This is a genomic window from Streptomyces meridianus (genome assembly GCF_023703325.1).
Lineage (GTDB): Bacteria > Actinomycetota > Actinomycetes > Streptomycetales > Streptomycetaceae > Streptomyces > Streptomyces meridianus.
The window spans coordinates 1-55,454 of record NZ_JAMQGM010000020.1 but is presented as its reverse complement, the minus strand read 5'-3'; the positions used below and the strand labels follow the sequence as shown (position 1 = coordinate 55,454).

The window sequence follows — 55,454 nt, the reverse complement described above, 5'->3', positions numbered from 1 at the left end:
GCGCGGAACGGCGCGGCCGCGGCGGGGGTTTCCGCGTCGGCCTCGGGCGCCGCGGCGGACCGGGCGCGCAGTGCGCTGCGCTCGGTGCGCAACGCGTCGGCGGCTCACCGGGCCGAGGCGGACGCTCCCGCACCGGCGACCCCGGCCGGTCCGCGCAGTGCCGGGTTCACCGACCGGGTGTCGCGGCGGGTCCTGGCCGTGGTGGCGGTCGTGGTGCTGGCCCTGGTCGGCTCCGTGCTGGCCTACAACGCGATGAGCGGGGACGGGGGAGGCGGCAAGCAGGCCCCGGCCGCATCCGGGGAGTCCGACACGGCGGACGGCAGCAAGGACAAGGAGCAGGGCGGGGACAAGGGCACCGGAACGGACAACTCCGCAAGCCCGTCCGCGAGTCCCTCCGCGAGCGCCGACGACGAGAAGGACGGCGACGACAAGGACAAGGACTCATCCGGCTCGGGTGGCGGGAAGGACGAACTGCCGGACGGCTACCGGATCGTCACGAACTCCCAGTTCAACTTCGCCATTGCGATGCCGAAGGGGTGGAAGCGCACCGGCACTGCCGGACAGAACTCCGGAGCCATATACAGCAAGAACGGCGGCTACCCGAGGATGCAGGTCGACTTCACCGCGAGCCCCGGCGAGGACGCCAAGGCCGCCTGGGAGTCCGCCGATCGCGGGGCGGCCGCCGGCTCCATCAGTGGATACCGGCTGATCGGCATCAAGAAGGTCCCCTACCGCGGTTACCCGACCGTCGCCGACTGGGAGTTCGAGCGCAGGCCCGACAGTGAGCGGATGCGGGTGCTCAACCGCGGTTTCCGGGTGAACTCCACCCACGGCTACGCGATCATGATCACCTGTGCGAAGGACGCCTGGGACGACAAGGAGTGCCGCACCCTGCGCGACACCGCGTTCAGGACGTTCCGGGTGAAGGACTGACGCCGGCCGGGTGCGGGCGCCCCCCGGCGGGAGTCACCGCGCCCGGCCACCGTACCGCCAACAGCCCGTGACGGTACGCGGGTTGCCCCGACCGCCCGGCGGCTGTCGGCCCGGGCACGTATCGTGAGAACACGTGGACGGTATGCAGCCGAACGTGCCGCAGAACGACCTTGATCGACGGTTTCGGGCGGCACTGAGGGGCCGCACTGGGGAGGCCTCGTGGACGACTACGCGGGTCGGGTGCTCGCCGGGCGCTACCGGCTGCCCAGGCTGCCCTCCGATGCCTACGACCTCGTGGAGACCCGGGCGTTCGACACCCACAGCGGTCACGAGGTGGCACTCCGCCGGATACACCTGCCGGAGGTCGTCGAGGCCGAGGTCCTGGAGCCCGCCGGGCCGGCCGGGCTCCGGGGCATCCGGCCCGGCACGCGGCGGGCCACCCGGAGCCCCGGCGATCCGGCCGTGCAGCGTGCCCTCGACGCCGCGGCCGCCGTCGCCCTGATACCCGACCACCCCCGGCTCGACCAGGTCTTCGACGTGTTCGCCGAGGACGACAGCCTGTGGATCGCCGGCGAGCAGGTACGGGCCCGTCCGCTGGCGGCTCTGCTCGCCGAGGGGCCCATCACTGCGCACCGCGCCGCGGAGATCGCCGCCGACGTGCTGACCGCGCTGCGCGCGCTGCACGTGCACGGCTGGACGCATCGCAACATCACCACCCGCACCGTGCTGGTCTGCGACGACGGCCGCGCGGTCCTGACCGGGCTCGCGGCCGGCGCCGCCGAGGAAGCCCTCTGCGGCTACGACCCGCTGCCGCACCCGCCCTACGCCCCGGCGGACGAGGACGCCGAGAGTCCCGGGAGCCCGGGAGCCGGCCCCGGGCCGTCGAAGCCCCGGGTGACTGCGGGTGCCTCCGGTGACCGTGCAGCGCGCGCAGGGGCCATCGCCGCCTACCGGGCGGGCGTCCAGGCCGGGGTGCGCGCCGGATCCGGTGCGCCGGAGCCGGACGCACCTCGCCGCCGACTCCCCTCGCCGCGCGTGGGATCGACTGCTGAACTTCCCGCGGCCACACCTGCCACGGCTTCCGCCGGCCCCGCGGCCGGCGCCCGCTGGGACGACCTGCTCCACCGGCCGGAGAGCGACCGGGGACCACAGGAGCCAGGTCCGTACCGGGGACCCGAGACGCAACTGGCTGCCGAACGCGCCCGGCAGGCCCGCATCATCATGGTCGGAGCGGTGACCGAACGCTGGGCGCCGGAACAGGCCGGCCCGGTGCATGCCAACTGGCGGCTCGCCGCGCCGGTCGGGCCGGCGACCGACCTGTGGGCCCTCGGTGCGTTGCTGTTCCGCGCCGTTCAGGGCCACGCTCCCTACCCGGAGGACGACGCGGCCGAGCTGGTGCAGCTGGTCTGCGCGGAGCCGCCGGCCTTCGCGGAGGAATGCGGGCCGCTGCGCCCCATCGTGGAATCGCTGCTGCGTCAGGACCCGGACGAGCGGCCGGACATCGAGGAACTGCGCGGCTGGCTGCGGTCGCTGGTGCGGTCCGCTCCCGAGCCCGAGGCCGGCAGCCGTACGGTGACCGCGCCCGCACTGGACGCGAGCCGGATCGGGCCGCTCCCGGCGCTCGGCGCGGCCGTCCCGGGGCGGCTGCCCGTGCTGCGGCGGCGCGGAGAGATCGTGCGGAGACGGCGCGCGGACGCGCCCGTCACCACGCACGGGCGGCACAAGCGGAAGCCGCAGAAGCGCCGTTCGAGCCCCCGGGCACTGGGGCTGACGCTCGTCGGGCTGGTGCTGCTCGGCCTGGCGGTCGCCGTGGCGTTCGCCGTGTTCGCCCTGCCGGCGGACGGGCCCGGCGTGGACGGCCGGGCGGGCGCCCCGGGCACCCCGAGCCGTGCCGCCGAAGTTCCGGGCGGCAAGGAAAGGGCCGACGGGGAAAGGACCGGTGATGACGGGGACGGCTCGCAGGACGCGCAGTCCACGGCCCCGGCCGATCTGGCGAAAGGGTTCGAGATCCGCAAGGATCCGGCCGGATTCCAGATCGCCGTACGCGACGGCTGGGACCGGCGCGGGGAGAATTCCCGCGGGCAGATCCGCTACGTCGGCGACGACGGCTGTGAGTTGATCGTGGTGCCCGGGCGGGACACGGTCGCCGGGAGCGGCAAGGACCCGATGGTCTATCAGCAGGACAAGGAAAGGGAGTTGGCGCCGTTCCGGGAATCCCAGTGGTCGTCGGCGTCGGGGCTGCGCCGTATCGACGTGGGGCGGACGGCGATGGCCGAGGGAACGTTCACCTGGAAGGACTCCAGTGGACGTGACGTCCACGCCCGCAACATCGCCATGATTCTCGGGGACCGCTACCACGTGGTCCTGGTGATCGGGCCGAGCGACCGGAGCGAGGACGTCGACCGGTATTTCGAGCAGGCGTCCACGTCGTACCGGACGTCCGGCTGACGACACCCCGCCGCGGAACCGGGAGGCGGATTCAGGGGAGACACTCAGCGCGGGCGATCAGTGCGACTACACGTTCGCGATTCACCAGTTGAGCAATCAAGTTCCATGGAAGGTACGGTACTTCCTGGTAGAGCTTTGTCGACTTCGCGACAAGCGTCGTGGGAGGACGCCGAAATTCGCGAGAGCAATGCCCCTCCCGTCCTTTGGCCGTCGGTCGTGCTGGGCAGGATGTGCCCATGGACGGGTTTGGTGAGCACGGTCGCCTGATCGCCGGGCGCTATCGGCTGGGTGCTCGGATCGGCCGCGGCGGCATGGGCACCGTCTGGCGTGCCACGGACGAACTGCTCGGCCGCCAGGTGGCCGTGAAGGAGGTCCATCTCGACAACGGCCGGGCCGACTGCGACATCGAGGCCGAGCGTGAACGGACGCTGCGGGAGGCCCGTACCGTCGCCCAGTTCCAGCATCCCCACGTGATCGTCCTGCACGATGTCGTGGAGGCGGGCGGACGGCCCTGCATCGTGATGGAACTCGTCCAGGGCCGATCACTGGAGGAGCAGCTCGCCGCCGAGGGCCCCGTGACACCGCGGGAGGCCGCCCGGATCGGCCTGGCCCTGCTGGGTGCCCTGCGGGTGGCGCACGAACACGGCGTGCTGCACCGCGATCTGAAGCCCGCCAACGTGCTGATGGAACGCGGCACCGGACGCGTGGTCCTCTCCGACTTCGGAGTGGCGCAGATCGCCGGCGGACCGACGATCACCGAACAGGACACGTTCGTCGGCTCGCCCGAGTACACGGCTCCCGAGCGGATGTCCGGCACGCACACCGGTCCGGAATCGGACCTGTGGTCCCTCGGCGTCCTGCTGTGCACCGCGCTGAGCGGCTCCTCGCCCTTCCACCGCGACTCGCTCGGCGGCGTGCTGCACGCGGTCGTCTCCGACGAGATCATCACCCCCGACGCGGCCCGCCCCCTGTTGCCACTCATCCGGGGCCTCCTCCGGCGCGATCCCGGTCTGCGGCTCGACGCGGCCGGGGCCGAGCAGCTGTTACGGGCGTACCTGCGCAAGGGGCGGATGCCCGACGCGTCGGCCGTCCGCCGGCCCGAGGCGTCTCGGACCGCCTGCGCCCACCCCCGGGCCCCGGTGGCCGTTCGGGGAACCGCCCGGCTCGAGGCCGCCCTGTCGGCTCCACGCACCCGCACCGCGCTGGCGGCGGCGGCGCTGGTCGCGCTGATCGCGGGAGCGGTGGCGCTGCTGGCGGACGGGGACGGCGGGCATTCCGACGACCGGCCGTCCGATCCGCCCGCCACGTCCCGCACCGACACCGGCGGCACGGAGCCGGCCGGCGCCTCGCCACCGGGGGAAGTGCCCTGACCAGGAGGCTTGTGCCAGTGGACACTGGCGCGTTTCCCGTGCGGCGGGGGGCGGTCGCGGGGTGCGGAGGACCTGCTTCCGAAAAAGAGGTTACCGACAGGTACCCAAAGCGTTTCCGCCGGAATACGCTCACCGGCATGACGGACACGCTCGACACCGCAACCGCCCCCGCGGGGAACCCGGCCCTCACCGCGCCGGAGGGCGCCCGCGGCCCCGCTGACGTCGTCACTCCCGAACTGGCCGCCCGGCTCACCCGGGACGTCGTGGGCTCCGGGACCACCGCCAACCACACCCCGTTCACCGGGGACAAGCTGGCCGACCTGCCCGAGTCCACGCCCGAGGACGTCGCGACCGCGTTCGAGCGAGCCCGCACGGCCCAGAAGGCCTGGGCCGCGACCCCCGCACGGCGGCGTGCCGCCGTCCTGCTGCGCTTCCACGACCTGGTGCTCGCCCGCCAGGACGAGGTCCTCGACCTCATCCAGCTGGAGACCGGCAAGGCCCGGCTGCACGCGCACGAGGAGGTGCAGGCGGTCGCCTCCGCAGCCCGTCACTACGGACGCAAGGCCCCCGCCTACCTGCGGCCCAAGGGCCGCATCGGCGCCGTGCCGGTGCTGACGAAGGTCTCGGAGCTGCGCCATCCGCGCGGCGTGGTCGGCCAGATCGCACCCTGGAACTACCCGTTCGAGCTGTCCGTCGGCGACGCACTGCCCGCCTTCGCGGCCGGCAACGCCGTCGTCATGAAGCCCGACACCGAGACGGCGCTCACCGCCCTGTGGGCCCGTGAGCGGTTGATCGAGGCCGGGCTGCCGGCCGAGCTCTGGCAGGTCGTCCTCGGCGAGGGCCCGGTGATCGGCCCGGCCGTCGTCCAGCACGCCGACTACGTGTCCTTCACCGGTTCGACCCGCACCGGACGCGAGGTCGCGCAGGGTGCGGCGGCCCGCCTGGTGAGCTGCTCGCTCGAACTCGGCGGCAAGAACGCCATGCTGGTGCTCGCGGACGCCGACCTCGAGAAGGCGGCGGCCGGCGCCGTCCGCGGCTGCTTCTCGTCCGCCGGGCAGCTGTGCATCTCCATCGAGCGGCTGTACGTCCACGAGTCGGTCGCCGACGCGTTCCTGGAGCGCTTCGCCGCCCTGACCCGGGCGATGCGCCTCGGCTCGGCCCTGGCATACGGGGCCGACATGGGCTCGCTCGTCTCCCGGCGGCAGTTCGACAACGTCAACCGGCATGTCGAGGAGGCCGTCGAGAAGGGCGCGAAGGTTCTCGCGGGCGGCCGGGCCCGGCCCGACATCGGCCCGCTGTTCTACGAGCCGACCATTCTCGACGGCGTCGACACGTCGATGACCGTCTGCGCCGAGGAGACGTTCGGCCCCGTCGTCTCCGTCTACCGCTTCGGCGACGAGGACGAAGCCATCGAGCGGGCGAACGACACCGCCTACGGCCTGAACGCGAGCGTCTGGACGCGGAACGGCAGCCGGGGCCGGGCCGTTGCCGCCAGGCTCCGCACCGGAACCGTCAACGTCAACGAGAGCTACGCCGCCGCCTACGGCAGCGTCCAGGCCCCGATGGGCGGCATGGGCAGCTCCGGCATCGGACGCCGTCACGGCTCCGAGGGCATCCTCAAGTTCACCGAGGCACAGACCGTCGCCCAGCAGCGACTGCTGCCCCTGGCCCCGTCGTTCGGCATGGACGACGAGAAGTACGCGGCCTTCATGAGCATCAGCCTCCGCGCCCTGAAGGCGCTCCGGCTGCGCTGACCCGGCCCCGCCGAACTGCACGTTTCCACGGAGGTACCAGTGTCACAGGAGAACTCCGCCGCCGCGGACGGCTCCGGCCGCAAGGCCGCGCCCGAGCAGGACAGGGGCACAGCCCCCGAGGGAGCCGGGGAGGGAGCCCACGACTACGACGTGATCGTCGTGGGCTCCGGCTTCGGCGGCTCCGTCTCGGCACTCCGGCTGACCGAGAAGGGCTACCGCGTCGGCGTCCTCGAGGCAGGCCGCCGCTTCACCCCCGAGACGCTTCCCAAGAACTCCTGGGACTTCAAGAACTTCCTGTGGGCCCCGGCTCTCGGGCTCTACGGCATCCAGCGCATCCACCTGCTGAACAACGTGATGATCCTGGCGGGCGCCGGGGTCGGAGGCGGGTCGCTCAACTACGCCAACACGCTGTACGTGCCGCCGAAGGCGTTCTTCGACGACGGCCAGTGGGGCCACATCACCGACTGGCAGGACGAGTTGAAGCCCTACTACGAGCAGGCGCAGCGCATGCTCGGCGTCCGGCTCAACCCGACCATGACCCCGTCCGACGTCCATCTGAAGGCCGCGGCCGAGAAGATGGGCGTCGGCGACACCTTCCACATGGCACCGGTCGGCGTCTTCTACGGCGACGGCGACGACGCGGACGGCAAGGCCGTGGCCGAGCCGGGCGCCGAGGTCCCGGACCCCTACTTCGGCGGCGCGGGCCCGTCCCGCCGGGCCTGCACCGAATGCGGCGAGTGCATGACGGGTTGCCGCCACGGCGCCAAGAACACGCTCAACGAGAACTACCTGTACCTGGCCGAGAAGGCGGGCGCCGTGGTGCATCCGATGACCTCGGTCACCGGGATCACCGAGGACGAGGACGGCGGTTACCGGGTCCTGACCGTGCCCACCGACAAGCGGAAGTCGGAGCCGGCGGTGCTGCGCGCCCGGCAGGTCGTCGTCGCCGCCGGCACGTACGGCACCCAGACCCTGCTGCACCGGATGCGTGACGAGCAGAAGCTGCCCCGGATCTCGGAGAAGCTCGGCTTCCTGACCCGCACCAACTCCGAGGCGCTGGTCGGCGCCATGACCGACCAGCGCAAGTACCGCAAGCTGCACGGCGAGAACTGCGACTTCACCAAGGGCGTCGCGATCACGTCGTCGGTGCACCCCGACGAGAACACCCACATCGAGCCCGTCCGGTACGGCAAGGGCTCCAACTCGATGGGTTCGCTGACGACCCTCCAGGTGCCGCACCACAGCAAGCTGCCCACGCTGCTCGCCCACGTCCTGCACTGCCTGCGGCACCCGATCCTGCTGGTGCGGTCGCTGTCGAACCGGCGCTGGTCGGAGCGGACCATCATCGGCCTGGTCATGCAGTCCCTCGACAACTCGCTGACCACGTACCGCAAGGACAAGGGCCTCGGCAAGGGACTGCTGACCGCCCGGCAGGGACACGGCGCGCCCAACCCGGTGTTCATCCCGGAGGGAGCGGAGGCGGCCCGGCTGATCGCCGACGAGATCAACGGCTACCCGGGCACCAACATCGGGGAGCTGATGGGTACTCCGCTCACCGCGCACTTCCTCGGCGGGTGCCCGATCGGCGAGGACGCCGAGCGCGGGGTGATCGACCCCTACCACCGGCTGCACGGGCATCCGGGCATCCACGTCGTCGACGGCTCGGCGGTCTCGGCGAACCTCGGCGTCAACCCGTCACTGACCATCACGGCACAGGCGGAACGCGCCATGTCGCTGTGGCCGAACAAGGGCGAGGCCGACGCCCGTCCGGCGCAGGGTGAGTCCTACGTCCGGCTGCCGGCGATCGCACCGCGCGAACCGGCGGTCCCCGAGGAGGCGTTCGCCGCGCTGCGGCTGCCGGTCCTGCCGATCCCGACGGTGCCGCCGAAGGAGCCCGCGGGGAGCTGAGCCCGGACTCCGGCAGGACCGCCACCACCCCTTTCGAGCTCGGCTTCGAGTCTCGTGCAGGTGCCTCCTGCGGTCAGCTCGTTCACGTCGGTTGCACGGCGCTGCCGGTGGGGCGCCGCTTCGGCGCACAGGGCCGCACCCCCCTCCGGTGCGGCCCTGTGCCGTGCCCGCGGTGAGCCCCGGGCGCATTCGCGTCAGGTCAGGCGGCTGCGCCCGTGTCGTCGGTCCTGCGGCGGCGGACGGCGTAGGCGGCACCCGCACCGAGCGCCACGGCCGCGGCGCCGGACAGCGCGAACAGCGGCAGCACGGAGGAGGCACCGGTCTCGGCCAGGTTGCCCTTGACCGGCAGTTCCTTCATCCCGCCCTGGGGCTTGACGTTCTTCCCGGGACGCTCGTCGGTCACGGGCTTTCCGGGCTTGCCCGGCTCGGCCGGCGGAACGTCGTCACCGGGGTCGGCGCCGGCGGCCAGGATGGAGAACTCGTACCACTCCTCCTCGGACCAGCCGCAGGTGTCGTCCTCGTTGTAGTAGTCGCCCGCGACGAGGGCGATCCCGTCGCCGTCGCCGGCCCTGTCGGTGGCGCGGATGCGCAGTTCGAGCTCGGCGGTCATGTGGGCGTCCAGCTCGAACATGCCGAAGTACTGGCCCTGGGTCCACTCGCTGAACCGGGTCCACTTGCCGGTCCCGGGGTCGCGGTACTGCATGCGCAGCAGCTGCCGCGGGTGGTCGACGTCCTCGAGCGGGGCGGCGTAGATGATCGGGTAGACCTCGTCGAGCGCGTGGTCCGTGGTGTTGGTCAGCTTCACGGAGAAGTTCGACCAGCCGCCGCCTGCGACGAGCTTGGACGGCAGGCCGACGACCTGGACCTTGAGGTCGGCTGCGTCGATGGCGCAGTCGCTGTCGTCACCGGGGTCGGTGTCGGAGCCGTCGTCGGCGCCATCGCCGGTGCCCGGGCCCGTCCCGCCGTCCCCACCGGTCTCGCCGCTCTCGGCCTTCTCGTCGGACTCCGCGGCGTCCCCGCTCCCGTCCGCGGCCGTTCCGTCCGTGGTGTCGGAGGACGCGTCGGAACCGGTCTGTTCGCCGGTGTCCTCGGGCGCCGGCCCGTCGGCCGGGGCGGGCGTCGTGGTTTCGCTGCCGGTGTTTCCGGTGCTGGTCTGCGTGGCGGCGGGCTGCTCGCCCTCGGCGTGGGCGGCCGGGGCCGCGAGCAGGGCGGCGGGGGCGAGGGCGGCCGTGGCGACGGCCGCCGCCAGGGCATGGCGGAGCTTCATGAAGACCTCTTCGGGGTCCCGGTGCTGCTCGTGGCAGCACACGTCGGCGAAAGGGCCCTCGCGGTGGGGCGCGGCAGGCCTGTGCGTTGGTTGCAGCTTGATGACCTGCGGGGGAGCCGGATGGTTGTCCGGTCGACGCACGGGCGCCGCGTGACCCCCGTCACAGCAGCGCCGGGGGGCATGGGAAAGGCCGGCTCCGGGCGTCCCCGGAACCGGCCGATCCGTTGTGGTGATGACCGGGCTGCTGTCCCCTGCCGACCGGTCACCGGCCGGAGCGAGGTCCCACGACGTGCGACGGTCGTGTCGATGCGACCGGCACGTCACACGCTCCGGCGGTTGTGCCCCTTCCCTACCGGGCCCGAACGAACGGGGCGACCACGCGTGGTTGTTGCGACCGCCCCTGGCTGGCACGGACACCGCGTTCAACGAACGGGTCCGCGGGACGGTCACGCACCCCAGGGGTGAGATTGTCCGAACATCCGCGCGTTGGGTGACCGGGTCCGTCGCGGCAGGCGCCCTGCTCAGACCCGCCCGCGGCACAGCTCCAGCAGCGTCATGGCGAGGGCCGTGCCGGGCCGGCCCAGCTGGTCCCGGTAGTGGCCCAGGATCTCCATCTCCCGGGAGAGGTTGACCCGGCGCCCGCCCGAGGTGATCCGGGCCTCCTGGATCACGGCCGAGACGGCCATGCGTTCCTGGACGAGACCGATGATCCGGCCGTCGAGATCGTCGATCCGTTCACGTGCGTCACCGATGACGGCCGCCGCGTCCTCGGTACGGGCGCCCGTGCGGTCGGCCGCGGTCACGGTGCTCGCTGCGGTGCTGGTGCTCATCACACATCTCCTGTGGTCCGGCACTCCGCTCCGGTGAGGACCCGGACCGACGCAGAGCGCCCCGGGCCTTTACCGGCCCGGGGCGCCTGGGAAGTCGCTTGTCAGAGGTTCAAGCAGCACGACCATGGCAGCCGGACGGGCCGGTGCCATAGGTAAAGACGAAGGTCGTCTGCGGGAACATGGGAGCCAGTATGCGGGACACCGCGCGGCCGGGCCAAGGCGGCCCGGATGCCGAGACCCCGAACGGAGGGATCCGGTGGTCCGTCCGGGGCGGGCGGGTTCGAGGCATGCGCCCGTTTACCATGGGTGGACCACACCCAGCCACCGCCGGAAGGCCGCCGAAGTGCCATCAGCGACCCCAGCTGCCGCCCCCGACGTCGTCCTGGTCGTCGATTTCGGCGCGCAGTACGCCCAGCTCATCGCCCGTCGTGTCCGTGAGGCGCGGGTCTACAGCGAGATCGTCCCGCACACCATGCCGGTGGCGGAGATGCTCGCCAAGAAGCCGAAGGCGATCATCCTGTCCGGCGGCCCCTCCTCCGTCTACGCCGACGAGGCCCCGCACGTGGGCCGTGAGCTGTTCGACGCCGGCATCCCGGTGCTCGGCATCTGCTACGGCTTCCAGGCCATGGCGCTGGCCCTCGGCGGCACGGTCGCCAACACCGGGCTGCGCGAGTACGGCCGCACCCCGCTGAGCGTGACCCGCTCCGGCTCGACCCTCTTCGAGGGCACCCCGGCGGACCAGCCGGTGTGGATGTCCCACGGCGACGCCTGCTCCGAGGCGCCCGAGGGCTTCACCGTCACCGCCACCACCGAGCGCGCGCCCGTCGCCGCGTTCGAGAACGACGAGAAGCACCTGTACGGCGTGCAGTACCACCCCGAGGTGATGCACTCCACGCACGGCCAGCAGGTTCTCGAGCACTTCCTCTACCGCGGCGCCGGACTCGAGCCGAGCTGGACCACGCAGAGCGTCGTCGAGGAGTCCGTCGAGGCCATCCGTGAGCAGGTCGGCACCAAGCGGGCGATCTGCGGACTGTCCGGCGGCGTCGACTCGGCCGTGGCCGCAGCCCTCGTCCAGAAGGCCGTGGGCTCCCAGCTGACCTGCGTCTACGTCGACCACGGCCTGATGCGCAAGGGCGAGTCGGAGCAGGTCGAGAAGGACTTCGTGGCCGCCACCGGCGTGCAGCTCAAGGTCGTCGACGCGGAGCGGCAGTTCCTCGACGCGCTCGAGGGAGTCAGCGACCCCGAGCAGAAGCGCAAGATCATCGGCCGCGAGTTCATCCGGGTCTTCGAGAAGGCGGCGTCCGAGATCGTCGCCGAGGCCGGGGCCCATGGTGAATCCGTCGAGTTCCTGGTGCAGGGCACCCTCTACCCGGACGTCGTCGAGTCCGGCGGCGGCACCGGCACCGCCAACATCAAGTCGCACCACAACGTCGGCGGCCTGCCCGAGGACCTCCAGTTCCGGTTGATCGAGCCGCTGCGCCGGCTGTTCAAGGACGAGGTCCGCATGGTCGGCCAGGAGCTCGGCCTGCCCGAGGAGATCGTCCAGCGGCAGCCGTTCCCCGGCCCCGGCCTCGGCATCCGCATCGTCGGCGCCGTCACCAAGGAGCGGCTGGACCTGCTGCGCGAGGCCGACGCCATCGCCCGCGAGGAGCTCTCGGCGGCCGGTCTCGACCGCGAGATCTGGCAGTGCCCCGTGGTGCTGCTCGCGGACGTCCGCAGCGTCGGCGTCCAGGGCGACGGCCGCACCTACGGCCACCCGGTCGTGCTGCGCCCGGTCTCGTCCGAGGACGCGATGACGGCCGACTGGTCGCGGCTGCCGTACGACGTGCTGGCGAAGATCTCGACCCGCATCACCAACGAGGTCGACGAGGTCAACCGGGTCGTGCTGGACGTCACCAGCAAGCCGCCGGGCACCATCGAGTGGGAGTGATCCCGCACGGAACACCCTGACCGAGGTCAACGCCGGTACAGCCGTTCACCAGTTCGGACGGATGTGCCGGCGTTCGCCGTGGGTACGCTGATTCCGTCGGCGAGGATCCGCCCCATGGGAGTTCTGATGAGCGTCGCGCCACAGCAGCATGCATGGCCCGAGCCGCCGCCCGGCGGGTACACCGCCGATGATCTCGACCGGCTCCCCGACCTGCCTCCGCACACGGAGCTGATCGACGGGAGCCTCGTCTTCGTGAGCCCGCAGACCAAGTTTCATTCCCGGACCATGCGTCTGCTGGACAACGGACTCTTGCGAACGGTTCCCGACGACTTCGACGTCGACCGGGAGATGAGCGTCGTCCTCGGCCCCCGCCAGCGGCCCGAGCCGGACGTGATGGTCGTCCGGGCCGATGCCGACACCGGCCCCGCGCAGACCGCCTACCGGGCCGAGGACGTCGTGCTCGCCGTCGAGGTCGTCTCGGAGGAGTCCGAGGACCGCGACCGGGACACCAAGCCCGCCAAGTACGCAAAGGCCGGCATCCCGCACTTCTGGCGGGTGGAGAGCGACGGCGGGCGTCCCGTCGTGTACGTCTACGAACTCGACCCGGCCACCCGCGCCTACGTCGCCACCGGCATCCACCACGACCGGCTGAAGCTGACGGTGCCCTACGACATCGACATCGACCTCACCGTGACGCGCCCCGGCCCGGGCGCCTGACGGGACCGCCCGCGGCGGCTCGGCACCCCGCGGACGTGGCGGTTCGGTGCGGGCCGGGCGTCCACCCCTTTCCTCGGCGGGTACCCGGAGGTAGCTTCCCGGTGCGAGACCGCGCCCCGAGGAAGAGAGCGACGATGCCCGAGCCGATACCCACCGAGCAGCTGTACTTCGCGATGCCGCCGCAGCACGAGTCGTTCGAGGACGAGCGCCGGTACCGCAAGGAGCGGCTCGCCGCAGCGATCCGGCTCTTCGGGCAGTTCGGGTACGAGGAGGGTGTGACGGGCCACATCACCGCCCGCGACCCCGAGTTCACCGACCACTTCTGGGTCAACCCGTTCGGTGTCTCCTTCCGCCACATGACCGTCAGCGACCTGCTGCTGGTGAACCGGGCCGGCGAGGTCGTCGAGGGCCGCTACCACGTCAACCAGGCCGCCTTCGCCATTCACTCCCAGGTGCACCAGGCCCGCCCGGACGTCGTCGCCGTGGCGCACAGCCACTCCACGTACGGCAGGGCGCTCGCCGCCCTCGGCGAAACCCTCGAACCGATCACCCAGGACGTGTGCGCCTTCTACGAGGACCACGCCCTCTTCGACGACTACTCCGGCGTGATCGTGGACGAGGAGGAGAGCCGGCGCATCGCGGCCTCGCTGGGGCATCGCAAGGCCGTCATCCTGCGCAATCACGGTCTGCTGACCGTCGGCGACTCGATCGATGCGGCCGCCTACTGGTTCATCACCATGGAGCGGTGCTGCCAGGTGCAGCTGGCGGCCAAGGCCGCCGGGAAGCCGGTGCTGATCGATCACGTCAACGCGATGAGCACCCGCGAGCAGCTCGGGAACGATCTCGTGGCGTGGATCAACTACCAGCCGCTGTGGCAGCAGATCAGCCGCAACGAGCCCGATCTGTTCACCTGACGGCACCGCCGATACGGCACAATTCCCTCTCACAGCAAGAGAGGTGGCGTTGCAACGTGGCCGTGGACTCGGTGAAGGACAGTGCGTCGGCCGGTGCCGGCGGGTGCACCTGCGGGAACTGCCCGCGCGGGGCTCGCCACGGGCACCGGCGGGCAGTCGCGGCGTTCGTGGAGCTGCGCGACGGCCTGGCCGCCGGCCGCGGGGTGCCGAGCGCACTGGCGCACTCGTCCGGGGCGTCCCGGCAGTGGGTGTCGGACGAGCTGACGGAGTCGGCCCGCACCCTGGCCGAACGCGGACGTGTCGAGGGCGACTTGCGCGGACGCCGGCTGAGCGGCGCCTTGGCCGCGCCGCTCATCGGTGAGGACAACCGGCTCTCCACCTCACGGACCGTGGCGGCGGTGTGGGTGCTGCTGGCCGTGCTCGCGATACTGGTCACTGCCGTCGGCCTGGTCGTCCGGGCGGACGAACGGGACGCGGTGCCGGGCGGATTGAGCCACGGCGCGGCGCTCGCGGCCGTCCTGGTGATCACCTCACTGATCGCCGTCGCGGTGCGGCAGGTCGTCGCCGTGCGGGTGCGTGCCCAGCGGCTCCAGAAGCTGCGTGCTGCCCGGCCCCGCTGGACCGACCTGCTGTGCGACGACTCCGGGCGGGGGAGTTTCGCCGACGTCCAGTACATGCTGGTGACGTCGGCCGTCGCGGTGTTCGCCGTGGTGCGGCTGGTGCAGGACCCCTACCGGCTGCCCCGGCTGCCGTGGGCGCTCGCGGTGCTGGCGGCGGCCTCGGCGGTGACCTACCTGGCGGCCAAGTTCACGGAGAGCGGCCGGCCGGTCGTCCTGTCCGTGGTCCGGGTCCGGGAGGCGGGCGGCCTGGACGGGCCGGTACGCACCGGTGACGACATCGAGATCCGCGGCTGCGGATTCGTGCCCCCGGGGGCGCAGAGCCCGGACCTGCTGGGCCGGGTGGTCGTGCGGATCGGCGCGGTGAACGTGCACGTCCCGCTGGTCCCGGTGCCCGGTGGCTTCACCAACCCCTCGGACACCCTGCTGACGGTGCCGGTGCCCGCGGAGGTCGAACCGGGGCGGGTGGACGTGCAGGTCGTCACCGCGTCCGGCGCGGTCACCAACCGGCTCCCCCTGGACGTCGTCGACTGAGCGAGGCCCACGCCTGTCACGGGCAGCGGATGCCCTGCTTCCGCAGCCACTCGCACTGCGTCTCGCCCGAGGTCCGACCGCCGTTGTAGGCACGGGGATCCCGGTAGCCGGGACCGATCGGCTCGTGGCTCTCGAAGACGCCGTCGCCGTCGAGGTCACCGCCGTTCGGATCGGGCGGCCCCGTCCGATCGGTCCGGCAGGGGCCCCGGTTCTCCCAGGTGCAGCCCTGTGCGGCCGAACTGCCGCCCGGCTGCGGGGCGGACGTCCGGGCCCGGCTCGGGGAGGGCGTCGCGGAACTCGTGCGCGGGGAGGGTTTCGTGGCGGTGGCGTTCGGCTTCGCCGAACCGGACGACGGGGAGGAGGCGGTCGCGGTGGGCTCGTTCCCGCCGTCGCCCCCGGAACAGCCCGCGACCAGCAGCAGACCGGCCGCCAGGGCAGCTGCCCAGGCGGTGACTCGGGCAGAACGGGCTCGGACGGTCACGGTGCTGCTCCCTTCACCCTCGGCCTATGCGTTTGCCTCATTCTGGCCGAGCAGCCGGTGCGCCGCCTTCCGGCGTCACCCGGCCGCGGCGGGCCGGGCACACGGTCCGGTTCGTGCCCCGTCGTGTCCGCCGTTCTTCCGGGAACGGCCTCCCGCCGAGGAGAATCGGCGGAGGCGGCTACGGAGAGGCGGATGTCATGAGCCACGGGTTGCGGGGGCACGGCGGTGGCCGGGCGGACCGGGACGGGCCCGGCGGGTGGCGGGCGGTTGCCACGCGTCACGCCCTGCTGCCGCTGCGGGTGTTCCTCGGCGTCACCTTCGTCTACGCGGGCATCGACAAACTGACCGACCCGGACTTCCTGCGAGCCGAAGGACCGGGCTCGCTCGGTGAACTGATGAACTCCGTGCGGGACACCTCGGCGATCCCCGCGATGGTCGACCTCGCGCTGAAGAGCCCCGTCGGTTTCGGCTACGCCATCGCGGCGGGGGAGATCGCGGTCGGATTGGGCATCCTGGTCGGGCTGCTGGCCCGGATCGCCGCACTCGGCGGTGCGCTGATCTCGCTGAGCCTGTGGCTGACCGTCAGCTGGGACACCGAGCCGTACTACTACGGCAACGACCTTGCGTACCTGATGGCCTGGATCCCGCTGGTCCTCGCCGGGGCCGCCACCTTCTCCGTGGACAGCCTGATCGCGCAGCGCAGGCGCCACCGGCGGGTGATCGGCAGCCGCGCGTACTGACCGGACAGGCTGCTGCGGGACCACGTGCTCCCGGAGCCCGTGGTTCACGTGCCGGTAACAGACGTTCGGCACAATCCTGGGCGTGAGGATCGAGCAGGTTGCCTGGACGGACCCGGATGCCGAGGCGCTCCGCGCGCGGCAGCGGGCCGAGATCGCCGAGATGTACGGGACACCGGACAGCGAATCCGGGGTTCCGCCGACGGCCTCCGACATCGCGGCGTTCTTCGTCGGGTACGACGACCGCGCCGCCGTGGGGTGCGCGGGCCTGCGCGATCTCGGCGGCGGCGTCGGCGAGGTCAAGCGGATGTACGTCGACCCGGGCCACCGGGGTACGGGCGCGGGCGCCCGCATCCTGGGCACCCTCGAGGACTGGGCGCGCGCCCGGGGCTGGACGCGGCTGCGCCTGGAGCTGGGGGACCGCCAGCCCGCGGCCCTGCGGTTCTACGTCCGATGCGGCTACCGGCGGATCCCCAACTTCGGCCACTACGCGGGCGTCGAGGGCTCGCTGTGCTTCGAGCGGAAGCTGATGCGCTGAGACCGGGCGGTGTCCCGGAACGCGGGCCCCGTGCGGGCTGCCGCACGCCGACGACCGTGACCGGACGAGCCGCGCGCCGTTGCCGTGCCTGCCGCACCGCCGCGTCTGACGCGCACCGCCGCGCCGCGCTCCTCCCGTACCGCCACGCCGCTGTTCACCGCCGCGCCCCGGTCGCGTTGCCGCGCCGCTGCAACCGCCTACGGCCCGCCCGGGTCGTCGCTGCGGCGGTCCGACCGGCGGGACCACGGCCCGTACGCCCCCACCACCCAGGCCAGGCACAGCCCGCCCGACAGCAACGGCACCAACAGCAGGGACGGCACGGCCAGTTCACCGAACGCGTCCAGCGCGTACAACACGCCGGTTCCCAGGACGACCAGGCCGGCCGTCAGTTTCGCGGGCTCGAACTCATGGCTGCGCACGCTTCACCTCCACCTGACCGGTACCGGCCTCCAGCCGGAGCACGAGGGTTCCCTGCGACGCCCCGTCGCCGGACGGCCGCAGCACCATCCGCCGTTGCTGTCCCGTGCCGACACGGAATTCCTCGCGCTGCTGTCCGGGCAGCCGGATGTCGCCCAGACCGACGTCCACGGTGAGCGAGACGACCGTGTCCGCGGGGACCGTCACCTCCAGCCGCCCTGCCGCCACCCGTGCCCGGGTGGTGAGCGTCCGGCCCTCGCCCGGAGCCGCCCGGGACAGGTCGAGGGTGCCGAGTCCGCTGCCGATCACGTACTCCTCCCGCACCCCCGAGGCATTCGCCGGCGTCCACTCGACGCGGGCCCAGTCGGAGCCGATGTCCCGGGGCAGCGCTGCCGCCGCGGCGAGCAGCACGGCCGTCAGGGCCACGTTCAGGATCGTGCCGGCGCCGGTCCTGCCGAACCAGGCGCTGACCAGGAGCCCGAGGCCGAACACGACCAGCGCGCAGGTCAGTCCGGTCTGCAGGGCGAGCCCGACCGAGCCGTCGTCCCAGCGAATCCAGCAGGCGGTGACGGCCGCCGCCAGCGCGAGCAGGAACGTGGTGCCGCCGATGCCGCGGGTGTCGCGGACTCTGCGGGAGCGTCCGGCGCGGGCGTCCTTCCCGTCGAACGGACCGATGTCCGGACCCCACAGATAGCCGGAGTCCGCCGGCCCGCCCTCGCCGTCCCGGTCGGACTGCTCCCGCCACCAGGACGGCGCGCCCGGTGACGGCGGCGCCTGGGTCTCCGGCGGCGCGTCGGCGACCGCGTGGGCGGCCACCGGATCGACCGCTGCGCCGCCGGTGATCCTGCGACGGACCCGCGACCAGTGCGCCGCGCCGATCACGGCGCCGGACAGCAGGACGGAGAACAGGAGCACCCCGCCGTTGTCCAGCATCGACAGCAGCAGCCCGCAGCCGACGAGGGCGCAGAGCAGGGCCGTGAGCCCGGGGCCGTCGACCCGTCCGGACAGCAGCCGACGGCCCTCGTTCTCGTCCTCGCCGTCCAGGGGGTACCGCAGCCAGGCCGCGCCGTACGCGATGAGGCCGATGCCGCCGGACAGCGCGAGGACGGCGAGCACGACCCGGAAGATGACGGGGTCGGCGTCGAACTCCCGGCCCAGACCGCCGCACACGCCGGCGATCACCTTGTTCCCGCGGCTCCGGCGGAGTGCGCCGCCGAGCCGTTCCGGCGGCCCCGCCGGTGGCGCCGCGCGCTGCCCGGTTCCGGGCTGCTGATGGGTCATGCGCCCCATGGTGGCCCGTCCGGGGGCTTGCCGGGACCGGTGCCGACCCTGGCTCGTCCCGGATATCTCCCCGTGGGGGGACGCCCGCCTCGGGGGCGGCGTCAGGGTCGTCCCTGATGCCACCGGGGCCGGGTGCGTGTGACGATCGGGGGCATGACCGCCGCCACGCAACCGCCCCCGGGTGCCGCCGACCACGGCCACGGGACGTCCTCCCGGCCCGCGGGGCAGCAGGACGACCCGGTCGGGCGCAGGCTCTACCGCAGCGCGGAGGGCCGGATGCTGGGCGGGGTGGCGCGCGGTCTCGCGGGGCACCTGGGGCTGCCCGTCTCGTGGGTACGGCTGGTGTTCCTGGCGCTTTTCGTGGTGGACGGGCTGGGTGCGATCGTCTACGCCGCCTTCTGGTTCGTGGTCCCGCTGGGGGTCGGCGGCGTCGGGGTGGGCGTTGCCCGGCGCGTGTCCGAACCGGCCGCACGGACCGGTCCCGACGGGCTGCGGGGTTTCACCAGGAGGCCCGACAAGGGGCAGATCCTGGCGCTCCTGGCGCTCGTCGTGGGCCTCGGTGTCTACGTCAACAACCTCGATTTCGGCGGGCCGTTCAGCCTCCACCTGCTTCCGTTGCTGCTGATCGGCGCGGGCGTGGCCCTGGTGTGGCGGCAGGCGGACGACGCGCGCCGCGCCCGCTGGACGGCGGTCGGTCGGTCCAAGCACCTGCTGCCCGTGGCCCGGACAGCGGCGGGGGTCGTCCTGGTCGGTGCGGGCGTCTCGGGCATCGTCGTGCTCCAGGGGTCGGCGCGGCACCTGGGGTCGGCTCTCCAGGCGGCGCTGGCCGTGCTGGTGGGCATCGCGCTGCTGGCCGGGCCGTACGTGGTGCGCATGACCCAGGACCTGCACACCGAGCGGCTGGCGCGCATCCGTGCCCAGGAGCGGGCCGAAGTGGCCGCACACGTCCACGACTCGGTTCTGCACACCCTGACGCTCATCCAGCGCAACGCCTCCGACGCGCGTGAGGTCGCGCGTCTCGCGCGGGCACAGGAGCGGGAGCTGCGGGCCTGGCTGCACCGGCCGCAGGGCGCGGCCACCGGCGCGGACGCGGGCGACGGCGACGGACCCGGGACGCTGGCCGAGGCGGTCCGCGCCACGGCGGCCGAGGTGGAGGACCATCACGGGGTTCCTGTGGAGGTGGTGTGTGTCGGGGACTGCCCGCTGGAGGAGCGGCTGGCGGCCCAGGTGCAGGCCGCGCGGGAGGCGATGGTCAACGCGGCGAAGTACGGCGGCGAGGACGGGCCGGTCCAGGTGTACGCGGAGGTGGAGGGGCGTACCGTCTTTGTCTCGGTACGCGACCACGGGCCCGGCTTCGACCCGGACGCGGTGCCCGCCGACCGGATGGGCGTGCGCGAGTCGATCGTCGGCCGGATGCAGCGCAACGGCGGTACGGCGCACCTGCGTTCGGCGCCGGACGGGGGCACGGTGGTGGAACTGGAGACGGATCGGATGACGGAGCGGTCGTCATGACCGGGGGCGACAACGGGAACGACGGGAACGGGGAACGGACGATGAACGACCGTATGCGGGACGGGCACGGCAGCGTGGAGGACGGCGACGGGGCAGCGGCGCCGCCGGACAGCCGGCCGGTGCGGGTGGTGCTGGTCGACGACCACCGGATGTTCCGCACCGGTGTGCAGGCCGAGATCGGGCAGAGCGGCAGCACCGGCGTCGAGGTCGTCGGGGAGGCCGCCGACGTCGACCAGGCGGTCACGGTGATCACCGCGACCCGGCCGGAGGTGGTCCTGCTCGACGTGCATCTGCCGGGCGGCGGCGGGGTCGAGGTGCTGCGGCGCTCGGCGGCGCTGATGACGGACGGCGAGCGGCCGGTGCGCTTCCTCGCGCTGTCGGTGTCGGACGCCGCGGAGGACGTCATCGCGGTGATCCGCGGCGGGGCGCGCGGCTACGTCACCAAGACCATCACCGGCGCGGACCTGGTGGAGGCGATCCACAAGGTGCGTGACGGGGACGCGGTGTTCTCGCCGCGGCTGGCGGGCTTCGTGCTGGACGCGTTCGCCTCCACCGAGGCACCGCCGCTGGACGAGGACCTGGACCGGCTGACGCAGCGCGAGCGGGAGGTGCTGCGGCTGATCGCGCGCGGCTACGCGTACAAGGAGATCGCCAAGCAGCTGTTCATCTCGGTGAAGACGGTGGAGTCCCACGTCAGCGCAGTATTGCGGAAGTTGCAGCTGTCCAACCGGCACGAGCTGACGCGCTGGGCGACGGCGCGTCGGCTGGTCTGAAGCCGCACGGAAGGCGGGCTGTGGCTGCCAGGATCGGCTGCATGACTGCTCCGACCTTCCGGTCCTTCGATGCTCTGCTGTGCGACTTCGACGGTGTGCTGCGGCTGTGGGATCCGCAGGGCATGCCCGGGCTCGACCGGGCCTACGACTTGCCGGAGGGGACGCTCGCCGCGGCGGCGTTCGGCCCGGAGCGGTTGTTGCCCGCCGTCACCGGGAAGTGCACGGACGAGCAGTGGCGGGCCTCGGTCGCCCGTGAACTCGCCCGGCCCTGCGGGTCGTTGGAGCGGGCGCGGCAGCTCGCCGCCGAGTGGAGTGCGCTGACCGGCGAGGTCGACGCGGCGGTGCTGGAGCTGCTGGCCGAGGCCCGCCGACGTGGGCCGGTGGTGCTGGTGTCCAACGCCACGACGCGTCTTGAGTCGGATCTCGAGCTGCTGGGCCTGACCGGCGTCTTCGACGCCGTCGTCAGCAGTGCCCGGATCGGGATGGCCAAGCCGGAATCGGGCATTTATCGCTATGCGGCGAAAGCAGTCGATATGCCGCTCGGTCGATGCCTGTTCGTGGACGACGCTGCCGCGAATGTCGAGGCCGCACGCACCCAGGGCATGGCGGGCGTGCACTACCGCTCGCCGGCCGATCTGCGGGCCGTACTGGCCGGCTGACCGCCTTCGGCCCCGACTGCCCGATTCCCGGAGCGAGTTCCGCGGTGCGGCGTCCCCGTCGCGCACGACCTCGCCCGCTTCGCGATCGAACCGGTTTGAACACCACACCCGGAACCTCTTGACACCCGTCGCTCAAACCGGTTTGGTTCCACACCAGGGTTCGCAGTCGACGACGTCCGCGAAGAACACGGCAGGCACGTGTGCCGGCCGAGCCCGATCCCCCTCGTCCGGACAGGAGAGACGGTGCGCCGAAGCCCGACCATCGCCGACGTCGCCCGCGCTGCGGGTGTCTCGAAGGGGACGGTGTCGTTCGCCCTGAACGACCGCCCCGGCGTCGCTCCGGAGACCAAGGCGAGAATCCTCGCCGCGGCGGCGGAGCTGGGTTTCCATCCGAGCCACCGGGCCCGCGCCCTGTCCCACTCCCGCGCCTTCGCGCTCGGCCTGGTCATGGCCCGGCCTGCGGAGCTGCTGGGGGCGGACCCCTTCTTCCCCGCGTTCATCGCGGGTGTGGAGACCGAACTGGCGAAGGTCGGCCAGGCGCTGGTCCTGCGGGTCGTCACCGGCGGCTGGGACGAGGAGGCCGCCGGGTACCGGCAGTTCGCCGAGGACGGCCGGGTCGACGGCGTCTTCCTCTCCGACCTGCGGGTCGGCGGCGACCCCCGGCTGGCGCTGCTGGAGGAGCTGCGACTGCCCGCCGTCACCCTCCAGCCGCCGGACGCCTCGCCGTTCCCGGCTGTGGCGCTCGACGAGCGGACCGGCATCCGTGCCGCCGTCGAGCACTTGGTCGGCCTCGGGCATCGGCGGATCGGACATGTCACCGGGCCGCAGGAGTTCGTGCACGGCCGCGGCCGGCGCGACGCCTGGCGCGACGCCCTCGCCGGCCTGGGGCTGCCGCCCGGACCGGAGGCGGCCGGGGACTTCACGGCCGCCGGCGGCGCTGACGCCACCCGCCGCCTGCTGCGGGACGGCGAACCGCCGACCGCCATCGTCTACGCCAACGACCTCATGGCCATCGCGGGCATCACCGTCGCCCACGAGCTGGGCCTCTCCATCCCCGGCGACCTGTCGATCACCGGCTTCGACGACACGGAGCTCGCCGGCCACGTCCACCCCCCGCTGACCACCGTCCACATGGACGCTCTCGGCATGGGCCGTGCCGCGGCCCGCACCCTGCTCCGGCTCGTCGAGTCGGGCAGCGCGGAGAGCATCGAGCTTCCTCCGACGGAACTGGTCGTCCGCCGGTCCACCGCACCGCCCCGCAGCGGCGGCGCATCCCTGCCCCCTCCCCGAGCCGAGCACCCACGGAGTTCCTCATGAAACGCGCTCTTCCCTTCGCCGCAGCCCTGCTGATCCTGCCGCTCGCCGCCTGCGGGGGCGGCTCGGGCGGCGACGCCGCCAAGGCGGCCGGCTCCAAGGGCCCGATCAAGATCTGGTACGCCAACAACCCGGAAGAGATCGCCTGGGCCAAGCAGATGGTCCAGTCCTGGAACTCCGCGCACAAGGACCAGAAGGTCACCGCGCAGGAGATACCCGCCGGCAAGAGCTCCGAAGAGGTCATCGGTGCGGCGATCACCGCGGGCAACGCCCCGTGCCTGGTCTTCAACACCTCGCCGGCCGCGGTCTCCCAGTTCCAGAAGCAGGGCGGCCTGGTGCCGCTCGACAACTTCCCCGGCGCAGCCGAGCACATCGAGAAGCGCTCCGGAGATCTCGCGCAGCAGTACAAGTCCGACGACGGCAAGTACTACCAGCTGCCCTGGAAGTCCAACCCGGTGATGATCTCCTACAACAAGAAGATGTTCGAGAAGGCGGGCCTCGACCCGGAGAAGCCCGAGCTGTCGACGTACGACGACTTCCTCGCCGCGTCGAAGAAGCTCACCGGCAAGGGCGGTGCCAAGGCCGCGATCTGGCCCGCGCCCAGCTCGGAGTTCTTCCAGTCCTGGTTCGACTTCTACCCGCTGTTCGCCGCGGAGACCGGCGGCAAGCAGCTGCTGGAGGACGGCAAGGCGCAGTTCACCGGCCCCGAGGGGCAGCGTGTCGCGGACTTCTGGAAGTCCATGTACAGCAAGGGCTACGCGCAGAAGGAGAAGTACAACGGCGACTCGTTCGCCGACGAGAAGGCCGCGATGACCATCGCCGGCCCGTGGGCCGCCAAGGTCTACGGCGAGAAGATCGACTACGGCGTCGTCCCGGTGCCGACCTCGAAGGGCACGCCCGCCGCGGACACCAAGACCTTCAGCGACGCCAAGTCCGTCGGCATGTTCAGCTCCTGCAAGAACCAGGGCACCGCGTGGGAGGTCATGAAGTTCGCGACCTCCCGGGACCAGGACGGCAAGCTGCTCGAGACCACCGGCCAGATGCCCGTGCGTGACGGTCTGACCGGCACCTACGCGGACTTCTTCGAGAAGAACCCGCAGTACAAGGCCTACGCCGACGCGGCCGCCCACACGGTCGAGGTGCCCAACGTGCCCGAGTCCATCAAGGTGTGGCAGACGTTCCGGGACGCCTACTCCCGCTCGGTGATCTTCGGCAAGTCGGACCCGGAGAGCGAGCTGAAGAAGGCCGCGGCCGAGGCCGAGAAGCTCGCCGGCCAGAAGTGATCGGTTCGTAGAGGTGCCTTCGATGTCTTCCCCCGCACGGGGCGCCACGAGTCCCGGGAGACTGCGGTCGCTGGGCCGCAACCTCCTGGGACTCGGGTTCGTCTCGCCCTACCTGGCGTTCGTCGCCGTCGTGTTCGCCTACCCGTTCGGGTTCGCGGTGTGGATGTCGTTCCACGACTACTTCTTCACCGCCCCCAACGTCGTCGTCGAGCACCCGTTCGTCGGCTTCGAGAACTACGTGACGGTGCTGACCGACCCCGACGTCCGCCGGTCGTTCGTCAACATCCTGGTCTTCCTGGTCATCAACGTGCCGCTGACCGTGTTCGCGTCGATGGTGCTGGCCACCGCGCTGAACGCCAAGCTGCCGATGCGCTCGTTCTTCCGCGCCGCCTACTACGTGCCGTACATCACGGCGAGCGTCGCGGTCGTCGGCGTCTGGCTGTGGCTGTTCAGCAGCGGCGGCCTGGTCAACCAGCTGCTGGGGGACCTCGCCCCGGAACCGAGCTGGCTGGTCAACGAGACCCTCGCCATGCCGCTGATCGCGGTGTTCGTGGCCTGGAAGCAGCTCGGGTTCTTCATCATGCTCTACCTGGCGGCGCTGCAGAACGTGCCCAAGGAGCTGTACGAATCCGCGGACGTCGACGGCGCCTCCACCGTGCGCAAGTTCCTGTCGGTGACCGTTCCGGGCGTGCGGCCGGCGACCACCCTGGTGCTGATCGTCGCCACCATCACCGGCGCGAACCTGTTCACCGAGCCCTACCTGCTCACCGGCGGCGGCGGACCGGACGGGTCCTCCGCCTCCCCGGTCCTGCTCATGTACCAGCGGGGCATCGAGCAGGGAAGTCCGGACGTGGCCGCTGCGATCGGCGTGCTGCTGGTGCTGTTCGTTCTGGTCGTGTCCCTGATCAACCGCAAGCTGACGGAAAGGGGCTGAGCGTCATGTCCGCCCCCAAGACAGGCCGGAAGCTGCCGCGCCTGATCGTGCTGCTCATCGGCGCTTGCGCGTTCCTCTTCCCCTTCTACTACATGGTGGTCGGCTCGCTGCAGCCGGAACCCAGCTCCGACCCGTCGGCCCTGCTGCCGAATCCGGCCGGTCTCACCCTGGGCAACTACACGGCGATCAACGACCGGGTGCCGCTGCTGTCCGCCCTGGCCAACTCCGGGATCTTCACCGGCGGCGTCATCGCGGGCACGGTCGTGTTCGGGCTGCTGGCCGGCTACGCGCTGGCGCAGATGCGGTTCAAGGGCCGGGGCCTGGTGTTCGGAACCGTGCTGCTCGTGCAACTGGTGCCGTTCCAGTTGCTGATGATCCCGCTCTACGTGATGATCGTCCGCACGTACGGGCTGGCCGACACCTACCTCGGCATCATCCTGCCGTTCGCGGTCAACTCGACGGCGGTGTTCGTCTTCCGGCAGTTCTTCCTGCAACTGCCCCGCGAACTCTTCGAGTCGGCGCGCATCGACGGCGCGGGCGAGCTCACGATCATGCTGAGGATCGCGGTCCCGTTGTGCAAGCCCGCGCTGCTCACCACGGTGCTGCTGACGTTCATCGGTCCCTGGAACGAGTTCCTCTGGCCGTTCCTGGTCACCAAGGACCCGGACATGCAGCCGCTGGCAGTGGCGCTGGCCAACTACATCTCGAACGTCGCAGGCCGGGCGGCCAACCCGTTCGGGGCGATCCTCGCCGGGGCGTGCGTTCTCGCGGGGCCCGCGGTGGCGCTCTACCTGGCCTTCCAGCGCCGGTTCGTCTCGACGGACCTGGGGTCGGGTGTGAAGGGCTGAGTCTCCGCCTGTGACGACGGCGGCGCGGCGCCGCGGGACGACCGATGGTCCCGGGAGCCGCGCCGCAGTCGTCATGCGTCAGCCACTGATCGCGACCCCGAACTCGGGCCACTCGTCGGTCGGCAGACCGGCGGTGCCGGCCCCGAAGCTCACGGCTCCCGTGGTGGTCAGACCCGATGCGGCCCCCTTGAGCGACCACACCGCGCCGTCCATGTTGTTCTCACTGTTGGCACCGACGGCGAGGTCGGCCCTCCCGTCACCGCTGGTGTCGGCGAGGGCCACGGCGGCTCCGAAGTAATCGCCTGCCTCGGCCGCACCGGGCACCCCCGGGGAGCCCTGGTTGTATGCGTATGCCGCTCCGGTGGCCAGGCCGCCGACGGCTCCGGGGATCACGGTGACCGACCCCGTGTACTCGGCCGTGCCGACCGATTCATAACGGGAGCCCACGGCAAGGTCGGCCAGGCCGTCCCCGTTGATGTCGCCCAGGGTCACCGAGGATCCGAACTCGTCGCCCTCTTCGGAGGCACCGGGAACACCGGCACTGTCCTGAGTGATCGTCACGGCGGGACGCGATGTGTCGGGGCCGTCGGCCGAGCCGTAGGTCAGCGTGACGTTCCCTCCCAGGCTCGCCCCCTCGATCCAGGACCGGGGATCCCACCGGAATCCGGTCACGATGTCGGCGTATCCGTCGCCGTCCACATCGCCGACGGCGGCTGCTTCGCCGTGGGAGACCTCGCCGGCGTAGGTCCGTCGATTGAGGTCGAGGGGGGCCAGGTACAGGGACTGCTTGAAGTACTCCCTCGTGTCGTTGTTGTCGCCGCCGACGACGAGATCGTCCGTGCCGTCACCGTTGACGTCGCCCGCGGTGAGCGAGCTGATGCCGGTGCTGCTCTCGGTCAGCGAGGTGTCCTCGAAGCCGTTGCGGCCACCGAGCTTGCTGCTCTTGACGGTTCCGCCCTTGTAGAAGAACACGTAGTTGTAGCTGCGTTGGCCGACGGCGAGGTCGTCACGGCCGTTCCCGTCGAAGTCCCCGCTGGTGAGGACATGTCCGTAGCCCTTCGGGTAGTTCATCGGCGGGATCTCCAGGGCGGTGCCGCCGGACAGCCCTGTGCTGCCGCCCCACAGCACGGTGACCGCACCGGAGTTCTCCCCCGTCCCCAGCCCCGCGGAAGTGTCCTCGCCGGGCGCTCCGACGGCCAGGTCCGCGTAACCGTCGCTGTTGAAGTCGCCGGATGCCGTGGTGCTCCCGAAGCCGTCCCCGACCTCGGAGGCACCGGGGACGCCGCTGGAACTCTGCGTCACCACCTGGGTCCGGCTGCTCTTCACCCCGTTCGCCGAGCCAAAGGTGACGACCACCGCTCCTGCCTGGTTGTGGCCGTTGACGACGGTGCCCGGTGCGGAGACCGCGAGGTCGTCGTAGCCGTCGCCATTGAAGTCGGAGGCATGCGTGGCGGCCGGCGCGGCAGTGGCGGGCGGAACCGTGACCGTCAGCAGGCCACCGGCCATGGTGGCGCTGGTGGCGATGGCGACACGAAGTCTCTTGCGCATGCGGGAGGTCTCCTGGGGGGGATGCGGTGCATCTGCGAAGGGGGAAAGCCGTGGGGGAGTACGGGGGAGCCCGTCCTGTGGCGATCACTGGACGGCTCGGGATGGTGCGGGAGGCGGCAGTCGCCGCACAGGAGACGAACGAAACGGAGAAAGGGTTGTACGGGACCCGCGCGATTCCGGCGTGCAGTTCGGACCGTGCCCGAGCGAGCGGGATTCCCCCGCCAGTCGTCTCCGGGGCAGTGCGGGCTGGTTTCGTGCGGTCCATGCCTCCCTCCGCCGCACCGGGGCGGCTTCACGGTCGTGGACGACCGCCGGACCGATTACGACTGCGAGCCCGGCCAGGTCACGTACACGGTGTCCCGCCGGAACGTGGTGTACAGCACCCTGTGCCTGTCCGAGATCGACCGCTGAGTGGCCATCGTTCCCAACTGTCACGGAAATGGGCAGGGTTCAGCCTCTTGTCCGGGGGAAGTCTGTTAGCCGGACACCTGGGGGGAAGGGCCTGAGCGGTGTCGGTGTCACGATTCGTGACGCCGCCGGCGGGGCCCGACCGCTTCGTTGGTGCATTCATTGACGTGGCGAAAGGACAGTTCAGTGGCTTCTTCGACTTCGGGGTGGGGTGACCCCGGCCAGGCGGGGCCCGCGGGGACCGGTTATCCGGCACCGGCTCAGGCGCAGCGCAACGGGTTCGGCATCGCCGCGCTCGTGCTGGGCATCCTGGCGGCTCTCTTCTTCTGGACGATCGTCGGCGGTCTGGTCCTGGGCCTGCTCGCCGTCGTTTTCGGCATCCTCGGCTACCGCCGTAAGAGCCGGGGGGAGGCGACGAACGGCGGCATGGCACTGGCCGGCGCGATTCTCGGCGGTCTGGCCCTCGCCGTGTCCGCCGTCGTCCTCGTGGCCGGGGCGTCGATCCTGGGCTCCGAGGAGTTCGGGAGCTACGCCGACTGCATGCAGAACGCCAAGAGCACGGCCGAGCAGCAGCAGTGTCAAAGGGACTTCTCGGACGCGGTCAACCGCTGACCGGCGGCGTGGTCCGGTGACGGTGCCGGTGAGGCCGACGGGTACACCCGTCGGCCTCACTGCTCCGATTCGCCGACCGGGGCGGGGGCCCGTTCGGCCGGTGCCGCGATCTCGAACCACACGATCTTGCCGATGCCGCAGGCGCGGGGGTGTGTTCCCCAGTCGTCCGCGAGCGCGGCGACGATGCTCAGGCCGCGGCCCGTCTCGTCGCAGGCCGATGCCTGCGCCGGGCGCAGCGGACGCTCGCTCGCGTCCGAGACCTCGACCCGCAGCCGCTTCTCCCCGGCGGTGAGGCGGATGCTCAACTCCCGCGCGTCCGGGCCGTCGGCGTGCCGCACGGCGTTGGTGGCCAGTTCGCTCAGCAGCAGTACGGCGATCTCGGTCGGCTCCGGCGGCACTCGCCATGAACCGGCCTGTGCCCGCAGCAGCGCGCGGGCCCGGCCGACACTGCGCGGATGACGGGGCAGCCGCCACTCGATGTCCCGGGGGAGGCCGCCGGCGGGCGGGGCGGCGGAGGCGGTGGCGCCGATCGCGACGCTGCTGGTGGCGGGGGTGTTGGCTGGCATCGGAATCCTTGCTGGTGTCACCCGGCGGTGGGGCTGGTGCTGGTACTGCCTCACAACGGTGCTGGTCCGTGCCTAACCTCGGCAGTGGCGACGCGGGTACGGCAGGTGGCTGTACCCGTCGTGCACCGGGAGGGACGGCGCGGGTGCAGATGGCCGAGGGGAACTCCCAGCCGCCGATGGCCTGGCGGTACTGCGGGAACCAGCTCAAGTTGTGGCGCATCCAGGCGGGCGTCACCCGCGAGGAGTTGGGCAAGGAGGCGGGCTACGAGTACGAGTCCGTGAAGTCGATGGAGCAGGGCCGCCGCAGACCCGCGACCTGGCTGCTCGAAGTCGCCGACGAGATGTGCGGAGCGCGGGGGAAGCTGGTCGCGGCGCAGGAGTACCTGAAGCCGGAGCGGTTCCAGTCGTACGCACAGGACTTCGTGACCGTAGAGGCCGAGGCGGTCTCACTGCACTCGTACGAGACGCTGCTCATTCCGGGTCTGTTGCAGACCGAGGAATACGCGCGCACCTTGATCGGCGACCACTGTCCACCACTTGATGACGACACCATTCATGAACGGGTGACGGCTCGGCTGCAGAGGCAGAGACTGCTGCTCAAAGCCACCGCACTGTTCGGATTCGTCATCTATGAAGCGGCTCTGCACAGCATGGTTGGCGGCAGCGAGGTCATGGCTGCGCAGATGCGGCACCTGCTGGAAGTGGGCAGGTTGCGGAATGTGTCGGTGCAAGTCCTGCCTGCAGGGCACAGCGCGCACGCTGCGCTGAGCGGTCCGTTGGTGCTCGTGGAGACAGCAGGGCATCAGCAGTACGCGTACGTGGAGGGGCAGGAGACAGGAGCCCTGTACGCCGACGCGAACAAGATCAGCGTGCTGGCTCAACGCCATGGAATGATCCGGATGCAGGCTCTGGGGACAGAGGAATCGGCGCGGTTCATCCTGAGGATGGTGGAGGGGCTATGAGCACCGAAGCGGCATGGATCACGTCCAGTTACAGCGACTCAGGGGGCGGAAACTGCGTCGAGGTGGCTGTGAATTCCGGGCAGGTGCTGGTCCGGGACTCGAAGGACCGGTCCGGTCCGCGGTTGTCGTTCGAGGCGGATGCCTGGGCGGAGTTCGTGGCGTTCGCGGCCGGGCAGCGGCTGCGGTAGCCGCTGCACAAGGCCGTGTGAGGAGAGCACAGTGAACGACGACGTCGACAGGGCCGGGTACTTCCTCGAGAGGTCCGCGCAGCCCGTCATCTGGCTGTCCTTCGGGCTGGCGTTCGTGACGGTCGCCGGTGTCGTGCTCGGGATCGTGCAGGCGAGCGTCCCGTGGTGGGGCGCGGTAGCGGCCGGGCTCGCCGTGCTGGGCTTCGTCGCGAGCGGGGTGTGCGCGGTGCGGGCCTACCGGGCCGGCGACCAGCGGCAGATCGGTTTCGCCTGGGCCGTGACCCTCGTCATCGCGGGACTCGGTTTCCTCGCCACGCGGCTGGCCGCCTGACGGCCGGACTGCCGTTCTCGGGCGGGTGAGCCCGTGCTGCCCGTGCTACTGCGGCCGTGCGGAAGCTCGAAGCTCGGGTTGCGAGCTTCGAGACCCGAGCTTCCCCAACAAGGAATGGGTGGTTCGGCAGAACCCACCCACCCTCCCAAGAGCCGTGCTGATCAGCCGGTATGACTTATGATCACCGTTCGCAATCGGTCGGATGCCCGGTGTAGCGTGCGCAGCAACAAGCGACCCCCGTCGGTGCTGGAACACCTCCGGGGGTCTGACCACCAAGATCGCAAGGACCGATCTCATGGCTGCTGCTCAGCTTAGCTCTGCCCCGCTCCCCTACGCCCCTCCGATGGCCTCACCGGGCTACGGAAAACGCTCCGTACTCGGTCAACCCCCATGCCGGGCAGGTGACTTCGCGCATCTCCCGACCCGCGAGGCGTCCGTCGCCGCGCACATCGACCGGCTGCCGGAAGGTGCCGCGATCGACGCGAAGACGCTGGCCAGGGAGCTTCCCGCGTACGGTCAGCAGGCCGTCCGCTCGGCGCTCACCGTGCTCTCCGAGGCCGGTCATCTGCGCCGGGTCCGCGAGAACGCCGGCGTCGGCTGCACCCGCTGGGTTTTCCGGACGTACTTCTCGCGCGTGTCGCACGACGACCTCTGGTGGGCCCGGTTTCTGTCGGGTGAGGTGACCGATGTCGCCGGGCCGCTCCCGCCAACCCCCGTCCCCGCGCCGGATGTTCACCCGGAACCACGTCCGGCCGCAGCCGCTCGGGCCCGCGGAGGCCCATCGCCCGCGACCGTCATGTCTCCCGCGCCTGCCACGTCGCCCGGTCCGACTCCCCGCCCGGTGACCCGACGGCCGCGCTCCGAGGCGTACGACGTGCTGGCGTCCCTCGGCCGGACCGACCCGCGGATGACGCTCTCCGCCGTCGAGTGCGCCGGGCTCGAGGAACTCGCCGGCCGGTGGCTGGAGCGCGGGGCAACCGCGCCGCAGCTGGTGCTGGCGCTGACGGCCGGGCTACCGCAGCAGGTCCACAGCCCGGCGGCTCTCGCCCGCAGTCGCCTCACCGCGAAGCTGCCGCCCGAACCCCTCGCCGCTACGGCCGTGCTTCTCCCGCAGCGGCTCATGGAGTGCACGGACTGCGGCACGCCGGGCAGCCCCGAGGCGCTGCCCGGGGGACTCTGCCGCATCTGCCGCGGGGGCCCGGAAGGCCGGGAACCCGACGGCATCGGTGCCGAGGAGGTCCGTGCCCGCGTCGCCCTCCTGCGGGCGATCCGGCGGGAGGGCTACGAAAGGAGCAGGACATGACGGTGAGCGTGCGGGACGCACCTCCCCTTGCCGGGGCATCCTGGAGGGGAGGAGGCGACGCCATGACCCGCAGCACCGCTGATCGGCCGCAGATGCCCGTCGAGGACTTCGAGCAGCTGGCCCGCACGGCCCCCGAGACCGTGACGTTGGAATTCATCGACGGAAAGCTAGAGGTCAAGCCCGTGCCGGACGGGGATCACGGAGCCATCGTGATGTGGCTCCTCAAGCAATGCATCCAGCAGCGGCCGGAGCTGGCCCTGTATCCCGAGCAGGGTCTCAGGGTCGAGGCGTACCGCAAGGGCCGGGCCCGCCCCGACGGGGCGCTCGCGCGAGAGGATCATTTCGTGGGTCAGGGGGAGTGGGCAGACCCCGACGGCGTCCTGATGACGGTCGAGGTCACCTCGCACGACCCCGATACGGACAACCGTGACCGGGTCGCGAAGCGGGACGGGTACGCCGCTGCCCGCATTCCGGTGTACCTGCTCATCGACCGCGACACGTGCAGCGTGACGGTGCACTCCGAACCGGAGAACGGGCGCTACCGGCGTTCCACGACGCAGCCGTACGGGTCCGTCGTCGAGATCCCCGAACCGGTCGGCATGTCGCTGCGCACGGAGAAGCTCAAGGACTACACGCACTGAGCCGCGCGCGGGCCGGGGTTCAGCGACAGTTCGACGGAGCCCATGAGCGGTGGCCCGCCATCGGCCTTTCCCCCTCAGCGTTCGGAATACGGTGCAGCACGTCCGGATGGCTGGATAAAGTCCCCTGTCGCATCCAGGGGAGGGGATTCCATGCGCGCTGCAAGAGCCGTGTCCGCGTTGGCCGCGGTGGTGTTGCTGGGGCTGTCCGTGACGGCCTGCGGGTCCAGGGCGACCGGGGCGGCGGGGCCGATGTATGCGTCCCGTGACGATCTGCCGGAGAGACTGGCACCGGACGGGACCACGATCGTCGTCGGGGACGCCAAGGCGATGCCCGTTCGCCTGTACGAGGACATGCGATGTCCCGTCTGCGAGGAGTTCGAGGTCAGGGGTGCCTCCTCCGACCTGCTGGAGATGACACTGCGGCGTCAGGTGCGGACCGAGTACGTCCTCGCGTCCTTTCTCGACGACCGTGCCGGCGGGAGCGGTTCGAAGAAGGCGGCCAACGCGCTGCGCGCAGCGCTGGAGGAAGGGAAGTTCGTCGAATACCACGCGAGGCTCTTCGAGAATCAGCCCGAGGAGGCGATCGACGGGTACACCGACGCCTTCCTGCTCGACATGGCGTCCCTCGTGGACGGTCTCCGTGGCCCGGCCTTCGACTCCGCCGTCAGGGAGATGAAGTACGCCGATTTCGTGGCCGCTTCGGAGCGGGCCTTCGACGAGTCCGGGGCACCCGGCACGCCGACCATGGACATCAACGGCAGGCGACTCCCGGAATGGCAGACCGGCGTGCTCTTCGAGAAGGGGCTGCTCCCCCTGTACATCCGGGACCGGAACGGGGAACCGGCCGGCTGATCCCGGATGCCTGTCCTCCCGAGCGGGCGCGCGCGGGAGGACGTGAGCCCCATTGTGCGCCGGTGCCCGGTTCGGGGAGTCGTGCGCGGCATGTGAAGATTCAGTGGGTCGATGTGCATCCGTCGACCCGTTCGGTGCGTCTCATGTGCAAGCGGGTTCTCATGCGACCGCCACGGGATCTTTTGGAGTAGTCAATTGAACATGGTCATAAGGGGCATGCGTCGCGCGTTTGCGGTGGGCGTCACCGCCGGAGTCGTTCTGACGACCGCGGCGCTGACCGCCGCTCCGGCGCAGGCCTCCGCGCTCGCGAAGCCGGCGATCGTCGCCAAGGGCGGCTTCGTCATGAACAACGGCACCGGCAGCACCCTGTACACGAAGGCGGCCGACACCCGCCGTTCCACCGGTTCCACCACCAAGATCATGACCGCCCGGGTGGTGCTCGCGCAGCCGAACCTCGACCTGGATTCCAAGGTCACGATCCAGAAGGCGTACAGCGACTACATCGTGTCGAAGACCGCCTCGTCGGCCCGGCTGATCGTCGGTGACAAGGTCACCGTCCGCCAACTGCTCTACGGAATGATGCTGCCGTCCGGCTGTGATGCGGCGTACGCCCTGGCCGACAAGTTCGGGACCGGGTCGACGCGTTCGGCGCGCGTGAAGTCGTTCATCGGGAAGATGAACACGACCGCCAAGAGCCTCGGCCTGAGGAACACCCACTTCGACTCGTTCGACGGGATAGGGAACGGCTCCAACTACTCCACGCCGCGCGACCTGACGAAGCTCGCCTCCAGCGCGATGAAGTACTCCACGTTCCGCGGAATCGTGAAGACGACGTCGACCAAGCAGAAGGTCACCACGAGGAACGGCGGCTACCGCTACATGTCGTGGACCAACACCAACCCCCTGCTGGGGAGTTACTCGGGCGCCATCGGCGTCAAGACGGGCTCGGGACCGGCGTCCAAGTACTGCCTCGTCTTCGCCGCGACCCGTGGCGGCAAAACGGTCATCGGTACGGTGCTCGCCTCCTCGTCCTCGGCCAACCGCACGGCCGACGCGAAGAAGCTCCTGGACCACGGCTTCAAGAAGTAGCCCGGCACCGGCATCCGGTCACCGGCGACCGGTCCACCGGCATGCGGCAGGGGCCTGTCCGCGACCTCGCGTTCCGGACAGGCCCCTGCCGCATGCCACCTGTGTCTCGTCAGCCGGCGCAGGCCTCCGCCGTGCCCCTGCCGGCCGCCCGGCCCGCGCGCAGGAAGACCGCGGCGAGGACGACACCGAGGACGACGATCGCCGCGTTCACCAGCACCGCGAGACCGACTCCGTCCAGAACCCCCCGGGGCCCGGCGTCCGTTCCCATCCGGGCGGTGACGATCGCGCTCATGATGGGCGTGCCCATGGTGATCCCGATCTGCTGGGTCATCGTGGCCAGTCCGGCGGCCATGCCCTGCTCGCGGTCCGGCAGCCCGGACGTGGCCGTCACCATGAACCCGACGATCACCAGCATGTTGCCGACTCCGCCGATGAACGTGGCCACCAGCAGCACCGCCATCGACGAGCGGTCGCCGCCCAGGGTGAGCAGGGCGGCGGTCGCGACGGCCTGCACCAGCCCGCCCGTGACCAGCGTCGGAGTGGTGCCGATCCGGCCGATGACCCGGGCGGCCAGCACCCCGCCGGTGACGGTGCCCAGCCCCAGCACGCCGAACGACAGCCCGGCGGCCAGCGCCGAGAAGTCCAGGACCTCCTGGAGGTAGAGCGTCATCAGGAAGACCAGCGAGGTCTCGGTGACGAACGCGATCAGGCCGAGGGCATTGCCCCACACCACGGTCGGCCGCCGCAGCACCCGCACCGGGACCAGCGGCGAGGCGGCCCCGCGTTCGACGAACCAGAACGACACCACCAGCAGCAGGCCCGCCACCAGCGCGACCAGCGCGACGGTGTCCGTCCAGCCGTGCTCACCGGCCCGCGTCAGTCCGTGGACCAGGGCCAGCAGGCCGAGCGTCACGGTGACGGCCCCCGGCACGTCCAGCTTCGGGCGGACCTCCGGCCGGCTCTCCTTGATGACACCGGGCGCGATGAGCAGCACGGCCAGCGCGACCGGCACGTTGATGAAGAACGACCAGCGCCAGGACAGCAGATCGGTGAGCACCCCGCCCAGGACCGCGCCCGTGGTGAAACCCGCCGACATCAGCGCGCCGTTGAGGCCCAGCGCCCGGTCCCGGAGCGGTCCCTCCGGGAACGACGTGGTCAGCAGCGACAGACCCGCCGGAGTGACGATCGCGGTGGCCAGACCCTGCGCGACCCGGGCGGTGAGCAGCAGCTCCGGGCTCGTCGCCAGCCCCCCGGCCAGCGACGACAGGCCGAGCAGCCCCAGACCGAACAGGAACAGACGGCGGCGGCCGAACAGGTCGGCCACCCGCCCGAACAGCAGGGTGAAGCCCGCCGCGGCCAGCGCGAACGACGTGGCGATCCACTGCAGGTGCGCGAGGGAGAAGCCGAGACCGTTCCCGATCGCCGGTAGGGCCACGTTCAGGATCGAGAAGTCCACGGCCAGCATGAACTGCGCGACCAGCAGCACCACGAGCACCAGGCGCAACCGGCCCGTCATCTGCTGCTGTTGCGGCGCCGGCCGGCCTGTCCCGCCGGGCGATGTCGCGACCTCTTCGACGGCAGACATGGTCAGTGCTCCTTCCGTTCGTCCATGGCAGCGGACGTCCATGGCCACGGATGGAGCGTGACGGCCCCCGGGAGAGCTGCCCAGCCCTCTCCTCGTGCCAGTCCGGCGGTGCGCAGCACCCGCGAGACTGGCACTGCCAGGGTCACCTTGCGGCGTCCGCGACGGCCCCGGTTCGGGCACACTCGGGGCATGGACACACCAGCCGCACTGGGGGACTTCCTGCGGTCCCGGCGGGCCGCGCTGCAACCTGAGGACGTCGGCCTGTCCTCATACGGGGGGCGCCGCCGTGTGCCCGGGCTGCGCCGCGAGGAGCTGGCCATGCTCGCAGGGGTCAGCATCACCTACTACACCCGGCTGGAGCAGGGGCAGAGCCTCAACGCCTCCGACAGCGTCCTCGACGCGCTCGCCCGTGCGCTGCGGCTCAACGCCGACGAGCACGCGCACCTGCGCGACCTGGCCCGTCCCGCGCGCGGTCGGCGGCGCCCGGCCGAGCGCCCCGAACAGATCCGGCCCGCCACCCGCAGGCTCGTCGAGACCATGGGCCACGTACCGGCCGTCGTCCTCGACCGGCGGGCCGACGTCCTGGCCTGGAACCCCCTCGGGCACGCCCTGCTCGCCGGGCACCTGCCCCCGGACGGGCCCGACCGTCCGGGCGAACGCCCGAATCTCCTCAGGCTGTTGTTCCTCGACCCGCACACCCGGGAGCTCTACCCGGAGTGGACCGACGAGGCCCGGACCGCGCTGGCCTCGCTGCGCCTGGTGGCCGGACGCCACCCGGACGACCGGCGCCTCGCCGAACTGATCGGCCATCTGTCCATGCAGAGCCCGGTGTTCACCGACCTGTGGGCGCGGCACCCGGTCCGTTCCTGCATCTCCGGGGTGAAGCGGTTCCACCATCCCACTGTCGGTCCCATGGAACTGGCTTTCGAGAACCTGCAGTTCGGTGACGAGTCCGGGCACCGGATGCTGCTGTACAGCGCGGAGGCGGGTTCGCCGTCGGAGGCGGCGCTCGGTCTGCTGCTGGGGGAGGTATCGGCGCGCCGGAGCGCGAACGCAACGGATGCCCCGCAGCGGTCGAACACACTGGCCCGGTAAGCACGTTGCCGCCGCCATCGATTGACGACGCGGCGGCAACGGCGGCACAGCGGGAGCTCAGTCGGCGAGCGCTCCCCAGAAGTTCTTGATCGACGTCGCGCCGAGCGACGCCGCAGTGATCACGAACGAACCCGTCCCCGTCGGTCCGGTGGAGGTGCCGGGGAGGACGTACACCCGGCCACCCGTGCCGTCGGGCAGCGTTCCGTGCGGGGCCGCGGCCACCAGCTCCGCGCAGCCGTCGCCGTTGAAGTCCCGGCTTCACGGAGCGGACGGCCGCACAGGAGACTCACGGCGGGGGCCGAGGGTTGTACGGGGCACCGGAGATACCCGGGGGCGGTGTGGCGCGTGTGCGTTCCGGCGGTGAACAGAAGTCGGATCAGCCGGAGTTGGACCAGTCCCGGGTGGACAGCACGAGGCGGTAGCCGTCCGGGTCCTCGACGGTGACGCCCCACCGGTCCCAGTACGGATTGTGCGCGGGTGCGCGCCGGCCGCCGTGCTCCTCCAGCCGTGTCACCAGATCGTCAGGCACCGGACCGGCCAGGTAGACGACGAGCAGGTCCTCGGGCGTCGGCCTCGGTTCGACGGGCGCACCCGGGTCGTGCACCAGCTCCAGGTGCCAGCCGGCGTCCGGCCATCCGGCCATCAGCAGCGCATGGTCGCCGGGGGAGCCGTCGCTCTCGTGCCGGTACAGGACCGTCAGGCCGAGGCCGGCCGACCAGAACCGTTCGGCAGCCGCGAGATCGCGCGACGGGCGTGCGATGCGGACATGGGCCCGGCCGTCGAGCGACACGAACGTCCCCTTTCCCGGCCGCCGTTCGGCGGCTCACTGCCACGAACGTAGCTGCCGCGAGGTCCCGTCCGCGATCGGTCGTGAGCCCTCGGCCCAGCGGCTGAACCGGGGGGCACGGTTACGTCGTGCTGATCAACCCTGCGTCGGATACGTCCGGAACGCTGTGGTGTCGAACGTCCAGGAACCGATGGCCACCGCATCACCGAAGACGTAGTCGGTGCGCGTGCGGTAGTGCGGCCCCCGGGGCCCCGGCACGGGATCGGACAGGGCCGCGATGGTGCCTTTCCGGGGGTCGACGAGCAGGTACAGCGGAATGCCCATCGCCGGATACTCGGCCATCTTGTCGAGGTAGTCGTTGTTGTGATTGGACGGGGACACGATCTCGGAGACGAGCGCGATGTCAGCCGGGTCGAACGGTGCCATCGTCTGCTCCGCGAAGACGTCGTAGGGGACGACGATCAGGTCCGGCCGGCGCAGGCGGCCCATGGCCGGATCCTCGACTTCGCCTCCCGTGTGAGCGATCAGACGCGGATCGGTCCCCTTCAGCTGATCGGAGAGCTGCTCCCGAAGAGTCCAGGCGATGAGTTCGTGCGGGCGCCCCGGCGACATCATCATCACGATCTGATCGCCGGCGATCTCGTAGCCCACGAACGGATCGGGGGCATGCCGGAAGAGTTCCTCGGCCACATCCCGCATGCGCGCGTAGTCCATGAGCACCGCCTGTCGTAGTCGAGCCCCTGGCACCTGTGTACTACAGAACCAAGCGTACGGGCGGACCTGTGGAAACCGTTGTCCTGTGTCCGCATGCCCGTCGCCTCCTTCCGCCCCGCTCAGGCCGGGCGGGCCGCGCCCGCGAACGGCATCAGGTCGATCGGCGCGATCCGCACCGGTGCGCCGGGGCGCGGGGCGTGGATCATCTTGCCGCCGCCGATGTAGAGGCCGACATGGCTGATCCCGCTGTAGAAGAACACCAGGTCGCCGGGGGCCAGCTGACTGCGGGGGACGCGCTGCCCGGCGTTGATCTGGGTGTAGCTGGTGCGCGGCAGCGAAACGCCGGCCGCCTTCCAGGCGGCCAGGGTCAGCCCCGAGCAGTCGTACCCGGACGGGCCGGTCGCTCCCCAGACGTACGGCTTGCCGAGCGCCTCGTAGGCGTAGCCGACGGCGAGTGCGGCCCGTTCGTTCGGCGCCCGGACCGGACCGCGCGGGGCACTGCTGCCGGTGGAGCCGCCGCCGTGTCCGTCCGCGACCCGGTCGCGCTGCTCCGCCGTGAGCCGCTTCACCAGGCGTTCCGCCTCGGCGAGCTTCAGGCCCACCGTCCGCTTGTGCTTGCGCATGGCGGCCTGTTCGGCCCGCAGGTCGCGCAGTTCGTCGCCCGCCCGGCTGCGGGCCTGGGCGATGCCGCGCAGCTGGCGGGTGATGCGGCTGACCGACACCGCCTGCCGGTCCGCGGCCCGGACGCTCAGCTCGGTGCGCTCCAGATAGGCGTCGGGCGAGGCGGACAGCGCCAGTTGGAGCGAGAGCCCGGCCGAGCCCGCCCGGTACTGGGCCGTGGCCACCGAACCCAGCGTGTTGCGGGCGGTGTTGAGCTTCTCGGTCCGGCGGGCGGCTTCGTCACGCAGGTCGTCCAGCTTCTCCTGCGCCCGGTCGGCCTTCTCCTTCGCGCCGTTGTACTTCTCGCCGGCCGCCTCGGCCTGCTCGTACAGCTTGTCGGCCTCGGCCTCGGCTCCGGTCGGGGTCGAGCGGGGGTCGGCGTGCGCCGTCCCGCCGAAACCGGCGCCGCTTCCGGCGAGAGCGAACGCCATGGGTGCCACCCAGGTCGACGGGCTGGTCAGGACCGTCACTGCGGACGGACGCTGCCTGGGCTTCCTGTGTGAGGCCACGGCGGCCGTCACTTCCTTCCCTGCATCACGAGGACGGCCCGGTTCCGGTACCGCTGGACGAGGACGCTAGGCCCGCACGTCACAGGTCGGTGACGGAATGAGCGGGACTGGACGACCTGCGTCGATTCGCGACCGGAAGCGACCGATGAAGTCGAGTTGCTGCACCGGCATATGACGCTGCTCTGACCGATGCGAGGAAGTGAGCTCCACCTGGGTGCGGGCCGATGATATGGGCGGGGCTAGGCTCCGGGCATGGACGCCCTCACGCATGTCTTCGTCGGTCTGCACGTCATCGGCATCGCCGCGCTGCTCGGCGGCTTCCTCGCCCAGCTGAAGGCGATGGGCGCCGGCACCGCGCGGTTCACCCCGGGGATGCTGCACGGTGCCCTCACCATGCTGGTCACCGGCATGGTGCTGGTCGGGCTGAACCAGGCCGCCGACGACCCCGTGAACAACATCAAGATCGGCGTGAAGCTCGCCCTGCTGATCGTCATCCTCGGACTCGTCTACGTGAAGCGGGACGAGGAGACGGTCGACAAGGCCGCCTTCGTCACGGTCGGCGCCCTCACCACCGCCAACATCTTCAACGCCGTCCTCTGGGTCTGACCGGACGGCGCCGCCGGGAGCATCCCCGACCCGGCCCCGGGCGGACTCAGCCGCTGAGGCGGACGGGGCGGATGCGTCCGGCGTTCTCCGGATCCTCGAGATAGCGGGCCAGGTTCGCCGGCCGGTACCCGGACAGCTTCTCCGTCCGCTCGAGCGCGCTCGACGCCGCGAACTCGCAAGCGGGGTCCTTGACCCCGAGCTGCCGTACGTACGGGCGGAGCAGCCGCCACAGGCCGGTCCGTGACGCGTGCAGCGGTCCGCACGGGTCCGGCGCCGCGTCCCGGAACGCGTCCTGCGCGAACGCGAGACCGCAGTCGCGGGCGCAGTCGGCCATCCACGCGAGGCTGACGTCCGCCAGCGCGTGCCGGGCCAGGCCGCCGCCGACGTCGGAGTGCACACCGCTGAACCACACCTGCTCCCGCCGCTGGCCGGGCGCGCCGTCGCGGGGCGTCCAGATCGTCGGCTCGAACGGGCCGCGCTTCTCGTCGATCGCCAGCGCCTGGAAGGCAGCCTTCACGTGGCTGCTCAACTCCGTGTCGTGGAAGGCCCAGCGCCGGTTCAGCCGACGGGCCAGCGGGGCGAGCAGCGCCCCCCTCGGGACCGGGATGCCCAGGGCGCCGACGGTGTCCCAGGCACCGACGAAGTGGACCGGGGTCGCATGCGCGTAGCTGCTCCGGAAGCGCTCGGCCTCCTCGCCGCGCGGTTTGTCCGCGGTTCGCTTGCTCCGGTAGAGCTCGTAGGCCTCGTCCACCCTGCCGGAGTGCTCGCGCCGCAGGATCCCGCAGTTGCGCACCAGGCCGACCGCGCTGCGCGCGGTGTACGCGCCCCGGCTGAACCCGAAGAAGAACAGTTCGTCGCCCGGATCGAACGCCTCGACGAGGAAGCGGTAGACGCTGCGGACATCCTCCGACAGACCGAACCCGAACGCGCCTCCGCGCAGCATCTCCCAACGGCGCGTCCCGACACCCGGGTTGTAGTGCACGCGCTGCTCCAGACCGTCAGTCCCCTTCGGGGCCAGCGCGTCCTTGATCCGGACCACGTTGGTCGGCTCCGGCTGGTCCGCGCGGTTCCACGTGCCGTCGCAGCAGATCACCAAACGCTTCGACATGGATCTCTCCTCGTCCGCGTGCGTGGGGTCCCGCCGGCCGAGGACCGGGCCGCGGGAGGAGGGCGCGGGGAGCGCCCGGGGGAACGCGCGCCCTGCCGGTGCACGGGACCGGAGCCCGGCGGGCCCACGCCACCGGGTCGCTGTACGGCCGCTCCCGGCACCCTGGGGCGCCGATGTCCGCCTCATTCCAGCCTAGTTGCCGGGGCCGGTCGGACAAGTGGAACAGCCCCGCCGGTTCGGGCTGCCACACCTCGCGCGCGCCGTGCGATGATCCCCACCTCCCGCACGCGGCGTGCGGAGCAACGGACTTGGGGAGGACGCCCCATGACGGCGGTGGACGGGACGGCCGACGGGCAGGACCGGCTCCGGCAGAGGCTCCGGGTGGCGGCGTACGGGGTGTGCGTGCGCGACGGGCAGGTGCTGCTGGCGCGGTTGCTGCCCTCGGAGCACGCGGAGCCCTCGCGCTGGACCATGCCCGGCGGCGGGCTCGAGCACGGCGAGGACCCCCTCGACGCGGTGGTGCGCGAGGTGGAGGAGGAGACCGGCTTCCGGGTGCGGGTCGAGCGGCTGCTCGGAATCGACTCCTACCGCAGCAGCCCCTCCGTGAGGGGCGACGACTTCCACGGCCTGAGGATCGTCTACGAGGTCCGTGTGATCGGTGGCGAACTCCGGCACGAGATCGACGGCAGCACCGACCTGGCGGCCTGGATCGGCCTGGACGAGGTTTCCGAACTGGAGCGGGTGGGCCTGGTCGACCGGGCGCTCGCATTCCACCGCAGCGCACTGCTGTCGGGACGGGCCGGACGACCGTGACGTGCCGAGTGCCCCGCCGGCGGATCCGGCGGGGCACTCGGCATGTGGTTGACGCACGGTGCTGCCGCACGGCCGGGGGGTCGGCCGGCCGTACGGCCGAAGCGGTCAGGACGGCCGGACGCTGCCGTAGATCGGCATGTACGTGATCGACTCGGTGCGGACGTCGGCCCCCGGCTTCGGGGCGTGGATCATCTGGCCGTTGCCGATGTACAGCCCGACGTGGCTGATGTCGCTGTAGAAGAAGACGAGGTCACCCGGCTCGAGGTCCGAGGTCGCGACCCGTGTCCCCACCTTCACCTGGTCCCAGGTGGTGCGCGGCAGCGAGATGCCCGCGGCCTTCCACGCCGCCTGGGTCAGCCCCGAGCAGTCGTAGGAGCTCGGGCCGGTCGCGCCCCACACGTACGGCTTGCCGATCTGGGCGCGAGCGAACGCGATGGCCTTCTCCGCCTGCGCGGAGTACGAACCGCCGGCCGAGCCGGACTGCTGTGCCTGCTGCCGCTCCAGTTCGGCCGCCTTGCGCTTGGCCTCGGCCCGCTTCTTGCGTTCGATCGCCGCGAGCCGCGCCTTCTCCTCGGCGGTCAGCTTCGCCAGGGTCTCGCGCGCCTCGGTCAGCTTCGTCCGGACCGTCTGCTTGCTCGTCCGCAGCTTCTCCTGGGCGTCGGTCAGCCGGCTCAGACTTGCCGACGCCTGCCCGCGCTTGACCGACGCCTCCTGCTGCTGGTCCCGGTACTCCCGGACCGCGTGCTGCTGCCGTTCGGTCATCCGGCCCATCAGATGCGTCTGGTCGAAGTAGCCCTGCGGGTTCTCCGCCAGCATCAGGGTGGCCGTCGACGCCAGGCCGCCGGAACGGTACTGGGCGGCGGCGTACTCGCCGAGGGTCCGCCGGGCCGTATTGACCTTGTCGGTGCGCCGGGCGACTTCGTCGAGCAGCTTGTCGACCTCGGCCCGCTGCTCGCGGGTCCGCTCCTTGGCCGCGTTGTACTTCTGGGTGGCAGCCCCGGCCTCGCGGTAGAGCTTGTCCACCTTCTTCTGCACGTCCCGCAGGGACGGGCGCTGGGGAGCCTCCGGAGCGGCGCTCGCGTTGTTGCCGATCAGGGTGACGGTGGCGAGCGCGGCCGAGGTGAGGCCGACGGCGGTGCGACAGGTTCCGGACAACCCGGATGAACCGGACGGGCTCGAGGGCCCGAGTATCCGGGGCCGCGGTTTGCGGTGCGACGCCAAGGCAGGCGACTCCTTCCGTGGACCGCCTACCGGGTTAGCTGTCGGGTTCGGGCGATCGGAAGGCTGCCCTACGGTCCTGCGCTGACGCGCGTCGCGGACCGATTCACCCCGGGTGTTGCGTTGTGGGTCCCCGGCTCCGGGTGCCGCGGTGGGCAGGGCCGGACTCGGCGGGGCCGCCCGTGCCGACGCTCTCGCCGACGGGATCCGGGCCGCCTGGGCGAGCACGGTAGCCAAGGTGTGGTGCTCCTGTGAAGGCCGATGTTCGAATTGCCCGAAACCTTTTCGTGATGATCCGTCGGGCATTCCGCCGCCGTGGCGCCGGTTCCGTTGTCCGGAGATTCCGGATCGGCCGCGCCTGTCGCACTTCGGGGCACGGTGCGGGTGCGCGTGTTTCCCGAGGGTCGGGTCCGGCCGGCTGCGGTGTTTGCGGCGCATGTCGCCGGAAGCGGGGCGCTCTGCCTTTCGCCGCCCCCCACCCTGTCGCTCTGCGTGTATCCGGCCGGGGTGATTCGGTAATGCGGCGATTTGCTGCCGGTCCGGGGCTTTTGGTGGGTGATTTCCCCCTGCTCGTCTCCGGGTTCCGAGTGGGCCGGGGAAATTTTTCCCGGCGTTGTCCGGGGCGTCCCGGCGGAGGCTGCTCTCGCGCCGTGTCCGATTTCCCCAACGGGCAATTCGGCACGCGGAGTTGTTGTCGCCCGATTCCCCTGAAGCCGTAAGTGCGGGCCGGGCGGGAGAGGTTTGGTTACTGCGGGTATACCGATCGGTAGCGGAGAATGCGGGATGGAAATGTGAAGGACGGTCAAGCACATGTGTAATTCCTGTGTTAGCGTCCGTCGCCCCAGAGTCACCGGCCGGGAGGAGGCCCCGTGGGGGGAATGCATCACCTGAGTTACGGGTGGCTGACGCCCGTGCTGTCCTACGTCATGGCATGCGTCGGAGCGGCACTCGGACTGCGCTGCACGGTCCGGGCCCTCGCGTCCGAGGGGCAGGCCCGCAGAAACTGGCTGCTGAGCGCAGCCGTTGCCATCGGCTCGGGCATCTGGACCATGCACTTCGTCGCCATGCTCGGCTTCGCCGTCCCCGGGACCGCGATCCGCTACGACGTACCGCTGACCGTCCTGAGCCTGGTCGTGGCCGTCGTCGTCGTGGGCGCGGGCACGTTCGTGGTCGGCCACGCCCGCTCCCGCACCCGGTCCCTGCTGATGGGCGGACTGGGCACCGGACTCGGCGTCGCCGCCATGCACTACATCGGCATGGCCGCCCTGCGGCTGCACGGCGAGATCTCCTACTCGCCGCTGATCGTGGGCCTGTCCGTGCTGATCGCGGTCGTCGCCGCCACGGCCGCGCTGTGGGCGGCGCTCACCGTCCACAGCACCGCGGGCGCTACCGTCGCGTCCCTCGTCATGGGCCTCGCCGTCAGCAGCATGCACTACACCGGCATGGCCGCCGCGACCGTGCACCCGACGCCGAGCGGGGCGGCGCTCCCCGGAGCCACCGCCACCGAGTTCATCTTCCCGCTCACCGTGGTCCTGGGTTCCTTCCTGTTCCTGACCTCGGCCTTCGTCGCCCTGTCCCCGACCGCGCAGCAGCGCCGTGAGGCGGAAGCGGCCATGCGGCGCCTGCACGACGTCGAAGCGCGCGGCATCACGATGACCGGGCCCTGAACCTGCCCGCGTCCCCGCCTGCACGAACCCCCACCACCGATCGAGGAAGTCATGCGTGGATTCCGCGCGTCGGCCGAGAGCAGGCACGACGACGAGCCGCCCGCGACCCCGGGCGCCCCGACCCGTACGTCGCGCCCCCGAGGGTCGGCGCACCCGGGAGCGCCGGGGCTCCTTCCGGGCAGGCTGCGCCCCAGGACCGTCCGCGCCAAGGTCGTCTCCCTTCTGATGGTGCCCGTGGTGTCGTTGATGGCCCTGTGGGCGTTCGCCACGGTCACCACCGCGCAGACCGTCTCCGACCTGGCCCGCTTCAAGGAGGCCAACGCCACCCTGCTGGCCCCGGTCGGTGACTACCTGGCCGCGGTCCAGACGGAGCGGAGCGCGGCGGCCCGCTACCTGGCGGACCCGGACCCCTCGCGTCTCGACAACCTCAACACCCAGGGGCGGGCCACCGACGCGGCAGCCGCAGGACTGCGGCGCGGCGTGAACGCGAGCAGCGCCGACACCGGTGACATCAGCCCCGAACTGCCTGACCGCATAGCCCGGTTGACGCGCTCGGCCGACGGCCTCGGCAAGGTGCGTGAGAGCATCGCCGCGGACCGGACGGACTGGACCACCGCCTACGAGCGCTACACCCGCACCATCGACCTCGGATTCGCCGTCGGCGGCGCACTCACCGGGGTCGACCGTGCCGGATCCGGCCGTGACGGCGGCGCGGACGCCTCCGGAGCCCGCGTCGTCCGGGAACTGTCCCTCGCCCGGGAGATGCTCGCCCGCGAGGACGCCGCCGTCGGCGCCGCCCGGGCGGACGGCCACATGCCCGCGGCGCGCTACCGCCTGGTCGTGGGCGCCGCCGAGTCCCGGCGCACCCTGCTGCGGTCCGCCGTCGACGATCTGCGCCCGGCCGACGAAACCGCCGTCCGCACCGTTCTGGACGGCAGGGCGTACCGGGACCTGCTGACCGTGGAGTCCGCCGTCATCGCGGCGGGCCCCGGCCGGGCAGCCCCGCAGGCCGCGCCGGCATCCTGGGACGAGGCGGCCGTCTCCGTCCTGCAGGACCTCCGGAAGGCCGAGCGCTCCGCCGGCACGAGCGCCGCCCACCGCGCCGACCCGTTCGCGTTCGACGTGCTCGGAAGTTCCGGCATCGCCGTGATCCTCGGTCTGGCCGGAGTGCTGCTCTCCCTGCTGATATCCGTCCGGATCGGCCGCGGCCTGGTCCTCGAACTGGTCGGCATGCGCAACTCCGCCCTGGACCTCGCGGGCCGCAGACTCCCGCAGTCCCTGCGGCGGTTGCACGCCGGCGAGGAGGTGGACGTCGAGGCGGAGGCACCCGTCCGCAGTCCCGGCGAGGACGAGATCGGGCAGGTCGGCGCGGCCCTCAACGCCGTGCACCGGGCCGCCGTCACGGCGGCAGCCGAACGGGCCGAGGTGCTCAGCGGCATCTCCGGCGTCTACGTGAAGCTCGCCCGGCGCAGCCAGGTGCTGCTGCACCGCCAGCTGGAACTACTCGACACCATGGAACGGCGTACCGAGAACCCGGCCGAGCTGGAGGACCTCTTCCGCCTCGACCACCTCACCACACGGATGCGCCGCCACGCCGAAAGCCTGATCATCCTTTCCGGCGCGGCCCCGGTGCGCGGCTGGCGCAGGCCCGTCCCGGTGCTCGACGTGGTCCGCGCCGCGGTGGCGGAGGTCGAGGACTTCGCCCGGGTCGCCGTCGACATCCGCGAGGGCACCACCGTCTCCGGTGCGGCCGTGGCGGACCTCACCCATCTCGTCGCCGAACTCGTGGAGAACGCGGTGGTGTTCTCGCCCCCGCACACGATGGTGCAGGTGCGCGGCGAGCGGGTCGGCGCCGGTCTCGCGCTGGAGATCGAGGACCGCGGACTCGGCATGAGCCAGGACGCCTTCGCCGAGGCGAACCGCAAGATCGAGGACGCCTCCCAGGTCGACCTGCTCGACACCGACCGGCTGGGCCTGTTCGTGGTGAACCGGCTCGCCCACCGGCGCGGCATCCAGGTCTCCCTCCGGCGTTCCCCCTACGGCGGTGTCACCGCCGTCGTGCTCGTCCCCGAAGGGCTGCTGGAGCAGGAGGAGCCCGGCCGGCAGCAGCAGGCGGGGGCGGCCGGCGGGAACGCCGTGGAGCCCGGCGCCCCGGCCCGGGAACAGAGCCCGCCCGCCCGTCGGGAAGCGGAACCGGCGCAGCCGGCGGCCCGCAACAGGCCGGTCCACCTGACCCGCCGTCCGCCCTCCGTTCCCCCGCGCACCGCGCTCACCCCCGCCCGGGACCGCCCGGTGCTCGGTGCCGGCGGAGGTCCCGGCGGGGCGGACGGCGCCACGCCCCGGCCCCCGGCCACCCCGCCGGGCCCTCCGGCCATCCCGTCCCGGCCCCCGTCCACCGGACCGCGCCATGCGGCCATCGCACCGGCACCGTCCGCGGGCGGGCCCGCACCCCTGCCGCAGCGCGTGCGGCAGGCGAGCCTTGCCCCGCAACTCCGGGACGCCACCGACCGGCCCGCGCGGAGGGTCCCGCACATCGCCGACCCGGCCACCGGACGCTCGCCGGAACAGGCCCGCGCCACGATGGCCGCGCTGCGCAGCGGCTGGCTGAGCGGAGGACGGGCCGGACGGCAGGCGGCCGATGACGGGCGCCCGCCCGCGGTGGGCGATCCCACGAACAGCCCCAGAACGTCACGAGGAGAAGAGGCCTGATGTCCGGGACGATGGAAACCACCGGTGAACTCAGCTGGCTCCTGGACGACTTGGTCTCCCGGGTGCACCGGATCCGCCATGCCGTCGTGCTCTCCGGTGACGGTCTCGCCGTCGGCACGTCCGCCGAGCTCAGCCGTGAGGACGGCGAGCGCTTCGCGGCCATCGCCTCCGGATTCCACAGCCTCGCCAAGGGAGCCGGGAGCCACTTCCGGGCCGGCTCCGTCGTGCAGACCGTCGTCGAGCTGGAGGGCGGGTTCCTCTTCGTCGTCTCGGCCGGTGAGAGCTCCTCGCTGTCCGTCTACACCGACGCGGACGCCGACGTCGGCCTGGTCGCCTACGAGATGGCAAGACTGGTGACCCGGGTCGCCGAACACCTCGCCGTGCCGTCCCGCGCCGGCTTCCCCGAACCCTCCCGGGAGTGACCCGGCCGACATGAACGACGACACGCCCCGGCGCCGGTTCGCCGACCGGGCCGGACCGCCCGTACCGCCCTTCCCCCCGGTTCACGCGGGAACCGCCCACGCGGCGCCCGAGTGGTTCGACGAGGAGGCGGGCCCGGTGGTGCGCCTCTACGCGATGACCGCAGGCCGCGCCCGTCCGACCAGCGAGGCCTTCGACCTGATCGCCGTCGTGCACGCCGAGGAGGGCGACGACCTGCCGCTGCCCGCCTCGCCCGAACAGGCCGTGATCCTCGGTCTGTGCCGGAACGCACCCCGGTCCGTCGCGGACATCGCGGCCGACTCCGACCTGCCGGTCGGCGTGGTGCGCGTACTCCTCGGCGACCTGCTGGACGCCGGGCTCATCGGCGTCAGCCGACCCGTCCCCCCGGCGCAGCTCCCCGATGCCGGAATCCTCAGGGAAGTGATCAATGGCCTCCGCGCACTCTGACAGCCGACGGCAGGACCGTCCCGGTGCCGCCCTGTCGTTGAAGATCCTGGTGGCCGGCGGATTCGGCGTGGGCAAGACCACGCTCGTGGGTGCGGTGAGCGAGATCCGTCCGCTGCGCACGGAGGAGCGGCTCACCGAGGCGGGGCGCCCCGTGGACGACCTCGCGGGGGTGGAGGGCAAGACCACCACCACCGTCGCCATGGACTTCGGACGCATCACCATCCGCGACGGACTGTCGCTGTACCTGTTCGGCACCCCCGGGCAGGACCGGTTCTGGTTCCTGTGGGACGAACTGGCACAAGGAGCCCTGGGGGCCCTGGTCCTCGCGGACACCCGCCGTCTGCAGGACAGCTTCCCGGCGGTGGACTACTTCGAGCGGCGCAGCATCCCGTTCGTCGTCGCCGTCAACTGCTTCGACGGGTACCACCGCTACCCGGCCGACGAGGTCACGGGCGCGCTCGACCTCGACCCGGGGACACCGGTGGTGCTGTGCGACGCCCGCGACCCGGGGTCCGCCAAGGAGGTGCTCGTCGCCCTGGTCGAGCACGCCGGCCGCCGGTACGGCGAGGCGATCGAGGCGAACGCGCGCTGACGGCTCACCGCGCCTCCCCGCCGGCAGCCCGCACCGGCCGGTCCCGGGAACCGGTACGGGCTGTCGGCGGGGCCGCCTAGACTCGGTGGGCGATGAGCAGCCTCTTTGACGACAGCTTCCTGACCGATCTGCACCAGTCGGCGGAGCATCCTCCGCCCCCGCCCGAGGAGCCCGGTCCGGAGGACGTGCCGGACGACCTGTTCGGCGAAGCCTTCGACGGTCCGCCGCCCGGCCACATGCCCGCCCCCGGCGTCAGCCACTACCGGGACGGCGCGCCGCGGCCCGTCATCGACCCCGCGGCGCTGCTCGAGGGACTGAACGAGCAGCAGCAGGCCGCCGTCGTGCACACCGGATCGCCGCTGCTCATCGTCGCCGGCGCCGGATCGGGCAAGACCCGCGTGCTCACCCACCGCATCGCCCACCTGCTCGGCGCGCGTCACGTGCACCCCGGCTCGATCCTCGCGATCACCTTCACCAACAAGGCCGCCGGGGAGATGAAGGAGCGGGTCGAGCACCTCGTGGGCCCGCGCGCGAACGCCATGTGGGTCTCCACCTTCCACAGCGCGTGCGTGCGCATCCTGCGGCGCGAGAGCAAGAAGCTCGGCTTCACCTCCAGTTTCTCGATCTACGACGCGGCCGACTCCAAGCGGCTGATGTCGCTGGTCTGCCGGGACCTCGACCTCGACCCGAAGCGCTACCCGCCGAAGTCGTTCAGCGCGAAGATCTCCAACCTCAAGAACGAGCTCATCGACGAGGAGACCTTCGCCGCCGGGGCGAGTGGGGGTACCTCCCAGGCCGGAGGCTCTGGGGGAGGTTTCGAGAAGACGCTGGCCGAGGCGTACGCGATGTACCAGTCGCGGCTGCGCGAGGCCAACGCCCTGGACTTCGACGACATCATCATGACGACGGTCAACCTGCTCCAGGCGTTCCCGGACGTCGCCGAGCACTACCGGCGGCGCTTCCGGCACGTCCTCGTCGACGAGTACCAGGACACCAACCACGCCCAGTACACACTGGTGCGCGAACTCGTCGGCACCGGCGAACACACCGGCGAGCTGTGCGTCGTCGGCGACGCCGACCAGAGCATCTACGCCTTCCGCGGCGCGACCATCCGCAACATCCTCCAGTTCGAGGAGGACTACCCGGACGCCACCACGATCCTGCTCGAGCAGAACTACCGCTCCACGCAGACCATCCTCAGCGCCGCCAACGCCGTCATCGAGCGCAACGAGAACCGGCGCCCGAAGAACCTGTGGACCCAGGCCGGTGCGGGCTCCACGATCACCGGCTACGTCGCCGACACCGAGCACGACGAGGCCCAGTTCGTCGCCGACGAGATCGACCGGCTCGCCGACGCAGGAGACGCGAAGGCCGGCGACGTCGCGATCTTCTACCGGACCAACGCCCAGTCCCGGGTCTTCGAGGAGATCCTCATCCGGGTCGGGCTGCCGTACAAGGTCGTCGGCGGCGTGCGCTTCTACGAGCGCAAGGAGGTCCGGGACGTCCTCGCCTACCTGCGTGTCCTGTCCAACCCGGAGGACACCGTCCCGCTGCGCCGGATCCTCAACGTGCCCAAGCGCGGCATCGGGGACCGGGCCGAGGCCATGATCGACGCGCTCGCGCTGCGCGAGAAGATCTCCTTCGCCCAGGCCCTGCGGCGGGTCGACGACGCCTACGGCATGGCCGCGCGTTCGGCCAACGCCGTCAAGCGGTTCAACACGCTGATGGAGGAACTGCGCACCATCGCCGAGTCGGGCGCAGGTCCCGCGACCGTCCTCGAGGCCGTGATGGAACGCACCGGCTATCTGGCCGAGTTGCAGGCGTCGACCGACCCGCAGGACGAGACGCGGATCGAGAACCTCCAGGAACTCGCCGCCGTGGCCCTGGAGTTCGAGCAGGCGCGGACCGAGGAGGAGCCCGGCACGCTCCCCGAGTTCCTGGAGCAGGTGGCCCTCGTCGCCGACTCGGACCAGATCCCCGACGACGAGGAGGACGGCAGCGGCGTCGTCACGCTGATGACCCTCCACACCGCCAAGGGCCTGGAGTTCCCCGTCGTCTTCCTGACCGGCATGGAGGACGGCGTCTTCCCGCACATGCGGGCGCTGGGCCAGGTCAAGGAGTTGGAGGAGGAGCGCCGGCTCGCCTACGTCGGCATCACCCGGGCCCGCGAGCGGCTCTACCTGACCCGCTCGACCATGCGCAGCGCCTGGGGCACCCCGTCGTACAACCCGCCCTCGCGGTTCCTGGAGGAGATCCCGGACCAGTACGTCGACTGGCGGCGGACCGGGCCCTCCTCGCCGTCCGCCTCCATGGGCGCGGTCGCCGGGGTCACGTCCTCGCTGTCCTCCGCCCGGGCGCGCAGCGGTCCGAGCGGCTTCGCCACCCGCCGCACCCCGGACCGGCCGGTCGTCGTGCTGGCGGTCGGCGACCGGGTCACGCACGACCAGTTCGGGCTCGGCACGGTGATGTCGGTGCAGGGCAGCGGCCACGACGCGAAGGCGACCATCGACTTCGGCACCGAGAAGCCGAAGGTGCTGCTGCTGCGCTACGCACCCGTCCAGAAGCTGTAGGAGCCGCGGGCGGCATCCCGGGCGCACGGACGCGGCTCAGCTGGACGGCTGCGGGGGGCTCTGCGTGCCCCGCCTCGTGTGCGGGTCGGGCCGGTTGTGGACGTAGAGCTGCCGGCGGTCGCCGACGTCGATCCGGCGCGGCAGCGGCAGTTGGTAGCGGACAGGCCGGCGGTGGTCGGCGAGCTGACGGTCCGGGTTGTACACCCGGTTGAACCGCCACAGCATGCGCGCGAAGTTCGTCTGCCCGCGGGCCAGGTTCCCGGCGAGGACCCGCAGCGCACCCGCGGCCGTGCGCAGTCCCAGGTGCTTGCGGTTGATGACCGCCTGGGTGCGGACGAGTTCCCGGTAGAACTCGTCCAGCGGCAGCGTGGTCGGCACCACCGCGTGCTGGATGTCGAAGAGGCGGTAGTCGCGCGTGGTCAGACGCCGCGACTCGGTGTGCCAGATCTCCGTGCCCGGATAGGGCGTCATCACGGTGAGGTGCACGATCTCGGGCACCGACAGCGCGAACTCCCGTACGACGCGGAACCGTTCGGCGTCCCAGGCCGGGTCGACGATCAGGTTGATCGCCACGTTGATGCCCATGGCGCGGGCCGCCTCCAGGGCCCGGAAGTTCTCGTCCGGACTGATCCGCTTGCGGTAGAGGTCGAGCCCCTCGGCGTCGATGGCCTCCATGCCGAGGAACATGTACGTCAGGCCGAGGCGCGTCCATCGCTCGAAGACGTCCGGATTGCGCAGCAGCACGTCGCCGCGGGTCTCCAGGTAGTAGCGCTTGCGGATGCGGCGGCGCTCGATCTCCGCGGCGATGGCGTGACCGTGCTCCGGCCGGATGAACGCGACGTCGTCGACGATGAACACGTTCGGCTCCCGGATGGACGCCATCTCCTGGCCCGCGGCCTCCGGGCTCGCCTTGCGGTAGCTGCGGCCGTAGAACGTCCACGCCGAACAGAACGAGCAGTCCCACGGGCAGCCGCGGGTGAACTCGATGGACGCGCACGGGTCGAGCTCGCCGATGAAATAGCGGCGCCGGTGACGCATCAGGTCGCGGGCTGGCCGGGGTTCGTCGATGGTGTGCAGCATGCCGGGTGCGGGCCCGCGGCCGTCCGGCGTGACGGCGCCGGGCACACCCTCCACGCCGCCGCCCTGGCCGACGGCCTCGAGCAGCGGCGCCATGGCCGGTTCACCCTCGCCGCGGACGACGGCGTCGACCGCGCCCCCGGCCTGCTCCAGCACCTCGTCGGCGACGAAGGAGACGCTGTGGCCGCCGAAGAAGACGAAGCAGCCCGGGACGCGATCCTTGGCTCGGCGGGCGACGGAGATCGCCTCGGGAATGTTGGCCAGGTAGTTCAGCGAGATGCCGAGAGCCTGCGGGCGGAACGACACCAGCTCGCGGTCCAGCGCCGCGTGGGAGAGGACCTGGAGGTCCACGACGCGGACCTCGTGGCCGGCGTCGCGCGCCGCCCCGGCCACGCGTTCCAGCCCGAGCGGTTCGAGGCGCAGGAAGATCTCCGAGTACATGAGGGCACTGGGGTGGACGAGCAGCAGACGCATGGGCACCTCGGTCGGCGGGCGGGATCATCCCTGGCCCTTCGTCTGTGCCCGGTTCGGTCCCTCGGTGCAACGCGGCTGGTCCGGTCGGGTGCCGGTCGAACGGGGGAACCGCTCGGCGGATCCGCGCACCGGTGCGGAACGTACACCGGGCCGGTGCCCGGGACGCGCGGTCCGGTGTGGGCCCGCGGCGGTCAGCCGTGCCGGGCGAAGGCGTCGGCGATCGCGTCCCGGCCGGCGCCGTTAGCCAGCAGCAGCCGCAACAGGACCCGCGCCTTGTACGGGTCGAGCAGCCCGCCGTTGACGAGCCCGCGCCGCATGAGGTCGGTCTCCGATCCGACGGCTCCGTACGTGCTGCGCAGCACCGATCCGCTTCCCGAGCGCGAGGTCAGCACGACGGGCATGCGCTCGGCGAGAGCGCCGAGCACCGGTGCCAGCGCCGACGGCACGTGGCCCACCCCGAAGGCGGCCACGACCAGGCCCTGATGGGTGCGCTCCAGCCCGTCGAGCAGCAGACCGTCGTCGTCGAGGGTGACGGTGTGGAGGGCGACCCGGGCCGTGTCGAACGCGGGGATCCCGGGCGGGGCGGGCAGCGGAACGTGGTGGTGCGGGCGGACCAGGATCCGGACCCGGCCCTCGATGATGTGGCCGACCGGGCCGGCGTTCGGCGACCGGAACGTCGCGGTGCTGGTGCTGTGCGTCTTGCGGATCCAACGGGGGTCGTGGATCTCGTCGTTGAAGGTCACCAGGGCCCCGAGCCCGCGGGCCTCGCCGGACGCGGCGACGCGTACGGCGGCGAGCAGGTTCGCCGGGCCGTCCGCTCCGGCGAGCGTCGGATTGCGCATGGCGCCGGTGAGGACGAAGGGCGCGTCGTGCGGCCACACGAGGCCGATGAGCCAGGCCGTCTCCTCGAGGGAATCCGTGCCCTGGGTGACGACGACCCCGGTGGCGCCCTCCTCAACCGCCCGCGAAGCGGCAGCGACCAGCTCGAGGACCTGCGGAAACGTCAGATTCGCGCTGGGCACCGCGTGCGTGTCGTGCACGACCAGGGGGACGCCGAGCGCCTCCAGACCGGGAACGGCCGCGGTCAGTTCGGAACCGGTCAACCGCGAGACGACGCCCCCGCCGTGGCCCGCGCCGGCCATCGCGATGGTGCCGCCGAGCGTGAAGAGTGCAACACCCATCCCGGTGTCAGCTGGGGTCGAGCCCGTGGCTGCGGAGCCAAGGGAGCGGGTCTATGGCACCGCCGCCCCCGGGGTGCACCTCGAAGTGCAGGTGCGGTCCGGTGGAGTTGCCGGAGCTTCCCGAGAACGCGATGACGTCGCCGGCCTTGACCGGACCACTGCGGATCTTGGTGCTGCTCAGGTGGCAGTACCAGGTCTCCGTGCCGTCAGGAGCGGTGACGATGGCCATGTTGCCGAAGGCCGAGTTCCACTGCGTGCGGATCGTGCCGTCGGTGGCCGCCATCACGGGGGTCCCGGTGTCGACCGGGAAGTCGATGCCGCTGTGCACGGACATCCAGTTGAGACCGGCCTGGCCGTACGTCGCGCTGAGGCCGTGCTGGGCCACCGGGAGCGCGAACTTGGGCCGCATGGCCTCCTTGCGGGCGGCCTCCTCGGCCTTCCGCTTGCGCTCCTCGGCCTGCCGCTGCTTGAGGTCCAGGCGTTCCTGGGTGCGGCTGGCGCGGTCGGCGAAGTCGCCGGCGTCGGCGGTGAGGGTGGTCAGCTGGGTGTCCAGCTTGCTGTTGGCCGCGGAGGGCTTGACCGACGAGGGGTCCGGCGCCGCCTGCACGGGTTTCTCGTCGCTCACCTGGCTGACCGACGCCGCCGCGATACCGGTGACGCCCATGACGGCCGCCGACGGAACGGCGACGGACAGCAGCGCGG

At 71.6% G+C, this 55,454-nt stretch carries 51 protein-coding genes, 1 pseudogene and 1 riboswitch; of the genes and pseudogenes, 35 read left to right on the top strand and 17 right to left on the bottom strand.

Annotated features, from left to right (window positions below; translation table 11 throughout):
- From M1E25_RS09860 to M1E25_RS09840, 5 genes are all read left to right on the top strand, one after another.
- On the top strand, positions 1 to 933 hold a 933-nt coding region (locus M1E25_RS09860), incomplete at its 5' end, for a serine/threonine kinase C-terminal domain-containing protein (protein WP_505016600.1).
- Positions 934 to 1,152: 219 nt separating this feature from the next.
- Positions 1,153 to 3,381, top strand: coding sequence for a serine/threonine kinase C-terminal domain-containing protein (locus M1E25_RS09855; protein WP_251412774.1), 2,229 nt, complete (start codon positions 1,153 to 1,155; stop codon positions 3,379 to 3,381).
- 236 nt (positions 3,382 to 3,617) lie between these two features.
- Positions 3,618 to 4,751 (top strand): serine/threonine-protein kinase, encoded by a 1,134-nt coding sequence (locus M1E25_RS09850; RefSeq protein ID WP_308290405.1) that lies wholly within the window; start codon positions 3,618 to 3,620, stop codon positions 4,749 to 4,751.
- A gap of 137 nt (positions 4,752 to 4,888) precedes the next feature.
- Positions 4,889 to 6,505, top strand: coding sequence for a succinic semialdehyde dehydrogenase (locus M1E25_RS09845; protein ID WP_251412772.1), 1,617 nt, complete (start codon positions 4,889 to 4,891; stop codon positions 6,503 to 6,505).
- A 39-nt stretch (positions 6,506 to 6,544) separates the two neighbouring features.
- Positions 6,545 to 8,413 carry a GMC oxidoreductase gene (locus tag M1E25_RS09840; RefSeq protein ID WP_372500551.1) on the top strand — a complete coding sequence of 623 codons (1,869 nt, stop codon included), beginning with the start codon at positions 6,545 to 6,547 and terminating at the stop codon, positions 8,411 to 8,413.
- A 199-nt stretch (positions 8,414 to 8,612) separates the two neighbouring features.
- Here M1E25_RS09840 and M1E25_RS25605 read toward each other — a convergent pair whose 3' ends face one another.
- Together M1E25_RS25605 and M1E25_RS09830 are read right to left on the bottom strand one after the other, a co-directional pair.
- Complete coding sequence (locus tag M1E25_RS25605; RefSeq protein ID WP_285830586.1) at positions 8,613 to 9,680, bottom strand: cell wall protein; 1,068 nt, start codon at positions 9,678 to 9,680, stop codon at positions 8,613 to 8,615.
- Between the two features lie 521 nt (positions 9,681 to 10,201).
- Positions 10,202 to 10,510 carry a chorismate mutase gene (locus M1E25_RS09830; protein ID WP_251412770.1) on the bottom strand — a complete coding sequence of 103 codons (309 nt, stop codon included), beginning with the start codon at positions 10,508 to 10,510 and terminating at the stop codon, positions 10,202 to 10,204.
- A gap of 343 nt (positions 10,511 to 10,853) precedes the next feature.
- Here M1E25_RS09830 and guaA point away from each other — a divergent pair, with 343 nt between their 5' ends.
- The 4 genes from guaA to M1E25_RS09810 all read left to right on the top strand — a co-directional run bounded on the left by guaA (position 10,854) and on the right by M1E25_RS09810 (position 15,222).
- Positions 10,854 to 12,440 carry a glutamine-hydrolyzing GMP synthase gene (guaA, locus tag M1E25_RS09825; RefSeq protein WP_251412768.1) on the top strand — a complete coding sequence of 529 codons (1,587 nt, stop codon included), beginning with the start codon at positions 10,854 to 10,856 and terminating at the stop codon, positions 12,438 to 12,440.
- Positions 12,441 to 12,554: 114 nt separating this feature from the next.
- Entirely contained in the window at positions 12,555 to 13,157 is a 603-nt protein-coding gene (locus M1E25_RS09820) for a Uma2 family endonuclease (RefSeq protein ID WP_372500550.1), read from the top strand.
- 134 nt (positions 13,158 to 13,291) lie between these two features.
- A complete protein-coding gene (locus M1E25_RS09815; RefSeq protein ID WP_251412765.1) occupies positions 13,292 to 14,071 on the top strand; it encodes a class II aldolase/adducin family protein in 780 nt (259 codons plus the stop codon).
- A 56-nt stretch (positions 14,072 to 14,127) separates the two neighbouring features.
- Positions 14,128 to 15,222 carry a hypothetical protein gene (locus M1E25_RS09810; protein WP_251412762.1) on the top strand — a complete coding sequence of 365 codons (1,095 nt, stop codon included), beginning with the start codon at positions 14,128 to 14,130 and terminating at the stop codon, positions 15,220 to 15,222.
- Between the two features lie 16 nt (positions 15,223 to 15,238).
- On the opposite strand, the gene M1E25_RS09805 is transcribed toward M1E25_RS09810, so the two are convergent.
- A complete protein-coding gene (locus M1E25_RS09805) occupies positions 15,239 to 15,703 on the bottom strand; it encodes a hypothetical protein (RefSeq protein WP_251412759.1) in 465 nt (154 codons plus the stop codon).
- A 197-nt stretch (positions 15,704 to 15,900) separates the two neighbouring features.
- Here M1E25_RS09805 and M1E25_RS09800 point away from each other — a divergent pair, with 197 nt between their 5' ends.
- Together M1E25_RS09800 and M1E25_RS09795 are read left to right on the top strand one after the other, a co-directional pair.
- The gene (locus M1E25_RS09800) at positions 15,901 to 16,443 is read left to right on the top strand and encodes a DoxX family protein (protein ID WP_251412756.1); all 543 of its coding nucleotides are present in this window, start codon (positions 15,901 to 15,903) and stop codon (positions 16,441 to 16,443) included.
- Between the two features lie 82 nt (positions 16,444 to 16,525).
- Positions 16,526 to 16,978 (top strand): GNAT family N-acetyltransferase, encoded by a 453-nt coding sequence (locus tag M1E25_RS09795; protein ID WP_251412753.1) that lies wholly within the window; start codon positions 16,526 to 16,528, stop codon positions 16,976 to 16,978.
- A gap of 197 nt (positions 16,979 to 17,175) precedes the next feature.
- Here M1E25_RS09795 and M1E25_RS09790 read toward each other — a convergent pair whose 3' ends face one another.
- Together M1E25_RS09790 and M1E25_RS09785 are read right to left on the bottom strand one after the other, a co-directional pair.
- Positions 17,176 to 17,397 (bottom strand): hypothetical protein, encoded by a 222-nt coding sequence (locus tag M1E25_RS09790; protein WP_251412750.1) that lies wholly within the window; start codon positions 17,395 to 17,397, stop codon positions 17,176 to 17,178.
- Positions 17,384 to 18,676, bottom strand: a complete 1,293-nt coding sequence (locus M1E25_RS09785; protein WP_251412748.1) for a PspC domain-containing protein — start codon at positions 18,674 to 18,676, stop codon at positions 17,384 to 17,386. Before M1E25_RS09785 ends, M1E25_RS09790 begins: the two co-directional genes overlap by 14 nt.
- Before the next feature lie 153 nt (positions 18,677 to 18,829).
- Between M1E25_RS09785 and M1E25_RS09780 the strand changes: the two genes are divergently transcribed.
- From M1E25_RS09780 to M1E25_RS09750, 7 genes are all read left to right on the top strand, one after another.
- Complete coding sequence (locus M1E25_RS09780) at positions 18,830 to 20,188, top strand: ATP-binding protein (protein ID WP_251412746.1); 1,359 nt, start codon at positions 18,830 to 18,832, stop codon at positions 20,186 to 20,188.
- A gap of 53 nt (positions 20,189 to 20,241) precedes the next feature.
- On the top strand, positions 20,242 to 20,961 hold the full coding sequence (locus tag M1E25_RS09775; RefSeq protein ID WP_285830590.1) for a LuxR C-terminal-related transcriptional regulator: 720 nt from the start codon (positions 20,242 to 20,244) through the stop codon (positions 20,959 to 20,961).
- Positions 20,962 to 21,002: 41 nt separating this feature from the next.
- Positions 21,003 to 21,620: an HAD family hydrolase gene (locus M1E25_RS09770; RefSeq protein ID WP_251412744.1), complete on the top strand. Its 618-nt coding sequence runs from the start codon at positions 21,003 to 21,005 to the stop codon at positions 21,618 to 21,620.
- Between the two features lie 243 nt (positions 21,621 to 21,863).
- Positions 21,864 to 22,937 carry a LacI family DNA-binding transcriptional regulator gene (locus M1E25_RS09765; RefSeq protein WP_251412742.1) on the top strand — a complete coding sequence of 358 codons (1,074 nt, stop codon included), beginning with the start codon at positions 21,864 to 21,866 and terminating at the stop codon, positions 22,935 to 22,937.
- Positions 22,934 to 24,217, top strand: a complete 1,284-nt coding sequence (locus M1E25_RS09760; protein WP_251412740.1) for an extracellular solute-binding protein — start codon at positions 22,934 to 22,936, stop codon at positions 24,215 to 24,217. Before M1E25_RS09765 ends, M1E25_RS09760 begins: the two co-directional genes overlap by 4 nt.
- 22 nt (positions 24,218 to 24,239) lie before the next feature.
- On the top strand, positions 24,240 to 25,151 hold the full coding sequence (locus M1E25_RS09755; protein WP_251412737.1) for a carbohydrate ABC transporter permease: 912 nt from the start codon (positions 24,240 to 24,242) through the stop codon (positions 25,149 to 25,151).
- A 5-nt stretch (positions 25,152 to 25,156) separates the two neighbouring features.
- Entirely contained in the window at positions 25,157 to 25,999 is an 843-nt protein-coding gene (locus tag M1E25_RS09750) for a carbohydrate ABC transporter permease (RefSeq protein WP_251412725.1), read from the top strand.
- A gap of 78 nt (positions 26,000 to 26,077) precedes the next feature.
- Here M1E25_RS09750 and M1E25_RS09745 read toward each other — a convergent pair whose 3' ends face one another.
- Positions 26,078 to 27,547, bottom strand: coding sequence for an FG-GAP-like repeat-containing protein (locus M1E25_RS09745; protein ID WP_251412723.1), 1,470 nt, complete (start codon positions 27,545 to 27,547; stop codon positions 26,078 to 26,080).
- 594 nt (positions 27,548 to 28,141) lie between these two features.
- On the opposite strand from M1E25_RS09745, the gene M1E25_RS09740 reads away from it, so the two are divergent.
- Positions 28,142 to 28,567 (top strand): DUF4190 domain-containing protein, encoded by a 426-nt coding sequence (locus M1E25_RS09740; RefSeq protein WP_251412721.1) that lies wholly within the window; start codon positions 28,142 to 28,144, stop codon positions 28,565 to 28,567.
- 56 nt (positions 28,568 to 28,623) lie between these two features.
- Here the strand turns inward: M1E25_RS09740 and M1E25_RS09735 are convergent, their stop codons facing one another.
- Positions 28,624 to 29,133 (bottom strand): ATP-binding protein, encoded by a 510-nt coding sequence (locus M1E25_RS09735; RefSeq protein WP_251412719.1) that lies wholly within the window; start codon positions 29,131 to 29,133, stop codon positions 28,624 to 28,626.
- 149 nt (positions 29,134 to 29,282) lie between these two features.
- Between M1E25_RS09735 and M1E25_RS09730 the strand changes: the two genes are divergently transcribed.
- From M1E25_RS09730 to M1E25_RS09700, 7 genes are all read left to right on the top strand, one after another.
- On the top strand, positions 29,283 to 30,095 hold the full coding sequence (locus tag M1E25_RS09730) for a helix-turn-helix domain-containing protein (protein ID WP_251412716.1): 813 nt from the start codon (positions 29,283 to 29,285) through the stop codon (positions 30,093 to 30,095).
- Positions 30,092 to 30,283 (top strand): DUF397 domain-containing protein, encoded by a 192-nt coding sequence (locus tag M1E25_RS09725; protein ID WP_251412715.1) that lies wholly within the window; start codon positions 30,092 to 30,094, stop codon positions 30,281 to 30,283. Before M1E25_RS09730 ends, M1E25_RS09725 begins: the two co-directional genes overlap by 4 nt.
- A 31-nt stretch (positions 30,284 to 30,314) precedes the next feature.
- Positions 30,315 to 30,614 carry a hypothetical protein gene (locus tag M1E25_RS09720; protein WP_251412713.1) on the top strand — a complete coding sequence of 100 codons (300 nt, stop codon included), beginning with the start codon at positions 30,315 to 30,317 and terminating at the stop codon, positions 30,612 to 30,614.
- A gap of 295 nt (positions 30,615 to 30,909) precedes the next feature.
- A complete protein-coding gene (locus M1E25_RS09715) occupies positions 30,910 to 31,917 on the top strand; it encodes a hypothetical protein (RefSeq protein ID WP_251412711.1) in 1,008 nt (335 codons plus the stop codon).
- Between the two features lie 62 nt (positions 31,918 to 31,979).
- Positions 31,980 to 32,558 (top strand): Uma2 family endonuclease, encoded by a 579-nt coding sequence (locus M1E25_RS09710; protein WP_251412709.1) that lies wholly within the window; start codon positions 31,980 to 31,982, stop codon positions 32,556 to 32,558.
- A gap of 150 nt (positions 32,559 to 32,708) precedes the next feature.
- Complete coding sequence (locus M1E25_RS09705) at positions 32,709 to 33,410, top strand: DsbA family protein (RefSeq protein ID WP_251412707.1); 702 nt, start codon at positions 32,709 to 32,711, stop codon at positions 33,408 to 33,410.
- Positions 33,411 to 33,626: 216 nt separating this feature from the next.
- Positions 33,627 to 34,499, top strand: a complete 873-nt coding sequence (locus tag M1E25_RS09700) for a D-alanyl-D-alanine carboxypeptidase family protein (protein WP_251412706.1) — start codon at positions 33,627 to 33,629, stop codon at positions 34,497 to 34,499.
- A 109-nt stretch (positions 34,500 to 34,608) separates the two neighbouring features.
- On the opposite strand, the gene M1E25_RS09695 is transcribed toward M1E25_RS09700, so the two are convergent.
- Positions 34,609 to 36,015, bottom strand: a complete 1,407-nt coding sequence (locus M1E25_RS09695; protein WP_251412776.1) for an MFS transporter — start codon at positions 36,013 to 36,015, stop codon at positions 34,609 to 34,611.
- A 258-nt stretch (positions 36,016 to 36,273) separates the two neighbouring features.
- Between M1E25_RS09695 and M1E25_RS09690 the strand changes: the two genes are divergently transcribed.
- Positions 36,274 to 37,179 (top strand): helix-turn-helix domain-containing protein, encoded by a 906-nt coding sequence (locus M1E25_RS09690; protein WP_251412704.1) that lies wholly within the window; start codon positions 36,274 to 36,276, stop codon positions 37,177 to 37,179.
- A gap of 57 nt (positions 37,180 to 37,236) precedes the next feature.
- Here M1E25_RS09690 and M1E25_RS09685 read toward each other — a convergent pair.
- The 4 genes and pseudogenes from M1E25_RS09685 to M1E25_RS09670 form a co-directional block, all read right to left on the bottom strand.
- Positions 37,237 to 37,419, bottom strand: a pseudogene (locus M1E25_RS09685) (hypothetical protein); the annotation flags it as partial.
- A gap of 136 nt (positions 37,420 to 37,555) precedes the next feature.
- A complete protein-coding gene (locus M1E25_RS09680) occupies positions 37,556 to 37,969 on the bottom strand; it encodes a VOC family protein (protein WP_251412699.1) in 414 nt (137 codons plus the stop codon).
- 132 nt (positions 37,970 to 38,101) lie between these two features.
- Entirely contained in the window at positions 38,102 to 38,680 is a 579-nt protein-coding gene (locus tag M1E25_RS09675) for a Uma2 family endonuclease (RefSeq protein ID WP_251412695.1), read from the bottom strand.
- A 119-nt stretch (positions 38,681 to 38,799) separates the two neighbouring features.
- A complete protein-coding gene (locus M1E25_RS09670) occupies positions 38,800 to 39,849 on the bottom strand; it encodes a C40 family peptidase (RefSeq protein ID WP_251412693.1) in 1,050 nt (349 codons plus the stop codon).
- A 252-nt stretch (positions 39,850 to 40,101) separates the two neighbouring features.
- Between M1E25_RS09670 and M1E25_RS09665 the strand changes: the two genes are divergently transcribed.
- On the top strand, positions 40,102 to 40,455 hold the full coding sequence (locus tag M1E25_RS09665) for a hypothetical protein (protein ID WP_251412691.1): 354 nt from the start codon (positions 40,102 to 40,104) through the stop codon (positions 40,453 to 40,455).
- Positions 40,456 to 40,501: 46 nt separating this feature from the next.
- Here the strand turns inward: M1E25_RS09665 and M1E25_RS09660 are convergent, their stop codons facing one another.
- Positions 40,502 to 41,563 (bottom strand): T6SS phospholipase effector Tle1-like catalytic domain-containing protein, encoded by a 1,062-nt coding sequence (locus M1E25_RS09660; protein WP_251412689.1) that lies wholly within the window; start codon positions 41,561 to 41,563, stop codon positions 40,502 to 40,504.
- 324 nt (positions 41,564 to 41,887) lie between these two features.
- On the opposite strand from M1E25_RS09660, the gene M1E25_RS09655 reads away from it, so the two are divergent.
- Positions 41,888 to 42,376, top strand: coding sequence for an NUDIX hydrolase (locus M1E25_RS09655; RefSeq protein WP_251412687.1), 489 nt, complete (start codon positions 41,888 to 41,890; stop codon positions 42,374 to 42,376).
- Positions 42,377 to 42,481: 105 nt separating this feature from the next.
- Here the strand turns inward: M1E25_RS09655 and M1E25_RS09650 are convergent, their stop codons facing one another.
- A complete protein-coding gene (locus M1E25_RS09650; RefSeq protein WP_372500549.1) occupies positions 42,482 to 43,597 on the bottom strand; it encodes a C40 family peptidase in 1,116 nt (371 codons plus the stop codon).
- Positions 43,598 to 43,605: 8 nt separating this feature from the next.
- Positions 43,606 to 43,762, bottom strand: a riboswitch (cyclic di-AMP (ydaO/yuaA leader).
- A 710-nt stretch (positions 43,763 to 44,472) separates the two neighbouring features.
- Here M1E25_RS09650 and M1E25_RS09645 point away from each other — a divergent pair.
- The 6 genes from M1E25_RS09645 (at position 44,473) to pcrA (ending at position 52,020) form a co-directional block, all read left to right on the top strand.
- Positions 44,473 to 45,261 carry an MHYT domain-containing protein gene (locus tag M1E25_RS09645; protein ID WP_285830587.1) on the top strand — a complete coding sequence of 263 codons (789 nt, stop codon included), beginning with the start codon at positions 44,473 to 44,475 and terminating at the stop codon, positions 45,259 to 45,261.
- A gap of 51 nt (positions 45,262 to 45,312) precedes the next feature.
- The gene (locus M1E25_RS09640; protein WP_251412680.1) at positions 45,313 to 47,970 is read left to right on the top strand and encodes a sensor histidine kinase; all 2,658 of its coding nucleotides are present in this window, start codon (positions 45,313 to 45,315) and stop codon (positions 47,968 to 47,970) included.
- Complete coding sequence (locus tag M1E25_RS09635; RefSeq protein WP_251412678.1) at positions 47,970 to 48,392, top strand: roadblock/LC7 domain-containing protein; 423 nt, start codon at positions 47,970 to 47,972, stop codon at positions 48,390 to 48,392. The genes M1E25_RS09640 and M1E25_RS09635 overlap by 1 nt, the downstream gene beginning before the upstream one ends.
- A gap of 10 nt (positions 48,393 to 48,402) precedes the next feature.
- Complete coding sequence (locus M1E25_RS09630) at positions 48,403 to 48,858, top strand: DUF742 domain-containing protein (protein ID WP_251412676.1); 456 nt, start codon at positions 48,403 to 48,405, stop codon at positions 48,856 to 48,858.
- A complete protein-coding gene (locus tag M1E25_RS09625; protein WP_251412674.1) occupies positions 48,839 to 49,450 on the top strand; it encodes a GTP-binding protein in 612 nt (203 codons plus the stop codon). Before M1E25_RS09630 ends, M1E25_RS09625 begins: the two co-directional genes overlap by 20 nt.
- Before the next feature lie 92 nt (positions 49,451 to 49,542).
- Positions 49,543 to 52,020 carry a DNA helicase PcrA gene (pcrA, locus tag M1E25_RS09620; protein WP_251412672.1) on the top strand — a complete coding sequence of 826 codons (2,478 nt, stop codon included), beginning with the start codon at positions 49,543 to 49,545 and terminating at the stop codon, positions 52,018 to 52,020.
- Between the two features lie 36 nt (positions 52,021 to 52,056).
- Here pcrA and hpnR read toward each other — a convergent pair whose 3' ends face one another.
- The 3 genes from hpnR to M1E25_RS09605 all read right to left on the bottom strand — a co-directional run.
- A complete protein-coding gene (gene hpnR / locus M1E25_RS09615; RefSeq protein ID WP_251412669.1) occupies positions 52,057 to 53,571 on the bottom strand; it encodes a hopanoid C-3 methylase HpnR in 1,515 nt (504 codons plus the stop codon).
- A gap of 191 nt (positions 53,572 to 53,762) precedes the next feature.
- Positions 53,763 to 54,752, bottom strand: a complete 990-nt coding sequence (locus tag M1E25_RS09610) for an asparaginase (RefSeq protein WP_251412666.1) — start codon at positions 54,750 to 54,752, stop codon at positions 53,763 to 53,765.
- 7 nt (positions 54,753 to 54,759) lie between these two features.
- Positions 54,760 to 55,454 (bottom strand): M23 family metallopeptidase (locus tag M1E25_RS09605; RefSeq protein WP_251412663.1); only part of this gene is annotated, 695 nt, incomplete at its 5' end.

What these genes read in the sequence shown, in the direction of transcription:
- M1E25_RS09850 (WP_308290405.1), top strand. Translation starts at nt 3,618, where the DNA reads ATGGACGGGTTTGGTGAGCACGGTCGCCTGATCGCCGGGCGCTATCGG.
- M1E25_RS09710 (WP_251412709.1), top strand. Translation starts at nt 31,980, where the DNA reads ATGACCCGCAGCACCGCTGATCGGCCGCAGATGCCCGTCGAGGACTTC.
- M1E25_RS09845 (WP_251412772.1), top strand. Translation starts at nt 4,889, where the DNA reads ATGACGGACACGCTCGACACCGCAACCGCCCCCGCGGGGAACCCGGCC.
- M1E25_RS09820 (WP_372500550.1), top strand. Translation starts at nt 12,555, where the DNA reads ATGGGAGTTCTGATGAGCGTCGCGCCACAGCAGCATGCATGGCCCGAG.
- M1E25_RS09750 (WP_251412725.1), top strand. Translation starts at nt 25,157, where the DNA reads ATGTCCGCCCCCAAGACAGGCCGGAAGCTGCCGCGCCTGATCGTGCTG.
- M1E25_RS09635 (WP_251412678.1), top strand. Translation starts at nt 47,970, where the DNA reads ATGTCCGGGACGATGGAAACCACCGGTGAACTCAGCTGGCTCCTGGAC.
- pcrA (WP_251412672.1), top strand. Translation starts at nt 49,543, where the DNA reads ATGAGCAGCCTCTTTGACGACAGCTTCCTGACCGATCTGCACCAGTCG.
- M1E25_RS09705 (WP_251412707.1), top strand. Translation starts at nt 32,709, where the DNA reads ATGCGCGCTGCAAGAGCCGTGTCCGCGTTGGCCGCGGTGGTGTTGCTG.
- M1E25_RS09815 (WP_251412765.1), top strand. Translation starts at nt 13,292, where the DNA reads ATGCCCGAGCCGATACCCACCGAGCAGCTGTACTTCGCGATGCCGCCG.
- M1E25_RS09675 (WP_251412695.1), bottom strand. Translation starts at nt 38,680, where the DNA reads ATGGACTACGCGCGCATGCGGGATGTGGCCGAGGAACTCTTCCGGCAT.
- M1E25_RS09695 (WP_251412776.1), bottom strand. Translation starts at nt 36,015, where the DNA reads ATGACGGGCCGGTTGCGCCTGGTGCTCGTGGTGCTGCTGGTCGCGCAG.
- M1E25_RS09770 (WP_251412744.1), top strand. Translation starts at nt 21,003, where the DNA reads ATGACTGCTCCGACCTTCCGGTCCTTCGATGCTCTGCTGTGCGACTTC.
- M1E25_RS09755 (WP_251412737.1), top strand. Translation starts at nt 24,240, where the DNA reads ATGTCTTCCCCCGCACGGGGCGCCACGAGTCCCGGGAGACTGCGGTCG.
- M1E25_RS09700 (WP_251412706.1), top strand. Translation starts at nt 33,627, where the DNA reads ATGCGTCGCGCGTTTGCGGTGGGCGTCACCGCCGGAGTCGTTCTGACG.
- M1E25_RS09745 (WP_251412723.1), bottom strand. Translation starts at nt 27,547, where the DNA reads ATGCGCAAGAGACTTCGTGTCGCCATCGCCACCAGCGCCACCATGGCC.
- M1E25_RS09775 (WP_285830590.1), top strand. Translation starts at nt 20,242, where the DNA reads ATGCGGGACGGGCACGGCAGCGTGGAGGACGGCGACGGGGCAGCGGCG.
- M1E25_RS25605 (WP_285830586.1), bottom strand. Translation starts at nt 9,680, where the DNA reads ATGAAGCTCCGCCATGCCCTGGCGGCGGCCGTCGCCACGGCCGCCCTC.
- M1E25_RS09785 (WP_251412748.1), bottom strand. Translation starts at nt 18,676, where the DNA reads ATGACCCATCAGCAGCCCGGAACCGGGCAGCGCGCGGCGCCACCGGCG.
- M1E25_RS09830 (WP_251412770.1), bottom strand. Translation starts at nt 10,510, where the DNA reads ATGAGCACCAGCACCGCAGCGAGCACCGTGACCGCGGCCGACCGCACG.
- M1E25_RS09610 (WP_251412666.1), bottom strand. Translation starts at nt 54,752, where the DNA reads ATGGGTGTTGCACTCTTCACGCTCGGCGGCACCATCGCGATGGCCGGC.
- M1E25_RS09725 (WP_251412715.1), top strand. Translation starts at nt 30,092, where the DNA reads ATGAGCACCGAAGCGGCATGGATCACGTCCAGTTACAGCGACTCAGGG.
- M1E25_RS09735 (WP_251412719.1), bottom strand. Translation starts at nt 29,133, where the DNA reads ATGCCAGCCAACACCCCCGCCACCAGCAGCGTCGCGATCGGCGCCACC.
- M1E25_RS09730 (WP_251412716.1), top strand. Translation starts at nt 29,283, where the DNA reads ATGGCCGAGGGGAACTCCCAGCCGCCGATGGCCTGGCGGTACTGCGGG.
- M1E25_RS09665 (WP_251412691.1), top strand. Translation starts at nt 40,102, where the DNA reads ATGGACGCCCTCACGCATGTCTTCGTCGGTCTGCACGTCATCGGCATC.
- hpnR (WP_251412669.1), bottom strand. Translation starts at nt 53,571, where the DNA reads ATGCGTCTGCTGCTCGTCCACCCCAGTGCCCTCATGTACTCGGAGATC.
- M1E25_RS09760 (WP_251412740.1), top strand. Translation starts at nt 22,934, where the DNA reads ATGAAACGCGCTCTTCCCTTCGCCGCAGCCCTGCTGATCCTGCCGCTC.
- M1E25_RS09780 (WP_251412746.1), top strand. Translation starts at nt 18,830, where the DNA reads ATGACCGCCGCCACGCAACCGCCCCCGGGTGCCGCCGACCACGGCCAC.
- M1E25_RS09640 (WP_251412680.1), top strand. Translation starts at nt 45,313, where the DNA reads ATGCGTGGATTCCGCGCGTCGGCCGAGAGCAGGCACGACGACGAGCCG.
- M1E25_RS09715 (WP_251412711.1), top strand. Translation starts at nt 30,910, where the DNA reads ATGGCTGCTGCTCAGCTTAGCTCTGCCCCGCTCCCCTACGCCCCTCCG.
- M1E25_RS09645 (WP_285830587.1), top strand. Translation starts at nt 44,473, where the DNA reads ATGCATCACCTGAGTTACGGGTGGCTGACGCCCGTGCTGTCCTACGTC.
- M1E25_RS09625 (WP_251412674.1), top strand. Translation starts at nt 48,839, where the DNA reads ATGGCCTCCGCGCACTCTGACAGCCGACGGCAGGACCGTCCCGGTGCC.
- M1E25_RS09660 (WP_251412689.1), bottom strand. Translation starts at nt 41,563, where the DNA reads ATGTCGAAGCGTTTGGTGATCTGCTGCGACGGCACGTGGAACCGCGCG.
- M1E25_RS09655 (WP_251412687.1), top strand. Translation starts at nt 41,888, where the DNA reads ATGACGGCGGTGGACGGGACGGCCGACGGGCAGGACCGGCTCCGGCAG.
- M1E25_RS09800 (WP_251412756.1), top strand. Translation starts at nt 15,901, where the DNA reads ATGAGCCACGGGTTGCGGGGGCACGGCGGTGGCCGGGCGGACCGGGAC.
- M1E25_RS09630 (WP_251412676.1), top strand. Translation starts at nt 48,403, where the DNA reads ATGAACGACGACACGCCCCGGCGCCGGTTCGCCGACCGGGCCGGACCG.
- M1E25_RS09690 (WP_251412704.1), top strand. Translation starts at nt 36,274, where the DNA reads ATGGACACACCAGCCGCACTGGGGGACTTCCTGCGGTCCCGGCGGGCC.